This is a genomic window from Bradyrhizobium sp. USDA 4449 (assembly GCF_054056275.1).
Map to the genome: position 1 here is coordinate 5236781 of NZ_JBSRYD010000001.1, position 55048 is coordinate 5291828.

General features: G+C 64.5%; 56 protein-coding genes and 2 pseudogenes (2 of these 58 cut by a window edge). 36 read left to right on the top strand and 22 right to left on the bottom strand.

Annotated features, from left to right (window positions below; translation table 11 throughout):
* The 5 genes from ACVIIW_RS24300 to ACVIIW_RS24320 form a co-directional block, all read right to left on the bottom strand.
* On the bottom strand, nt 1-133 hold the 5' end (the start) of the coding sequence (locus ACVIIW_RS24300) for a beta-ketoacyl-ACP synthase (RefSeq protein ID WP_456703054.1). 1145 nt of this gene lie to the left of the window's left edge; 133 of the gene's 1278 nt are visible here — the first part of the coding sequence; it begins with the start codon at nt 131-133; its stop codon lies off the left edge, out of view.
* Between the two features lie 104 nt (nt 134-237).
* Nucleotides 238-1443, bottom strand: a complete 1206-nt coding sequence (locus ACVIIW_RS24305; protein ID WP_456703055.1) for a beta-ketoacyl-ACP synthase — start codon at nt 1441-1443, stop codon at nt 238-240.
* Nucleotides 1440-1910, bottom strand: a complete 471-nt coding sequence (locus ACVIIW_RS24310) for a 3-hydroxyacyl-ACP dehydratase FabZ family protein (protein WP_456703056.1) — start codon at nt 1908-1910, stop codon at nt 1440-1442. Before ACVIIW_RS24310 ends, ACVIIW_RS24305 begins: the two co-directional genes overlap by 4 nt.
* Nucleotides 1911-1920: 10 nt before the next feature.
* Nucleotides 1921-2208 (bottom strand): acyl carrier protein, encoded by a 288-nt coding sequence (locus ACVIIW_RS24315; protein ID WP_007592476.1) that lies wholly within the window; start codon nt 2206-2208, stop codon nt 1921-1923.
* A gap of 221 nt (nt 2209-2429) precedes the next feature.
* Nucleotides 2430-2774 carry a hypothetical protein gene (locus ACVIIW_RS24320; protein ID WP_456703057.1) on the bottom strand — a complete coding sequence of 115 codons (345 nt, stop codon included), beginning with the start codon at nt 2772-2774 and terminating at the stop codon, nt 2430-2432.
* 219 nt (nt 2775-2993) lie between these two features.
* On the opposite strand from ACVIIW_RS24320, the gene ACVIIW_RS24325 reads away from it, so the two are divergent.
* Complete coding sequence (locus tag ACVIIW_RS24325; RefSeq protein WP_456703058.1) at nt 2994-3620, top strand: ParB-like protein; 627 nt, start codon at nt 2994-2996, stop codon at nt 3618-3620.
* Nucleotides 3621-3799: 179 nt separating this feature from the next.
* Here ACVIIW_RS24325 and ACVIIW_RS24330 read toward each other — a convergent pair whose 3' ends face one another.
* Nucleotides 3800-3967 (bottom strand): hypothetical protein, encoded by a 168-nt coding sequence (locus ACVIIW_RS24330; RefSeq protein ID WP_456703059.1) that lies wholly within the window; start codon nt 3965-3967, stop codon nt 3800-3802.
* Between the two features lie 13 nt (nt 3968-3980).
* Here ACVIIW_RS24330 and ACVIIW_RS24335 point away from each other — a divergent pair, with 13 nt between their 5' ends.
* Nucleotides 3981-4109, top strand: coding sequence for a hypothetical protein (locus tag ACVIIW_RS24335; protein ID WP_456703060.1), 129 nt, complete (start codon nt 3981-3983; stop codon nt 4107-4109).
* Nucleotides 4110-4137: 28 nt separating this feature from the next.
* On the opposite strand, the gene ACVIIW_RS24340 is transcribed toward ACVIIW_RS24335, so the two are convergent.
* Nucleotides 4138-4341 (bottom strand): hypothetical protein, encoded by a 204-nt coding sequence (locus ACVIIW_RS24340; protein WP_456703061.1) that lies wholly within the window; start codon nt 4339-4341, stop codon nt 4138-4140.
* A gap of 146 nt (nt 4342-4487) precedes the next feature.
* Between ACVIIW_RS24340 and ACVIIW_RS24345 the strand changes: the two genes are divergently transcribed.
* The 4 genes from ACVIIW_RS24345 to ACVIIW_RS24360 all read left to right on the top strand — a co-directional run bounded on the left by ACVIIW_RS24345 (nt 4488) and on the right by ACVIIW_RS24360 (nt 6251).
* On the top strand, nt 4488-5219 hold the full coding sequence (locus ACVIIW_RS24345) for a Crp/Fnr family transcriptional regulator (protein WP_456703062.1): 732 nt from the start codon (nt 4488-4490) through the stop codon (nt 5217-5219).
* Nucleotides 5220-5227: 8 nt separating this feature from the next.
* Entirely contained in the window at nt 5228-5470 is a 243-nt protein-coding gene (locus tag ACVIIW_RS24350) for a DUF6894 family protein (protein WP_456703063.1), read from the top strand.
* A gap of 277 nt (nt 5471-5747) precedes the next feature.
* The gene (locus tag ACVIIW_RS24355) at nt 5748-5981 is read left to right on the top strand and encodes a DUF6894 family protein (protein WP_456703064.1); all 234 of its coding nucleotides are present in this window, start codon (nt 5748-5750) and stop codon (nt 5979-5981) included.
* Nucleotides 5982-6053: 72 nt separating this feature from the next.
* On the top strand, nt 6054-6251 hold the full coding sequence (locus ACVIIW_RS24360) for a hypothetical protein (protein WP_456703065.1): 198 nt from the start codon (nt 6054-6056) through the stop codon (nt 6249-6251).
* A 43-nt stretch (nt 6252-6294) separates the two neighbouring features.
* Here the strand turns inward: ACVIIW_RS24360 and ACVIIW_RS24365 are convergent, their stop codons facing one another.
* The 3 genes from ACVIIW_RS24365 to ACVIIW_RS24375 all read right to left on the bottom strand — a co-directional run bounded on the left by ACVIIW_RS24365 (nt 6295) and on the right by ACVIIW_RS24375 (nt 9152).
* Complete coding sequence (locus ACVIIW_RS24365) at nt 6295-6774, bottom strand: MgtC/SapB family protein (RefSeq protein ID WP_456703066.1); 480 nt, start codon at nt 6772-6774, stop codon at nt 6295-6297.
* Nucleotides 6771-7349, bottom strand: coding sequence for a peroxidase-related enzyme (locus ACVIIW_RS24370; protein WP_456703067.1), 579 nt, complete (start codon nt 7347-7349; stop codon nt 6771-6773). Before ACVIIW_RS24370 ends, ACVIIW_RS24365 begins: the two co-directional genes overlap by 4 nt.
* Before the next feature lie 66 nt (nt 7350-7415).
* Nucleotides 7416-9152: an ATP-binding protein gene (locus tag ACVIIW_RS24375; RefSeq protein WP_456703068.1), complete on the bottom strand. Its 1737-nt coding sequence runs from the start codon at nt 9150-9152 to the stop codon at nt 7416-7418.
* A 426-nt stretch (nt 9153-9578) separates the two neighbouring features.
* On the opposite strand from ACVIIW_RS24375, the gene ACVIIW_RS24380 reads away from it, so the two are divergent.
* Nucleotides 9579-10547, top strand: coding sequence for a catechol 2,3-dioxygenase (locus ACVIIW_RS24380; RefSeq protein ID WP_456703069.1), 969 nt, complete (start codon nt 9579-9581; stop codon nt 10545-10547).
* Here the strand turns inward: ACVIIW_RS24380 and ACVIIW_RS24385 are convergent.
* Together ACVIIW_RS24385 and ACVIIW_RS24390 are read right to left on the bottom strand one after the other, a co-directional pair.
* The gene (locus ACVIIW_RS24385) at nt 10544-14053 is read right to left on the bottom strand and encodes a molybdopterin cofactor-binding domain-containing protein (RefSeq protein WP_456703070.1); all 3510 of its coding nucleotides are present in this window, start codon (nt 14051-14053) and stop codon (nt 10544-10546) included. The two genes, ACVIIW_RS24380 and ACVIIW_RS24385, sit on opposite strands and share 4 nt — an antisense overlap.
* Nucleotides 14053-14535 carry a (2Fe-2S)-binding protein gene (locus tag ACVIIW_RS24390; RefSeq protein WP_456703071.1) on the bottom strand — a complete coding sequence of 161 codons (483 nt, stop codon included), beginning with the start codon at nt 14533-14535 and terminating at the stop codon, nt 14053-14055. The genes ACVIIW_RS24385 and ACVIIW_RS24390 overlap by 1 nt, the downstream gene beginning before the upstream one ends.
* A gap of 242 nt (nt 14536-14777) precedes the next feature.
* Between ACVIIW_RS24390 and ACVIIW_RS24395 the strand changes: the two genes are divergently transcribed.
* From ACVIIW_RS24395 to ACVIIW_RS24430, 8 genes are all read left to right on the top strand, one after another.
* Nucleotides 14778-16235: a 6-hydroxynicotinate reductase gene (locus tag ACVIIW_RS24395; RefSeq protein WP_456705252.1), complete on the top strand. Its 1458-nt coding sequence runs from the start codon at nt 14778-14780 to the stop codon at nt 16233-16235.
* The gene (locus ACVIIW_RS24400; RefSeq protein WP_456703072.1) at nt 16232-17128 is read left to right on the top strand and encodes a UPF0280 family protein; all 897 of its coding nucleotides are present in this window, start codon (nt 16232-16234) and stop codon (nt 17126-17128) included. Before ACVIIW_RS24395 ends, ACVIIW_RS24400 begins: the two co-directional genes overlap by 4 nt.
* Nucleotides 17129-17143: 15 nt before the next feature.
* Nucleotides 17144-17728, top strand: a complete 585-nt coding sequence (locus tag ACVIIW_RS24405; RefSeq protein ID WP_092230294.1) for an amino acid synthesis family protein — start codon at nt 17144-17146, stop codon at nt 17726-17728.
* Nucleotides 17729-17760: 32 nt separating this feature from the next.
* The gene (locus ACVIIW_RS24410; RefSeq protein ID WP_456703073.1) at nt 17761-18963 is read left to right on the top strand and encodes an ABC transporter substrate-binding protein; all 1203 of its coding nucleotides are present in this window, start codon (nt 17761-17763) and stop codon (nt 18961-18963) included.
* Between the two features lie 160 nt (nt 18964-19123).
* Nucleotides 19124-21013 carry an ABC transporter permease gene (locus ACVIIW_RS24415; RefSeq protein WP_456703074.1) on the top strand — a complete coding sequence of 630 codons (1890 nt, stop codon included), beginning with the start codon at nt 19124-19126 and terminating at the stop codon, nt 21011-21013.
* Nucleotides 21010-21801 (top strand): ABC transporter ATP-binding protein, encoded by a 792-nt coding sequence (locus ACVIIW_RS24420; RefSeq protein WP_456703075.1) that lies wholly within the window; start codon nt 21010-21012, stop codon nt 21799-21801. The genes ACVIIW_RS24415 and ACVIIW_RS24420 overlap by 4 nt, the downstream gene beginning before the upstream one ends.
* Entirely contained in the window at nt 21798-22502 is a 705-nt protein-coding gene (locus tag ACVIIW_RS24425) for an ABC transporter ATP-binding protein (RefSeq protein WP_456703076.1), read from the top strand. Before ACVIIW_RS24420 ends, ACVIIW_RS24425 begins: the two co-directional genes overlap by 4 nt.
* A 14-nt stretch (nt 22503-22516) precedes the next feature.
* The gene (locus ACVIIW_RS24430; protein WP_456703077.1) at nt 22517-22972 is read left to right on the top strand and encodes a MarR family winged helix-turn-helix transcriptional regulator; all 456 of its coding nucleotides are present in this window, start codon (nt 22517-22519) and stop codon (nt 22970-22972) included.
* Between the two features lie 141 nt (nt 22973-23113).
* Here the strand turns inward: ACVIIW_RS24430 and ACVIIW_RS24435 are convergent, their stop codons facing one another.
* Nucleotides 23114-24310: an amidohydrolase family protein gene (locus ACVIIW_RS24435; protein ID WP_456703078.1), complete on the bottom strand. Its 1197-nt coding sequence runs from the start codon at nt 24308-24310 to the stop codon at nt 23114-23116.
* A 157-nt stretch (nt 24311-24467) separates the two neighbouring features.
* Here ACVIIW_RS24435 and ACVIIW_RS24440 point away from each other — a divergent pair, with 157 nt between their 5' ends.
* The 3 genes and pseudogenes from ACVIIW_RS24440 (at nt 24468) to ACVIIW_RS24450 (ending at nt 27070) form a co-directional block, all read left to right on the top strand.
* Nucleotides 24468-25241, top strand: coding sequence for a ferredoxin--NADP reductase (locus ACVIIW_RS24440; protein ID WP_456703079.1), 774 nt, complete (start codon nt 24468-24470; stop codon nt 25239-25241).
* 94 nt (nt 25242-25335) lie between these two features.
* Complete coding sequence (locus ACVIIW_RS24445; protein ID WP_456703080.1) at nt 25336-25662, top strand: hypothetical protein; 327 nt, start codon at nt 25336-25338, stop codon at nt 25660-25662.
* A gap of 92 nt (nt 25663-25754) precedes the next feature.
* Nucleotides 25755-27070, top strand: a pseudogene (locus tag ACVIIW_RS24450) (cytochrome P450).
* On the opposite strand, the gene ACVIIW_RS24455 reads toward ACVIIW_RS24450, so the two are convergent.
* Entirely contained in the window at nt 26971-28221 is a 1251-nt protein-coding gene (locus tag ACVIIW_RS24455) for a DUF763 domain-containing protein (protein WP_456703081.1), read from the bottom strand. The pseudogene ACVIIW_RS24450 and the gene ACVIIW_RS24455 sit on opposite strands and share 100 nt — an antisense overlap.
* A gap of 124 nt (nt 28222-28345) precedes the next feature.
* On the opposite strand from ACVIIW_RS24455, the gene ACVIIW_RS24460 reads away from it, so the two are divergent.
* The 7 genes from ACVIIW_RS24460 to ACVIIW_RS24490 all read left to right on the top strand — a co-directional run bounded on the left by ACVIIW_RS24460 (nt 28346) and on the right by ACVIIW_RS24490 (nt 34474).
* The gene (locus tag ACVIIW_RS24460) at nt 28346-29491 is read left to right on the top strand and encodes a mechanosensitive ion channel family protein (protein WP_456703082.1); all 1146 of its coding nucleotides are present in this window, start codon (nt 28346-28348) and stop codon (nt 29489-29491) included.
* A gap of 81 nt (nt 29492-29572) precedes the next feature.
* Nucleotides 29573-30283: a TetR/AcrR family transcriptional regulator gene (locus tag ACVIIW_RS24465; protein WP_456703083.1), complete on the top strand. Its 711-nt coding sequence runs from the start codon at nt 29573-29575 to the stop codon at nt 30281-30283.
* 29 nt (nt 30284-30312) lie between these two features.
* The gene (locus ACVIIW_RS24470) at nt 30313-31197 is read left to right on the top strand and encodes an amidohydrolase family protein (RefSeq protein ID WP_456703084.1); all 885 of its coding nucleotides are present in this window, start codon (nt 30313-30315) and stop codon (nt 31195-31197) included.
* 81 nt (nt 31198-31278) lie between these two features.
* Complete coding sequence (locus ACVIIW_RS24475) at nt 31279-31992, top strand: PIG-L deacetylase family protein (RefSeq protein WP_456703085.1); 714 nt, start codon at nt 31279-31281, stop codon at nt 31990-31992.
* On the top strand, nt 31989-32672 hold the full coding sequence (locus tag ACVIIW_RS24480; RefSeq protein ID WP_456703086.1) for a 4-carboxy-4-hydroxy-2-oxoadipate aldolase/oxaloacetate decarboxylase: 684 nt from the start codon (nt 31989-31991) through the stop codon (nt 32670-32672). Before ACVIIW_RS24475 ends, ACVIIW_RS24480 begins: the two co-directional genes overlap by 4 nt.
* Nucleotides 32673-32690: 18 nt before the next feature.
* Nucleotides 32691-33560, top strand: a complete 870-nt coding sequence (locus tag ACVIIW_RS24485; protein ID WP_456703087.1) for an ABC transporter substrate-binding protein — start codon at nt 32691-32693, stop codon at nt 33558-33560.
* Nucleotides 33560-34474 carry a DUF1932 domain-containing protein gene (locus ACVIIW_RS24490; RefSeq protein ID WP_456703088.1) on the top strand — a complete coding sequence of 305 codons (915 nt, stop codon included), beginning with the start codon at nt 33560-33562 and terminating at the stop codon, nt 34472-34474. Before ACVIIW_RS24485 ends, ACVIIW_RS24490 begins: the two co-directional genes overlap by 1 nt.
* A gap of 37 nt (nt 34475-34511) precedes the next feature.
* Here ACVIIW_RS24490 and ACVIIW_RS24495 read toward each other — a convergent pair whose 3' ends face one another.
* From ACVIIW_RS24495 to ACVIIW_RS24505, 3 genes are all read right to left on the bottom strand, one after another.
* Nucleotides 34512-34802: a hypothetical protein gene (locus tag ACVIIW_RS24495; protein ID WP_456703089.1), complete on the bottom strand. Its 291-nt coding sequence runs from the start codon at nt 34800-34802 to the stop codon at nt 34512-34514.
* Nucleotides 34803-34959: 157 nt separating this feature from the next.
* Nucleotides 34960-36165: an amidohydrolase family protein gene (locus tag ACVIIW_RS24500; RefSeq protein WP_456703090.1), complete on the bottom strand. Its 1206-nt coding sequence runs from the start codon at nt 36163-36165 to the stop codon at nt 34960-34962.
* Nucleotides 36166-36213: 48 nt separating this feature from the next.
* The gene (locus ACVIIW_RS24505) at nt 36214-37455 is read right to left on the bottom strand and encodes an amidohydrolase family protein (protein WP_456703091.1); all 1242 of its coding nucleotides are present in this window, start codon (nt 37453-37455) and stop codon (nt 36214-36216) included.
* Nucleotides 37456-37658: 203 nt separating this feature from the next.
* Here ACVIIW_RS24505 and ACVIIW_RS24510 point away from each other — a divergent pair, with 203 nt between their 5' ends.
* Entirely contained in the window at nt 37659-38567 is a 909-nt protein-coding gene (locus ACVIIW_RS24510; RefSeq protein ID WP_456703092.1) for an amino acid ABC transporter substrate-binding protein, read from the top strand.
* Here ACVIIW_RS24510 and ACVIIW_RS24515 read toward each other — a convergent pair.
* The gene (locus ACVIIW_RS24515; RefSeq protein WP_456703093.1) at nt 38518-39804 is read right to left on the bottom strand and encodes an MFS transporter; all 1287 of its coding nucleotides are present in this window, start codon (nt 39802-39804) and stop codon (nt 38518-38520) included. The two genes, ACVIIW_RS24510 and ACVIIW_RS24515, sit on opposite strands and share 50 nt — an antisense overlap.
* A 91-nt stretch (nt 39805-39895) precedes the next feature.
* On the opposite strand from ACVIIW_RS24515, the gene ACVIIW_RS24520 reads away from it, so the two are divergent.
* Genes ACVIIW_RS24520 through ACVIIW_RS24535 form a run of 4 tightly spaced genes read left to right on the top strand, consistent with a single transcriptional unit; the run spans nt 39896 to nt 43489 of the window.
* A complete protein-coding gene (locus ACVIIW_RS24520) occupies nt 39896-40369 on the top strand; it encodes a MarR family winged helix-turn-helix transcriptional regulator (protein ID WP_456705253.1) in 474 nt (157 codons plus the stop codon).
* 2 nt (nt 40370-40371) lie between these two features.
* The gene (locus tag ACVIIW_RS24525; protein WP_456703094.1) at nt 40372-42423 is read left to right on the top strand and encodes an FUSC family protein; all 2052 of its coding nucleotides are present in this window, start codon (nt 40372-40374) and stop codon (nt 42421-42423) included.
* Nucleotides 42420-42626, top strand: a complete 207-nt coding sequence (locus ACVIIW_RS24530; protein WP_456703095.1) for a DUF1656 domain-containing protein — start codon at nt 42420-42422, stop codon at nt 42624-42626. Before ACVIIW_RS24525 ends, ACVIIW_RS24530 begins: the two co-directional genes overlap by 4 nt.
* A complete protein-coding gene (locus ACVIIW_RS24535; protein ID WP_456703096.1) occupies nt 42623-43489 on the top strand; it encodes an efflux RND transporter periplasmic adaptor subunit in 867 nt (288 codons plus the stop codon). Before ACVIIW_RS24530 ends, ACVIIW_RS24535 begins: the two co-directional genes overlap by 4 nt.
* Before the next feature lie 758 nt (nt 43490-44247).
* On the opposite strand, the pseudogene ACVIIW_RS24540 reads toward ACVIIW_RS24535, so the two are convergent.
* Both ACVIIW_RS24540 and ACVIIW_RS24545 read right to left on the bottom strand, forming a co-directional pair.
* Nucleotides 44248-44373 (bottom strand): annotated as a pseudogene (locus tag ACVIIW_RS24540) (acyl-CoA dehydrogenase); the annotation flags it as partial.
* 33 nt (nt 44374-44406) lie between these two features.
* On the bottom strand, nt 44407-46032 hold the full coding sequence (locus ACVIIW_RS24545; protein WP_456703097.1) for a long-chain fatty acid--CoA ligase: 1626 nt from the start codon (nt 46030-46032) through the stop codon (nt 44407-44409).
* 299 nt (nt 46033-46331) lie between these two features.
* On the opposite strand from ACVIIW_RS24545, the gene ACVIIW_RS24550 reads away from it, so the two are divergent.
* The 5 genes from ACVIIW_RS24550 (at nt 46332) to ACVIIW_RS24570 (ending at nt 49692) form a co-directional block, all read left to right on the top strand.
* On the top strand, nt 46332-47138 hold the full coding sequence (locus ACVIIW_RS24550) for a shikimate dehydrogenase family protein (RefSeq protein ID WP_456703098.1): 807 nt from the start codon (nt 46332-46334) through the stop codon (nt 47136-47138).
* Nucleotides 47139-47265: 127 nt separating this feature from the next.
* A complete protein-coding gene (locus tag ACVIIW_RS24555; RefSeq protein WP_456703099.1) occupies nt 47266-48084 on the top strand; it encodes a lytic murein transglycosylase in 819 nt (272 codons plus the stop codon).
* 112 nt (nt 48085-48196) lie between these two features.
* Complete coding sequence (locus ACVIIW_RS24560; protein WP_092230347.1) at nt 48197-48418, top strand: hypothetical protein; 222 nt, start codon at nt 48197-48199, stop codon at nt 48416-48418.
* Between the two features lie 12 nt (nt 48419-48430).
* Nucleotides 48431-48853 (top strand): hypothetical protein, encoded by a 423-nt coding sequence (locus ACVIIW_RS24565; RefSeq protein WP_456703100.1) that lies wholly within the window; start codon nt 48431-48433, stop codon nt 48851-48853.
* 392 nt (nt 48854-49245) lie between these two features.
* Nucleotides 49246-49692, top strand: coding sequence for a MaoC family dehydratase (locus tag ACVIIW_RS24570; protein WP_456703101.1), 447 nt, complete (start codon nt 49246-49248; stop codon nt 49690-49692).
* 262 nt (nt 49693-49954) lie between these two features.
* On the opposite strand, the gene ACVIIW_RS24575 is transcribed toward ACVIIW_RS24570, so the two are convergent.
* Together ACVIIW_RS24575 and ACVIIW_RS24580 are read right to left on the bottom strand one after the other, a co-directional pair.
* Complete coding sequence (locus ACVIIW_RS24575; RefSeq protein ID WP_456703102.1) at nt 49955-53155, bottom strand: efflux RND transporter permease subunit; 3201 nt, start codon at nt 53153-53155, stop codon at nt 49955-49957.
* A gap of 136 nt (nt 53156-53291) precedes the next feature.
* Nucleotides 53292-54533: an efflux RND transporter periplasmic adaptor subunit gene (locus ACVIIW_RS24580; RefSeq protein WP_456703103.1), complete on the bottom strand. Its 1242-nt coding sequence runs from the start codon at nt 54531-54533 to the stop codon at nt 53292-53294.
* 199 nt (nt 54534-54732) lie between these two features.
* Between ACVIIW_RS24580 and ACVIIW_RS24585 the strand changes: the two genes are divergently transcribed.
* A protein-coding gene (locus tag ACVIIW_RS24585; RefSeq protein WP_456703104.1) for a TetR/AcrR family transcriptional regulator crosses the window boundary here: on the top strand, nt 54733-55048 show its 5' portion. It continues 287 nt past the right edge of the window; only the first 316 of its 603 coding nucleotides appear in the window; its start codon is at nt 54733-54735; the stop codon falls past the right edge of the window.

The window sequence follows — 55048 nt, forward strand, 5'->3', positions numbered from 1 at the left end:
TGGTGCGGATGCCGGATTCGCCGGCAACGAGCTTCGACCAATTGTCGGCCTTGCCGGCACCGAGCGAGGTCATGATGCCCATGCCGGTGACGACGACGACGGGACGCCCGAGTTTGTCGCGTGGTGCAGTCATGTCGATCGTCCCCCGATAGAGCTGGAACATGATCCGGAAAACCGTGACGCGGTTTCCCGGTAAGATCATGCTCGAAACAACAACCGGCTAAAGCGCGGCGCGCTTTAGCTTACAGCCTCGACCAGCGCCATGCCTTCGCCGCGCCAGTGTCCGGCTCCCACCACGACAATCTGGGTGGGCGCCGACTGCATTTCAATCTCGGTCCCGGTCGAATCGTTCGGCGGGAACAGCGCGCCGCGCGAGATCGAGAGCGCGGCGAGCGCAATGCCGAGCGGAAATTGCGTTTCCATGGTGTGGCCGAACATCGTGCCGGTCGCGCGCACCGGGAAGTCGGCGTGCTTCTTCAGGAAGTCGCGTTCCTCGGACGTGGCGGGCTCTGCGCCTGTCGCGCCCGAGATGATCGCACCCTTGCCGGCGCGCTTGGGCAGCTTGTCCCAGAGCTTCTCCAGCGTCGCTTCCATGTCGCCGGACTGCTTGCGCCGGGCGAGATCGGTCACCACGCTCGACAGCTTGGCGTACGGTTTCGCGCCGCGCGCTTCCGCATGCGCCCTGGATTCCAGCACGAGGAAGGCACCGGCCGAGCCGAGCGCGAAGCCGGCGTGATCCTTGCGCGCCCAGACGGGGGCGAACTTGTCCTTCAGGTTGAAGTCGCCGAATTCGTAGAGGACCATGAGGTCCTTGCGCTCGCCATTATGCGAGCCGCCGACCAGCGCAATATCGCTCTCGCCCGAGGCGATGCGCGACAGCGCGATGCGCGCGGCGTCGGCACCCGCAACCTCTTCGCCCATGAAGGTGCGCGAGGTGCCGCCGAGACCGTTGACGATGGCGATGTTGCCGGCGAGCAGATTGGAGAGCTGGGCCAGAAACAGCGTCGGCCTGAGATCGCTCATCAGCCGCTCGTTGAGGAAGCCCGGCGCGTTGGCGCCCTTGGCCTCGGCGGTGAGCACGCCGGTGTCGACGTTGAGATCGCGCTCGCCGCCACCGGCGGCCACGACCATGTCGATTTTCGAGAGGATATCCTTGTTGCCCTTGATGCCCGCCGAGTCGAGCGCGAGGCCCGCGGCATAGACGCCGATGCGCTGCCAGGCTTCCATCTGGCGCTGATCGCCCTTCTTCGGGATCTGGCTGTCGAAGGTGACAGGCAGCAGCGGATGCACGATGAAAGGTGCGAAGCCCTTCTCGTCGACGTTGATGCGCTTCTCCTGGAGCGCGGCCCAGTTGGCATCGAGCCCTTCGCCGAGCGAGGTGGCGAGACCAATACCGGTGATCCAGACTTCCGTCTGGCCCGGCTTCGAAGCTGTGTCATTCATGGCGAGACGGCCTGTTGCGGAAAACCGACGCGCTTGGCGACAGCGTCCATGTATCCGCGCATATCCGGATTGGGGAAGGGAATCAGCGTGAAGGTGAGCGTCGAATTCGCGCGCAGCTTGCCTCCAACCCGGATCTTGGCCTCGGTCATCGCATAGCCCGAGCCCTCGTGGACGAGGCTCGCCTGGAGGGTCATGAGGTCGCCCGGATACACCGAGCCGCGCACCTTGGCTTCCTTCACGGCGGCGAGGATCGGCATGCGCTCGAACTTCAGGAGGCCAAGCAGCAGAAAGCCCGAGGCCTGCGCCATCGATTCGATCAGCAGCACGCCGGGCATCAGGGGAAAGCCCGGGAAGTGCCCTTCGAAGACGGTGCTCTCCCGGGGGACCTGGGCCTCGACGACGATCGTCTTCTCGTCGACCTTGAGGTCGACGATGCGATCGATCATGTGGAAGTATTCGAGTTGCATGATCGCCCGATTAGGCGCTTGCGCCCTTGGCGGCAACCAGCTCGTCGATGCGCGCACACAGGTTCTTCAGCACGAAATACTGCTCGGTGGTGGCCTTGCCGTCGTTGACTTCCTGGGTCCACTTTTCGAGCGGCAGCTTGATGCCGAACTGCTTGTCGATCGCGAAGGCGATGTCCAGGAAATCGAGGCTGTCGATGCCGAGGTCATCGATGGCATGGCTGTCGGGCGTGATCGTGTCGCGCGGGATGTCGCAGGTTTCAGCGATGATCGTAGCGACCTGATCGAATGTGGAGGACATCACTAAGCCTTTGATATATTGCTGTATTTTTCAGGTATCCCAGAGTGGCACGGTGGGTGGACATCGCGCCCCTGATGACACCCTCTAACCCCCTCTGGACGGGTCGAGAGCCCGTATATCGGAGCGCCGCCTTGAGTTCAATGGAGCCGGACGGGACCGTGGACAGGGATGCCGGCTTGGGCGGTTTCCGCCCACGGGGTGTCCTGCGCCCGGGAGGCGGTCTAAATGTGCGGGGTCGTGATCTTGACGCAATCCCGCCGGCCCATCAGCACGCAATCCTGAGTCCGGCGCAAATCGGCGATGCTGACGGCGAGCCAGATTCCGATGGCGGTGAGGGCGATGGTGAAAGCCAAGGCCGCGATATTGGCAAGCATGCGGTGGCGGAAATCGTCCGGCTCCGCGCGCGGCTGCTCATAACGGGACAGGTCGAGCGGTTCGGGGGCTGCTGCATGCAGCTGCTGTACAATGCCGCCACCCCCGTGGATCACAGGGGAGCGCGTCGTTCGCGGCCTGAACTGGAGCACCTGGTGCTCGCCGTCCGAGGTTATGGGCCGCTGGGATTTCATGGGACGAGGGTCACTCCGAAGCAGCGATTTTTAGATAGCATAAGCGCGACGGGGGGTGCGAGAAAATCTTCTCGCCGCTGCCAGCCACGTGCCACTGCGCTGCAATAACGGCCGGCACAAAAGCGCCTCCAGTCTCGAACCCCATGTTGCCGCCACACGGCCGATGGCATAATCGGGAACTCGGACCACAGACGCCACCAGACGAGAGGTCGTTCGATCATGACCACCAACGCGCGCGAGCCGAGAGTGCACCCGGTGCCGATCCTGTCGCTGCGGCCGACGCAGATGACGGTCGGCATGCGCGAGGTCAAGGAGAAGCGCAAGCGCTGGCGCGAACACGGCAAGAAGAAGCAGGCCGATCTGCTCGGCACCCATATGATCCCCGTCGTCGCCGGACCTGACGGGCGCTATTACGTCATCGACCACCACCATCTCGGCCGCGCGCTCCACGACGAGGGCATCAAGCAGGTGCTGGTCACCGTCGTCGGTGATCTCCGCATGGTCGAGCGCGAGGCGTTCTGGGGCGTGATGGACAACAAGCGCTGGGTCTATCCCTACGACAGCAAGGGCCAGCGTCGCCCGTTCCGCGATCTGCCGAAATCGGTCGTCGATCTCAAGGACGATCCCTACCGCAGCCTTGCCGGCGAGCTGCGCCGCATGGGCGGCTTCGCCAAGGACACCACGCCGTTCTCCGAATTCTTGTGGGCCGATTTCCTGCGACGCAAGCTGACGCGCAAGGCTGTCGACGCCAATTTCGACAAGGCGCTCGAGAAAGCGCTCGCCGCGGCCAAGAGCAAGGACGCGGTCTATCTGCCCGGCTGGTGCGGCCCGGCGTCGGACGACTGAGGCGTCCCGCGGAAAACATCTTCGCTCCGAAAGAAGCTCCTGTCGGCGACACGGTCCCGGTCGAAATCCTGCGCGCGGTGACGGCGCGGGCGCTGCTGTCTCACAGTTCCGGGTTTCCGAACTGGGCTTCCAAGGGACCCCTGACGCCGAATTTTGCCCCGGCTGCGCGCTGGCAATATTCAGGCGCGGGACAATTGCTGCTCCAGCGCATGCGCGAAATCGTAACCGACCGGCGTGCAGCCCGATAAGCTCGATCCGATCACAGCGGCTTGAAGGAAATCATTTTCCGCGCCGACGAAACCGTCCTGAAACGGAGCCGCCCATCTAATTGCGGCAGTCGAGCTCACACAGGAGGCTCACATGCGGCGTCTGCTTTTCAGTATCGCCTTGCTCGCAGTTGCTTCAGCGGGAATCTCGGCCTCGTTTGCCGCGGTCCAGCAGGCCAGGACACTGACGTTTGCCGAGCGCTTGCACCGGCACTTCCGCTGATGGTCAATCACTAGCGGCATACGCGCGATCATTTCGGATCTGGTAAGCCGGGCGGGGACAGCAACCGCTCCATCTCCGCGGCGGCCTCGCCATCGCGCACCTTCTGCAGCAGCGTACGGCGCTCCGTGCCGGCGGGAAGATTCTTGGCCGCGGCGCGGGCATCCTGCGTGAATTTGGTCAGGCGTTCCTGGAGGGTCAGGGCCGGTCGCGTACGGTTGCGCTTGTTGGTCATGATTTGCCCTTTCGAGCCCCGACGACACCATGTGCGGCCAAGCCGCGTCCTTAACTTTTGTTGGAACCGGGCAGCGCGATCGCGGGTTTTTCTTCCGCGGCGCTGCTGCGCCGTGAGTTCCATCTCCGCGACCGGAGGCAGACAAAGTGCCCAGCGACGCGATCCGCGCCGCGCTCATCGAGCGACTGCGCATTTCGTCCGCCATCGCGGACAAGGACATCAGGGAAATCGAAGCCCTGCCGATCTCGGTGCGTGAGTTCCCCGCAGAGACGGCGGTGGTGCGCGATGGCGAGCGTGCGACAAACTGCTGCCTGATCACCGACGGATTTTGCGCGCGCTCCAAGACGATCGCGAACGGCAAGCGGCAGATCCTTTCGCTGCACATCCCCGGCGAGATCCCCGATTTGATGAGCCTGTTCCTGCACGTCATGGATCATGACCTCGCCACGCTGACGCCCGCCACGCTTGGCTTCATCAAGCATGACGATTTGCAGAAGCTGCATCGCCGCAGCCCTGATCTCGCCGAGATGTTTTGGCGCGATACGCTGATCGATGCCGCCATGTTCCGCGAATGGATCGTCAATGTCGGTCAGCGTCCCGCGCCGGCGCGCCTCGCACACGTCATGATCGAGCTGCGCGAACGCCTCAGGCTCATCGGCCGCGTGGACGGCGACAGCTTCGAGATGCCGTTGACGCAGGAGCAGGTCGGCGAAGCCCTGGGGATCACCTCGGTGCACGCCAACAGGGTGATCAAGCAGGTGCGGCAGGACGGTATCGTCGAGTTCAATCGCGGCCGCGTCACCGTGCTCGACGAGCGGAAATTCCAGGAACTAGCGGATTTCGACGTTCGTTACCTGCATCAGTCGCCAACCCTTTGAGGCACCCGATGCCGCGCTTCCATTTCGACATCCACGAGGACAGCCGCCTGATCGCGGACGAAGATGGGCAGAATCTGGCGGATGTAGGCGTCGCCCGCAAGGAAGCGATGCTCACCGGCGCGTCCATCGCGCGCGAGGCGTTTCTCACCGGCAGCGCAGATCATGTCGTCGTGGACGTGCGCGAGGACGAGCATGCGCCGTGCCTGAAGATCTCGATCACGCTCGAGGTCGAAGAGCTGGCCGACGGGTAGCCAGGGCGACGCTGTGCGCGATCGGGGACAACAACCGAAAAATAGGAACGTCGATACGAGGACGACGTCATTCCCGTGCGATCGGCCTTCCGCCCGACTGGTCGGTTGCACCTTCAGCGGCGGTCCCGGCACGTACGCGTAAGAGCCGGGATCGTCCGCTCTTGGCACGATCCGGCTACCGTTTCGACTTGGTTGCGATCGCACGAATGCGCCGGCGACAGGAACGAAATTAACATGGATTACTTTACCCGTCGGGGAGCCCCGTCGAGTATTGGTCATGCCGCGATTCTTCTTCAATGTCCGGAACGGCGATCGGTTGAACGATCGCGACGATGTTGGTCAGGAGCTTCCGGATCGGCGCGCCGCATGGGAGATGGCGACCCGGTACGCCGGCGACAGCCTGCGCGACCTCGATGGTGATCTGCAACCGGATGATGACTGGCAGCTTGACGTGCAGACGGAAGACGGCGCATGCGTCTTCCAGATCTTGGTCCGTGCGCGCCACGGGTGACCCCTGCCGGGTGCCCATCGCGCGAGCTAACGGGAACCCGGTTTTTGCCCCGACGCGACAAGGAGTAGAGGAATGAGCACACGAGACGACATTCACGCCACGCGGCGAACAGAACCGAATGGGGTCGAGCCGGCATTTTCCGAAGACGATCTGCAGCGTGAGCAGCTCGGACCGCGCGGTGTTCCCGGGCAGCCCGATAACGCCACGATGACCCCGCAGCGCGCCAAGAAAACGCCCGCGGAAGGCCATTTCGACGGACATACGTCCTGAACGCTGACGTGCATGCCGGGCGGTCGGTCACCTGAGAGGGCCGCTACGTCTGCCGATGGTCCTGGTGTGGCTCGCTCTTGCCGCCGAGCATTCGGTGCACTTGATGCTCGATGCGGCGGCCGACCGTGAGCACCGTAAAGGCGAGCCCCAGCGCGACTGCAACGATCTTCCATTGCCCGGCGCCGCAGACGATGCCGAGGCAGGCGGCCAGGAAGGTGCAGGCGGCACTGGTCAGGCCGCGGACGCGAAATCGGTCGCTCTCGTGGACGATCACGCCGGCGCCGAGAAAGCCGATGCCGGTAAGAATGCCCTGGATGACCCGGCTGGTGGCATCGACGGCCTTGCCGGGCTCGGCCAGTTGCAGCGCCAGCAGCACCACGGTCGCGGTGGACAGCCCGACGATGCCGAGCGTCTTCAGCCCGATCGGATTGCCGTGCAGATCGCGGTTGAGACCGATCGCGCTGCCGGCCAGTGTTGCGACGCCGAGGCGCAGCAGGATTTCGCTCCAGTCGAGCTCCGTCATGTTTTCGGCAGGCGCCCCATCAGATAGAATTCGTCGTTCGGCCGCATGCTGGTGAAATTCGCCAGTCGATTCGACAGGGCGAAGAAGGCGGAGATCGCGGCGATGTCCCAGACATCGTCGTCGCTGAAGCCGTGCAGGGCGAGGGCTGCGAAATCCTCCTCCGAGCTCCGCTGCGCGTCCGTCGAGATCTTCATCGCGAAATCGAGCATCGCCTTCTGCCGCGGCGTGATGTCGGCCTTGCGATAGTTGGTCGCGATCTGATCGGCAATCACAGGATTCCTGGCGCGGATGCGCAGGATCGCGCCATGGGCGATCACGCAATACTGGCACTGGTTGGCCGCCGACGTCGCCACCACGATCATCTCGCGTTCGGCCTTGGTGAGTCCGCTGTCCTTCTCCATCAGTGCGTCGTGATAGGCGAAGAAGGCGCGGAATTCGTCGGGCCGGTAGGCCAGCGTCAGGAATACGTTCGGCACGAAGCCGCTCTTTTCCTGCACGGTGAGCAGGCGCGTGCGGATGTCGTCAGGCAGGCTGTCGATGGCGGGTGCGGGGAAGCGTTGCACGGGCTTTGTCATGGCCATGGATTCCGGCTTTTGGGCCGGCAACCATAGTCGATGCGGAGGCCGTGCTCAACTTGCCCGTTACCGCAGCGGCTTCTTCAGCAGCGAGAAGCGATCGGGATCGAGCCCCAGCGAGGGCTGCAGCATCGGCGTTTCAGCAGGCGCGAGCGACCTGGCGGGCGGCGCGGCGAACACCGGGTCGTTCGGCACGTCGCGCTGCGAGGTGGCACCGCGCCAGCGCTCGAGGACGGCGCCGACGAAATGCATGTCGTGGCCGGCGCTGACCGATGGAACGCTCGAGATGGTGGCTTCGCCGCGCGGCAATTGATGGGGGGGCACTTCCTTGAACCGCAGGCGTGTCGGCAGGGCGACGCCTTCGCCGAACGCCAGCACCTCGCGGGTGCCGAGCGAGGGCACGAAGGACAAGAGGTTCGCGGCCGCGTCCGACACCGCGGCGCGCAGCAGCGCCTGGTCGCGGTCGTTGGCAAGACGCATCGTGAACAGCGTGTTGCACTGGGAGATGATGGTCGCGTCGAGCTCTGCGGGCCGCTGCGTGATCAGGCCGAGATAGACGCCGTATTTGCGGCCTTCCTTGGCGATGCGCGACACCGCCTTGCGGGTCGGTCCGAAACCGATGTTGCGGTCGGCGGAGGCGTAACGGTGCGCCTCTTCGCAAACGAACAACATCGGCGAAACGCCGTCGCTCCACAGGCCGAAGTCGAAGGCCATGCGGCACAGCACCGACACGACGGAATCGATGACCTCTGCGGGAAAGCCGGCGAGCTGCATCACCGTCATCGGCTTGCCGTTGGCGGGCAGGCGGAACAGATGGCTGATCACCTCGGCCATGGTGTCGCCGCCGACATTGGCGTTGTCGAACATGAAGGCATAACGCGGATCATTGCGGACCGCCTCGATGCGCGAGATCAGCTTGTGATAGACGATGCGCGAGGAGCGGTTTTCCAGCTTGCCCATGCGCTCGTCGATCAGCGAGATCAAATCGACCAGGCGATACGGCACCGGCGTGTCGACGGTGAAGCCGATCTGCTTGGGGTCGATTCGCTTCAGGCCGAGGCGGTCGGCGCTCTGATACTGCGTGTAAATGCCCTTGGCGATCGGGATCACTTCGGCGAGGACGTCGAGCTCCTCGGGCACGCCGGCACGGCCGCCGAACAGTACGTCGACGATTTCCTCGAAGTTGAACAGCCAGAACGGCAGCTTCAGGTTCCGCGGGTTGAGCACCAGCGCGCGGTCGCCGAAGCAGCGGCCATATTCGTTGTGCACGTCGAGCAGGAAGATGCGCAGGTTCGGGCGCGCCTTCAAGATCTCGTTGAGCAGCAGCGACACGCCCGTGGACTTGCCGACGCCGGTCGATCCCAGGACCGCGAAATGCTTGGAGAGCATCTCCTCAATGTCGACATAGGCGACGACGGAACGGTCCTGCTGGAGGAAACCGACATTGATCTGATCCGAACCGGTCGGCGCGTAGATCGTGCGCAGCTCCTGGCTGGTGATCAGGTCCACGGCATCGCCGATGGTCGGATAATTGGTGACACCGCGCTGGAATTTCGGCTTGTCGGTGGCGTTGAGAATTTCGCCGAGCAGGTCGACCGAGGCGATGGCGATGTAGTCGGGACTCGACAAATTCTCGCAGGACACCTCGGTGATCATGGCGACGATGACCGAGCTGGCGCAGCGGATGCTGACGAAGCGGCCGACTGTGGCCCGAACTTCCGAGACCGGCATCCGGCTTTCCGCCAGAAGCCCGACCCGAGCGAGCGATCCGCGTACCGAAATGACGCGTCCAAAGGATGTCACGATGGATGAACCCGAAAAGTCAGACTGTTTGTCCGACTATGCCGGGACGTCGCTGCACAAACGGTTAAACGACGGGCGCGGGCGCTTTGTTAAATCCGCTACAATTCGGTCGATAGATTTGTTCGCAATGCATTTGGGAGGGGAATCGGCCGGAAAATGTCGCTTTGCCCGGCTTCTTGACCTTAAATCGAATTAAGGAAAATTTTACCATTCGCTCAGTCCGCTCGGTGTCGGGCGATGGCTGTTCATTCGGGCATGGGCGAAGGCTGTAAGGGCCGCGTTGATTTGTTGACGGGACCGAATCATTTGTACATTGGTACAAATGAACCTGCGGCCGGAGTGCCGCTGGGGCGCATCCATGAATATTGCGCCCGCGTCCGATTGCGCGATTCCCTGAACCGGATCGCCACGCCTTTGGAGGCCAACATGCAGCCCGAACCGATCCTCGATCTCGCCCATCTCGGCCACATGGAACTGCTGACGCCGAAGCCCGACGAGAGCCTGAAATTCTTTGTCGACGTCATGGGCATGACCATCAGCGGACAGAAGGGCGAGTCGGTCTATCTGCGCGGCTGGGACGATTATGAGCGCTACTCGCTGAAGCTCACGGCCTCGAAGACGTCAGGCATGGAGCACATGGCGCTGCGCGCGCGCAGCCAGCAGGCGCTCGAGCGCCGCGTCGCCGCGTTGAAGGGCTCTGGCTTCGACATCGGCTGGATCGACGGCGATATGGGGCAGGGGCCGACGTTTCGATGTCGCGACCCCGATGGCCACATCGTCGAGCTCTATTACGAGACCGAATGGTATCAGGCGCCGCCGGAACTGAAGCCGGCGCTGAAGAACCAGGCGCAGCGCTTTCCGGCGCGCGGCGTCAATGTCCGCCGGCTCGACCACCTCAACTGCCTCGCCGTCGACATCAAGGCCAACCGCGAGTTCTTCGAGAACTATCTCGGCTGCCGCCTCACCGAGCAGATCGTGCTCAATGACGGAAGGGAAGCGGCGATGTGGCTGACCATGTCGAACAAGAGCTACGATTTCGCCTATTCGCTCGACCATTCCGGCACGCCGGGCCGCTTCCACCACGTCACCTACGCGCTCGACAGCCGCGAGGAGATTCTTCGCGCGGCTGACATCTTCCTGGAGAACGGGGTGCACATCGAGACCGGTCCGCACAAGCATGCGATCCAGCAGACCTTCTTCCTCTACGTCTACGAGCCCGGCGGCAACCGCGTCGAAGTCGCCAATGCCGGTGCACGTCTCATCCTCGCGCCCGACTGGAAGCCGATCGTGTGGACGGAAGAGGAGCGCAAGAAAGGCCAGGCCTGGGGGTTGAAGACCATCGAGTCGTTCCACACCCATGGCACGCCGCCCGTGGAAGTGAAGAAGCACGCTTAGTGGGTTGAGCGCACCCGCGCGATCGTCTCGCGGACGCCGCTCCACGCCGGCTTGTCGGGCGCGAATTGCCGGCGCAGGAAGGTGACGAGCTCCTCGACCTGCGCGTCGCTCATGCTGGCCCTGAATGCCGGCATGTAGCCGAGGTCGCTCGATGCGGGCTCGGTGATGCCGTGCAAGATCACCTGCACGAGATTGTCCGAGGTCGCGCTGTGCAGATTGCTGTTGAGCGCGAGCGAGGGACGGCTGCCGAACAGCGGCAGGCCGCCGACCTCGTGGCAGACGGCGCAGGCGCCCTGATAGATGCGCGCGCCGCTGGACGAGGCAGCGGTGACTTGCGTTGCGCTTTCGAGCTTCGTGGCCAGTGCGGGCGCGTCGACCGCACCGTCGTTGAACGAGCCGAGATAGACCGCCATCGCGCGGATGTCCTGGTCGGGCAGGGCCTTGAGATCCCTCACGATCGGCGCCATCGGGCCGGCCGCGACGCCATGATAGCGTGAATGGCCGGTGCGCAAATAGGCGAACAGCTCATCCTCGCTCCAGGGGATCGGCGCGTGCGAGAGCGAGGTCAGGGGCGGCGCCTCCCAGCCTTCGGCAAAGCCGCCGGCGAGATAGGCGCCGCGCTGCTCGGCGCCGAGCGCATTGCGTGGCGAATGGCAGCCGCTGCAATGACCGAGGCTCTCGACCAGATAAGCGCCGCGATTCCAGGCTTGCGATTTGGCGGGATCGGGCTTGAACTCCCTGGCCCGGTGGAACAGGGCGTTCCAGCCGGCAAGCAACGGCCGGAAATTGAACGGGAAGGCCAGCGCATTCGCGGGCGCCGTCGTGCGTACTGCAGGCTGTGCCATCAGGTAGGCGTAGAGCGCCTGCATGTCGGCATCGCTGGTCTTCGAGAAGTGCGTGTAGGGGAAGGCGGGATAGAGCCGCCGGCCGTCGCGATGCAGCCCGTCGCGCATCGCGCGCTCAAAGGCGGGATAGGACCAGGCACCGATGCCGGTCTGGACGTCGGGCGTGATGTTGGTCGAGTAGATCGTGCCGAACGGCGTCTCCAACGCGCGGCCGCCTGCGTTGGGCAGGCCACTCGGGCTGGTGTGGCACACCGCGCAATTGCCGAGGGCCGCGAGCTGCTCGCCGCGCGCGATGGTCGCCGCCGAATAGACCGATGCATCGGGCCGCGCGATCGGCGCGATGGCGCGTCCCGGCAGCATCGCCGCGCCGATGCCGATTGCGGCGGTGCAGACGGCCGCAATCGTTGCAAGGATGCCGGCGCGTTTGGCGAACGGATTCTCCCAGATGCGCGATGGAGACGACGTTGCAGGCGCGGGCAGGACCTGCGGCACGGGCGATGCCTCACCGTGCAATCCCTCGAGAATGCGCTCCGGCGTGAACGGCGGCTCGCGGAAGCGCACGCCGGTGGCATCGAAGATCGCGTTGGCGATCGCAGCCGCGCTCGGGACCGAGGCGGACTCGCCGACGCCGAGGGGTGGCTGGTCCTGGCGCGGCAGCATCAAGACGTCGATCTTGGGCAGGTCAGGGAACGGGATGACCGGATAGGCGCCCCATTCCCGCGCTGTTACCGAGCCACGTTCGAACGAGACTTCCTCCATCAACGCGCGGCTGGTGGACTGGATGACGTTGCCCTGGATCTGGTGTCGCACGCCGTCCGGATTGATCATCAATCCGGAGTCCTGTCCTGCGACGACGCGCGTGACGCTGACATCGCCGGTGGTCTTGTTCACGGCGACGTCAGCGACCCAGGCCGACCATGCCGCGCCGTAGCCTGGAAACTTGCTGTGGACGTAGAGCGCGTAGGCGAAGCCGCGCCCGTGCACGACCTCGCCGTCCTTCTCCGCGCGCACCGGCCGCGGCGTCCAGCCCGCGCGTTCGGCCACCGCATTGACGAGATCGACGGCGCGCTGGTCTTTCAGATAGCGCAGGCGGTATTCGATCGGATCGACGCCGGCCTCGGTCGCTGCCTCGTCGATATAGGATTCATGCGCAAAGGTGTTCGGCAACGCCGAGACGCCGCGAAACCAGGAGGCGCGCACGATCGGTGCCATGTCGTGGGCGACGACGCGCATGTGGTCATAGTCGTAAGGCGGGATCGCGGTACGGTCGCCCATCTGGAGCACCGCGGGCTCGGGCGAGATGCGCCCCGTGAGCAGCAGCGCCAGCGTCGGCGCCGCGTTCGAGGGATAGCGCGTGGCGAGATCGTAACCGGCGATGCCGCCGTTGCGGTCGAGGCCGCCATTGACGTCGATCAGCTGCGCGGCGCCTTTGGGCTCCCAGGCGTGCTCCTGCTCGCGCGTCAACTGCACGCGAACGGGACGGCCGACGGCGCGCGAGAGCAGCAGGGCATCTGCCGTGACGTCATCGGCGCAGTTGCGGCCGTAGCAGCCGGCGGCTTCCAATCTAATGACCTCGACCTCGCTCTCGGGACGCTCTACGAGAAGAGCGAGATCGCTGCGCAGCACGTGCGGATTCTGCGTGCCCGACCAGACGCGGATATTGCCGTCGCTGTAGTCGGCGACCGCGCAGGACGGGCCGATCGATGCGTGCATCTGATATGGCCAGACATAGGTGCGCTGCATCGGTTTGGCGGAGCCTGCAATCGCCGCGTCGACGTCGCCCTTCTCGATCAGCGTGCGCGGTGTCGACGGATGGGCGCGGAGCGCGGCCTCGACGTCAGAGAGATCCGTCAGCGTGGGCGTGGGCTTCCAGCTGACCGCGAGTTGTTGCGCGGCGCGAATTGCATTCTCCTCGCGCTCGGCCACCACGCCGACGAAATCGCCGATGTGGACGACGGCCACGAGGCCTGGAACGTCGCCCACCGACGACTCATCGACCGCGATCAGGCTGGTGCCGACGAACGGGCCGGCATCGACGCCGGAATAGGGCGGCCGAACAACACGGCCGTGCAGCATGCCCGGGACGCGGATGTCGTGCACGAAGGTCAGCTCACCCGTTGCTTTGGCAGGTAGATCGACCCGCGGCACCGACTGGCCGACGATGGCGTAGTCGCCGACGGACTTGACGGTGATGTCGTCAGCGAGTTCGAGCCGGATGGTCTCGCCGCCGATCAGCTCGCCATAGCTGACGCTGCGATTGTGACCGCGCACGAGGCCGTCCTCGATCTTCAGCTCTTCGGCCGGCAGCTCCAGCCGCTCCGCCGCCCGCGCGATCAAGAACTGGCGCGCCTGCGCTGCGGCCTTGCGCAGGGGCACCGCGGTGATCTGGATGGTTTCGCTGGCAATCGTCGCGCCCTGGTTCGGCACGACTGCGGTGTCGCCGAGCACGACGACGACGCGGGCAAAGGAGACATCAAGCTCCTCGGCGACGATCTGGCCGAGTGAGGTGCGGATGCCGGTGCCGAGATCGACATGGCCGTTATAGGCATTCACCGAGCCGTCCGCGGTGATGCGGATAAAGGTCTCTGACGTGACCTCGTCCACGGTGCGGACGACGACGAGCGAGCCGCGCTCTTCTCCGTTCGAATGCGGGGAGGCCATCAATCACCGGCCTCGGCGAGTTGGCCGGACGCGCGCATCACGGCGCGCAGGATTTCAACATGGGTGCCGCAGCGGCAGAGATTGTAGCGCAGCGCGGCGAGCGCCTCGTGTTCTGACGGCTGCGGGTTGATCGCGAGCAGCGCCTTGGTGGTCATGATCATGCCGTTGAGGCAGTAGCCGCACTGGGCGGCCTGCTCGTCGATGAAGGCTTGTTGCACGGAGTCAGGCTTGTCGCGCGTGCCGAGCCCCTCGAGCGTCAGGATGTCGCGCCCGGCGCAGCCGCCCACGGGAATCACGCAGGAGCGTGCGGCCATGCCGTCGATCAGGACAGTGCAGGTGCCGCATTCACCGAGGCCGCAACCATATTTCGGGCCGTTGAGTCCGAGATCGTTGCGCAGCACATAAAGCAGCGGCGTCTGGCGCTCTGCCGTGACGTCGTTGATCCTGCCGTTCACGGTGAGGCGGATCGGTGTCTGCGTCATCCTCGTTCCCACGCCTTGCGATCGAAAATTTCTACGTCGCGACGATACCGTTTGTACACAAACGTGCAAGCGCCCATGCCGCAGTGCAGCGCAACTGCCCGCTTTGTGGACAAGGGGGGAGGCAAATGAGGTTTTATTCGGCACGCGCGTCATTTCGCGCGCCGCGCCGCTTGACAGCTATCGGGACCGCGCGCAACATCGTTCGTATACGAATGATAACCGCGGTGGCCTCCGGCTTTGACATGGTGATGGAAACAACGAGCGCTGCCACCGACAAGATCCGCTGCGATGCCTGTCCGGTGATGTGCTACATCAAGCCCGGCGCGGCGGGCGCCTGCGATCGCTACGCCAATCACGAGGGCAAGCTCGTGCGCGTCGATCCGCACGTGATCCTCGAGCGCACCGTCGAGCATGGCGGCAAGCTCGTTCCGTTCAGCCGCACCGAAGACTGGGACGGCAAGCTTGTCCACGAGCCCTCGACCTTCGTGACCGCGATCGGGGCGGGAACGACTTATCCCGACTACAAGCCGGCGCCGTTCATCGTCTCCTCCGAGGTTGATGGTGTCGACATGGTGACCGTCGTCACCGAGGGCATCTTCTCCTATTGCGGCATCAAGGTGAAGATCGACACCGACCGCTATCTCGGTCCTGAGACCGCGACCGTGCGCGCGCAAGGCGAGGCGGTCGGTCACGTCACGACCAGCGAATACGGCTCGCAGATGTTGTCGCTGGGCGGCGTGCATCATCTCACCGGCGGCTCCAAGAAGGAGGGCCGCGTCACCTGCGACACGCTGATGGACCTGGCCAATTGCAAGGCGGTGGAACTGACCATCGACGGTGGCGCCAGCGTGGTGGTGCAGGCCGGGCAGCCGCCGATCGTCAACGGCGTGAAAGAAGAGCGCATGCGCGTCGGCTGTGGCTCGGCGACGATCGGCATGTTCGCCAAGCAATGGCATGGCAAGGTGGATGAAGTCGTCGTGGTCGACGACCACATCACCGGCGTGCTCTCCGAGCATCAGGCCGGCAAGCTGCTCGATATCGCCGACACCGGAATCAAGATGAAGGGCCGGCGTTCGACGCCCGGCCGCTATTTCCAGGTCGCCGATCCCGGTACGGGCTGGGGCGGCACCAACATCTCCGATCCCTTGGCGATCCTCGGTCCGTTCGACGCCAAGGAGGCCAGGCCGGGCCTCTCGATGCTGATGGTGTCCACCACCGGCGAGCATTCGTCTTACTACGTGCTCGACGATGCCTTGAAGCCGGTCGAGACCGAGATGCCCGCCGACCTGAAGTTCTCGGTCGAGCGCATCCAGGAGAATTGCGAGCCTGCGCTGTGCACGGTGCTGTTCATGGCCGGGGCCGGCGGTTCCTTGCGCGCGGGCGTCACCGACAATCCGGTGCGGCTGACGCGCTCGGTGAAGGACGCGCTGACGCGCGTCACCAGCGGCGGCGCGGCGGTGTACGTTTGGCCCGGCGGCGGCATCACCTACATGGTGGATGTGACGCAGATGCCTTCAGGCGCGTTCGGCTACGTGCCGACCCCGGCGCTGGTCGCGCCGATCGAGTTCACGATGAAATTGTCCGACTATGCCGCGCTCGGCGGCCACATGGATCACGTCAAGCCGCTGTCCGAGGTCAGGAGCGGCGACGATGTCCGTCAGCTCTCCTGGCACAACCCGATCCCGGGACCGCGGCCATGACGAGGCTGCCGCAAATCGCCTTGCTGTCTGATGGCCGGCGGCTGCATTTGCAGGACGGGCCGATTGATCTGGTCATCGAGGCGAGGGGGCGTGCCGGCGCCGTGCGTGCGGCCTATGAGGCTGCGGCGCAGCGGTTCAACGGTCTGCTCGATGAACTCTGTGCGGAACTGCCTGAGCTGCGCAAGCCCGCCGAGCAGCGCACTTCGCTTAAAGGCGTCGTGGCGCGTCGGATGCACGCCGCAGTCGCGCCTTTTGTCTCGGACGGCTTCATCACGCCGATGGCCGCGGTTGCCGGCAGTGTGGCCGAGGAAATTCTCGGCGCGATGCTGGACGCTGCGTCGCTTGACCAGGCCTATGTCAACAATGGCGGCGATATCGCGCTGCATCTCGGGCGCGGCGAGCATTTTTCCGTTGGACTGATGGATCGCCCCGATCGCGACGGTGTGATGCGCACCATCAGGGTCGACGAGGATGACGCGGTGCGCGGCATCGCGACCAGCGGCCGCCACGGCCGCAGCTTTTCACTCGGCATCGCCGATGCGGTGACGGTGCTGGCGGCGACGGCTTCGCAGGCCGACGCGGCGGCGACTGTGATCGCCAACGCCGTCGATCTGCCCGGGCATCCGGCCATCGTCAGGCAACCCGCAAACGAGCTTCAGCCCGAGAGCGATCTTGGCGCGCGTCTTGTTACCCGCGGCGTCGGCGAGATCGCGCCGAGCGAGATCACCGCAGCGCTGGAATCTGGCGCGGAATGTGCACGTCAATGCTTCGATCGCGGATTGATCGAGGGTGCCGTTCTCAGGCTTTGTGGTGATATGCTTGTCATCGGAACCAAGGATATAAGAGAGCAACGATCGCGCCCGCTGGTGCTGGAGAACGCGGTCGATGCGTGAACAGGGAAGTGCAACATGAGCGCGATCATCCGCAAGATCGTCACCGTCGTCGAAGAGACGCGGATGGAGATGGGCCGCCAGGTGTCGCCGCCGACCCGGCGGGCGGCGGCGATCGCCGTGATCGAAAATCCCTTTGCCGGACAATATGTCGAGGATCTCTCGCCGCTGATCGCGATCGGCGAGGAGCTCGGTGATCTGCTGGCGAAGCGCGCCGTGGCGGCGCTCGGCATCGATGGCGCGAAGGCGCACAGTTACGGCAAGGCCGCGGCCGTCGGCGAGAATGGCGAGCTCGAACATGCCGCCGCAATCCTTCACCCGAAGATGGGTGCGCCGGTGCGCAAGGTGCTGAGCAAGGGCGCGGCGCTGATTCCGTCGTCGAAAAAGCGCAGCGGGCCGGGCACGACGCTGGACATTCCGCTCGGCCACAAGGACGCGGCCTTCGTACGCAGCCATTTCGACGGCATGGAGGTGCAGATCAACGACGCGCCGCGCGCCAACGAGATCATGGTCGCGGTCGCCGTTACCGACAGCGGCCGTCCGCTGCCGCGCGTCGGCGGGCTGACGGTTGCGGAGATCAAGGGCGAAGACGGGTTGAAATAGAAGACGTGACGAGTCCAGAACTGGAGGTTGGGATGCGAGCAAGAAATTATTTTGTCGGCGCGGCCTTTGCGCTTTTGGCTGCCGGCATGGGCCATTCGGCGCTGGCAGAGGACATCAAGATCGGCGAGATCAACAGCTACTCGCTGCTGCCATCCTTCACCGAGCCCTATCGCAAGGGCTGGCAGCTCGCGGCCGAAGAGATCAACGCTGCAGGCGGCATCAACGGCAAGAAGCTCGTCGTCATCTCCAAGGACGACGGCGGCAAGCCGGCCGATGCGCAGACCGCGGCCAATGAACTCGTCTCCAGTGAAGGCGTGGTGATGCTGACGGGCACGTTCTTGTCCAACATCGGCCTCGCCGTCAGCGACTTCGCCAACCAGAAGAAGGTGTTCTTCCTCGCAGCCGAGCCGCTGACGGACGCGGTGACCTGGGCGAAGGGCAACAAGTACACGTTCCGCCTGCGGCCCTCCAACTACATGCAGGCCGCAATGCTGGTCGAAGCCGCCTCCAAGCTGCCGGCGAAGCGCTGGGCGACGATCGCGCCGAACTACGAATACGGCCAGTCCGCGGTCGCCGTGTTCAAGAAGCTGATGTCGGAGAAGCGCCCTGACATCCAGTGGGTCGACGAGCAGTGGCCGCCGCAGGGCAAGATCGATGCGGGTCCGGTGGTGCAGGCGGTGGCGCAGGCCAATCCGGAAGCCATCCTCAACGTTACCTTCGGCCCCGACCTCGTCAAGCTCGTGCGCGAAGGCAATACCCGCGGCCTGTTCAAGGGGCGCGAGGTCGTGTCCTTCCTGACCGGCGAGCCCGAATATCTCGATCCGCTCAAGGACGAGACGCCCGAGGGCTGGATCGTCACCGGCTATCCCTGGTACTCCATCAAGACGCCCGAGCATGAGGCGTTCCTGAAGGCCTATCAGGCCAAGTACAACGATTATCCGCGCCTCGGCTCGATCGTCGGCTACCAGACCATCAAGGCGGCCGCTGCGATCATCGCCAAGGCCGGATCGACCGATACCGACAAGATGATCGCAGCCGCAGAAGGCATTTCGATGCCGTCGCCGTTCGGCGAGATCACCTTCCGCAAGATCGACCACCAATCGACCTTAGGAGCCTTCGTCGGCAAGACCGCGCAGAAGGACGGCAAGGGCGTGATGGTGGACGCGACCTACAAGAAGGGCTCGGACTATCTGCCGAGCGACGCCGAAGTCGAGAAGCTGCGGCCGAAGGATTAAGAGCCATTCGAACGCTGCTGCCGTAGGGTGGGTTAGCCGAAGGCGTAACCCACCGTCTTCGGTGCCACACGCGAAGAGGCGGCGGGTTACGCTTCGCTAACCCGCCCGACAAGGTCCGCGCTCGCCGCGGAATCGCACCAAGACCCAACCCGGACCGCCGATGGCATTTTACGTCGTACAGTTTCTGACCGGTCTCGCCAGCGCAGCGTCGCTGTTCCTGGTGGCGTCGGGCCTGTCGATCATCTTTGGCGTGACGCGGATCGTGAATTTCGCGCATGGCGCCTTCTACATGATCGGCGCCTACATCGCCTTCACGCTGACCGAGCGCTTCTCCGGCGCGTTCGGCTTCTGGGGCGGCGTCGTGCTGGCGGCGCTGGCCGTGGCGCTGATCGGCGTCCTCGTCGAGATGGTGTTGCTGCGGCGGATCTATCACGCGCCCGAACTGTTCCAACTGCTCGGCACCTTCGGTCTCACGCTGATGGTCGAGGATCTCGTGGTGCTGGTCTGGGGGCCCGACGATCTCGTCGGCCGCCGCGCGCCGGGCTTCAAGGGTGCGGTCGATTTCTTCGGCCAGAGCATCCCGAGCTACGACCTGTTCCTGATCGTGCTCGGGCCCGTCGTGCTCGGCATCCTCTGGCTGCTGTTCCAGCGCACGCGCTGGGGCGTGCTGGTGCGCGCGGCGACGCAGGACCGCGACATGGTCGCTGCGCTCGGCGTGAACCAGAAATGGCTGTTCACGTCGGTGTTCGCCGTCGGCGTCTTCCTTGCCGCGCTCGGCGGCGCCCTCCAGATCCCGCGTGATGCCGTGCACCACGCGATGGATCTGCGCATCATCGTCGAAGTGTTCGTCGTCGTCGTGATCGGCGGCCTCGGCAGCATCGTCGGCGCCTTCGTCGCGGCGGTGCTGGTCTCCGAGCTGAACGCCTTCGGCATCCTGATCTTTCCAAAGATTTCCATCATCCTGGTCTTCCTGGTGATGGCGGTGGTGCTGATCGTCCGCCCGTGGGGCCTGTTCGGCAAGCCGGAGGCGGCGGCACGCAAGACGCCGGGGTTGTCGGTCAATCCCTGGCGGCCACTGACATCGAACGAGCGGCTGGCCGCGCTCGCGGCTCTCGTTGTTGCGGCGATGCTGCCGCTGGTCGCCGGCAACTACGCGCTGACCGTCGGCTCGGAGATCGCGATCTTCGTGATCTTCGCCGTCAGCCTGCACTTCCTGATGTCGGTCGGCGGGCTCGCCTCGTTCGGACACGCCGCCTATTTCGGCCTCGGCGCCTACGGCGTCGCCTTCCTGGCCAAGATGGCCGGGCTGCCGATGGTCGTGTGCCTGTTGCTCGGGCCGCTGCTGGGCTGCATGGGAGCCGGCGTATTCGGCTTCTTCGCCGTGCAGCTCTCCGGCGTTTATTTCGCGATGCTGACGCTCGCTTTCGCCCAGATCGTCTGGTCGATCGCCTTCCAGTGGGTGAGCGTGACAGGCGGAGACAACGGAATTCTGGGCGTCTGGCCGGAGAAATGGGCGGCAAGCCCGTCGCATTTCTATTGGCTCGCGCTCGGTGTCGCGGCGCTCGTGACGATCGCGCTAAGGGTCATGGTGTTCTCCCCGTTCGGCTATGCGCTCCGTGCCACGCGTGACTCCGTGCTGCGCAGCGAGGCTGTCGGCATCAACGCCAAGCGCATCCAGTGGACCGCCTTCGTCATCGCGGGCACCACCGCCGGCATCGGCGGCGCGCTGTTCGCGTATCTGAAGGGCAGCGTTTTCCCTGACAATCTCGGCATCTCGCTCTCGGTCGATGCGCTGGTCATGGTGCTGCTCGGCGGCGTCGAGACTGTCTCGGGCGGCGTGATCGGCGCGATCGTCTACAAGGCCTTGAACATCTGGCTCGTCAGCCAGACCGATCTGTCGAAACTCGTGCTCGGCGGCTTCATCGTGCTGATCGTCGTCGTCTTCCCCAAGGGCATCGTCGGCATGCTGGAGATTTTGGCGCAGCGTCGCAGGAAGTCCTCGCCGCCCGGATCATCTTTGCTTGCCAAGCCGATCGAGTCCGCCGAATGAGCGTCGCACCCCCACTTCTCGAGGTCGAAGGTCTGACCAAATCCTACGGCGGCATCCACGCCGTGCGCGGCGTCTCGTTTTCGCTGCGACCAGGCGAAATCCTGGCGCTGATCGGCCCGAACGGCGCGGGCAAGAGCACCTGCTTCGACATGCTCAACGGCCAGAACCGTCCCGATGCCGGTCATGTTCGCCTCCTCGGCGAAGAGACCACCGGCAAGAAGCCGCGCGAAATCTGGCGGCTCGGCGTCGGACGCACCTTCCAGATCACCGCAACCTTCGCCACCATGACGGTGCGCGAGAACGTGCAGGTCGCGCTGATCTCGCATGGCAAGCAGCTGTTCAATCTCTGGGGCTCGGCGCCGCGCTTCGACCGCGGCGAGGCCGTGCGCCTGCTCGAGCTCGTCGGCATGGGCGGCTACGCCGATCGTCCGTGCGGCGAGCTGGCCTATGGCGACCTCAAGCGGCTCGAGCTCGCCGTTGCGCTCGCCAATGAGCCGAGGCTTCTGCTGATGGATGAACCGACCGCAGGCATGGCGCCGCGCGAGCGGGTCGAGCTGATGCGGCTCACGGCGCAGATCGCGAAGGAAAAGTCCATCGGTGTACTCTTCACCGAGCACGACATGGACGTGGTGTTCGAGCATGCCGATCGCATCATCGTGCTCAATCGCGGCACGCTGATCGCCGAGGGCTCGCCGGCCGAGGTGCGCGGCAACCCGCAGGTGCAGGCGATCTATCTCGGCGAGGGGCTGCTTTACGAAGGCGGGCATCGCGAAGGGGCCTCGGCATGAAGCTGACTGTCGAGGGGCTCAACAGCCATTACGGCCCGGCGCATATCCTGTTCGACATCGGCTTCGAGGTCGGCGAGGGCGAGGTGGTGGCGTTGCTCGGCCGCAACGGCGCCGGCAAGTCGACCACTTTCCGCTCGATCGTCGGCCTGGTCGCACAGCGCACCGGCCGCATCATGTTCGAGGGCAAGGACGTTTCGGCGTGCCCCACGCACGAGATCGTGCGTGAGGGTCTCGGCTACGTGCCGGAGGAACGGCGCATCTTCACGGATTTGACCGTGGAGGAGAATCTGGAGGTCGGCCGCCAGCCCAAGCGGGCGAATGCGCCGTACTGGACGCGCGAAAAGCTGTTCACGCTGTTTCCCAATCTCGGCGAGATGAAGGGGCGTCCCGGCGGCCGCATGAGTGGTGGCGAGCAGCAGATGCTGACCATCGCGCGCACGCTGATGGGCAATCCGTCGCTGGTGCTGCTCGACGAGCCCTCGGAGGGCCTGTCGCCGAAGATCGTGGAGCAGATGGTCGATGCCATCCTGACCATGAAGAAGGAGGGCGTCAGCATCGTCGTCTCCGAGCAGAACCTGCACTTCGCGCGGTTGATCTCCGATCGCGCCTACATCATCGAGCGCGGCCGCATCTGTTTTGGCGGGACGATGGCCGAGCTTGACGCGCGTCCGGATATCCGCGACGCGCATCTGTCGTTGTGAGGGGCGGGGCAGGAATGGCAAGAAGCGTCACGGCGAAGAAGAGCCTCAAGCAGGGCAAGCCGCCTTATGTGCTCGACGAGCAGGTCGGCTTCATTCTGCGCCAGGTCTGGCAGCGCCACAGCTCGATCTTCTCGCGCGACATCGGCACCAACCTGACGCCGACGCAGTGGGCCGCGCTGTCGAGGCTCGCCGAAACGGGACCGTGCTCGCAGAACCAGCTAGGGCGTCTCACGGCGATGGACGTCGCCACCATCAAGGGCGTGATCGATCGCCTCACGGCGCGCGGACTGACTGAGACCAGCCAGGATCCCGAGGACGGCCGGCGGCTGCTGGTGAGCCTGACGCGCGCCGGTCAGCAGCTGTCGGAAAAGCTCGCGCCGAATGCGATTGCGATCACGCGGGAGACGCTGGCGCCGCTCGATGCCAAGGAGCGCGAGCTGCTGATGGGGCTGTTGAATAAGCTGAGGTGACGGTCTCGTAGGGTGGGGTAGCCGCAGGCGTAACCCACCATGCTTCAGCGAATGCTGAACGATGTTGGTGGGTTACGCCTTGCGGTCTGCGCTTCGCACAGCCCACAAGGCTAACCCACCCTACGGCACCATTTTCCTGGCTTACTTCCCGACCACCTCCGGCACCCGGCCCGCCGGCGGCGTGTTGCGGCTGCGTTGCGTCCGCACGATGCCGTCGATGATGGTCATGCCGATGCCGGGGAGGTCGCCGAGCTGGACGCTCTCGAGGATGTTCTTGCCGGGCGAGTGCTGCGCCTTGTCCATGATGACGAAATCGGCGGAGCGGCCCACTTCAATGAGGCCGCAATCGAGCTGCCGCATCCGCGCGGTGTTGCCGGTAGCAAGGCAGAACGCGATCTCAGCCGGCAAATCGCCGAGCGAGGACAGCATCGAAACCATGCGCAGGATGCCGAGCGGCTGCACGCCGGAGCCGGCGGGCGCGTCGGTGCCGAGGATGACGCGATGCAGATCGCCCATCTCGCGCGCGGTGCGCAGCGTGAACAGGGCCGAGCGCTCATTGCCGTTATGCACGAGCTCGAGACCCCGCTTGCAGCCCTCGCAGATGCAGCGGATCTGGTCGTCGGGCAGCGCGGTGTGACCGCCATTGATGTGGCCGACCACGTCGGTGTCGGCTTCCAGCACCACGTCTTTGTCGATCAGGCCGGAGCCGGGGATCGAGGGGCCGCCGGTGTGGATCGTGCTCTGGATGCCGTATTTGCGGGCCCAGCCGACCATCCTGCGCGCGGTCGGGCCGTCCTTGACGCCGCCGAGGCCGACTTCGCCGAGCAGCTTGACGCCGGCTGCGGCGAGCTCCTTGAAATCCTCCTCGACCATCTCGCATTCGATCACGGGTGCGCCGGCGTGAACCTTCACGCCGCCGGGCCGCAAATTCCAGAAGGCGCGCTGGGCGAATATGGCCATGGCCTTCAGCCCGACGACGTCGCGCGGGCGGCCGGGCATGTGCACTTCGCCGGCGGAGATCATGGTGGTGACGCCGCCATGCAGATTGCTGTCGATCCAGCCGATCTGGTTCTGGCGCGGCGTCCAGTCGCCGGCGACAGGATGGACGTGGCTGTCGATCAGGCCGGGCGCCACCGTGGTGCCGTTGGCCTCTACGATCGTGGTCGCGCCTTCAGTGTCGAGGTCCTTGAAGCGGCCGATCGCGGTGATCTTGCCGTTCTCGGCGACGATGGTGTCACCATCCAGGATCGGCTTTTCCATCGCGCCGGACAGGATCAGGCCGATATTGCGGATCACGAGCTTCGACGGTCCGGTGGCCTGGGGTGCGTCATGCGCCATGGAAGGGGTCCTTATTCCTAACTGCAACGCTCTCGATCTTGGGCAGCCTTGACCGCGGGATCAAGCAGGATTATTCATTTGTATACGAATGATCGTATACGAACGACGCATAGCTGCCCGCCTCGAAAATCGCAGATGACGCGCCAGGGAAGGTGAGATGAGCAATTTCAATCAGGAAAGCGTTTTGAGCGTCCACCACTGGACCGACACGCTGTTCTCCTTCAAGACCACCCGCAGCCCGACCTTCCGCTTCCGCAACGGCGAGTTCACCATGATCGGGCTCAAGGTCGGCGAGAAGCCGCTGCTGCGGGCCTACAGCGTCGCCAGCGCCAACTACGAGGACACCCTCGAGTTCTTCTCGATCAAGGTGCCGGACGGCCCGCTGACCTCGCGGCTCCAGCACCTGAAGCAGGGCGACGAGATCATCGTCAGCCGCAAGGCCACCGGCACCCTTGTCATCGACAATCTGGAGGACGGGCGCAACCTCTACCTCATCGGTACCGGCACCGGACTCGCGCCGTTCCTCAGCGTGATCAAGGACCCCGAGACCTACGAGCGGTTCGAGAAGGTCGTGCTGCTGCACGGCTGCCGTCATGTGAAGGAACTCGCCTATGGCGAGATGATCACCGAGCATTTGCCCAAGGACGAGATGCTCGGCGAGTACATCCAGAACCAGCTGATCTACTATCCGACCGTCACGCGCGATCCCTTCCGCAACCGCGGCCGCATCACCGACCTGATCACGTCAGGCAAACTGTTCAGCGATATCGGCCTGCCGGCGCTCGAAGCGGCCCACGACCGCGTCATGATCTGCGGCAGCCCGGCGCTGGTGGCCGACACCCGCGTGCTCCTCGGCGAGCGCGGGTTCGTCGAGGGCAATCATGGCGAGCCGGCCCAGTTCGTGGTCGAAAAGGCCTTTGCCGAGCGCTGAGCCTCGAATAGACCGTATTTTCGCCGCGGCGTGGGCGTTGCCCCGCCGATTCGGCCCTTGATAAACTGTGGGAACGAATCAGCGGAGTTCCCACATGGTTGCGGACAGCGACAGCAACATCGCCTGGCACCGGGTTCAGTTGAAGAAAAACCGCGCCGAGTTGAAGGCGCTGGAGACCGCGCGCTTCACGATGGGCGAGATCGCGTCCTCGAAGCGGAACGGCCAGACCCAGAAGGCGATCGCGGAACTGAAACGCAAGATCGCGCAGTCCGAGCGTGTGATCGCCGATCACGACAAGCGCACGCGCCGTCCGCTCGGTACCGATCTGCAAAGTCTGAGCAATGGCAGCTGGAGCCATTGGGATGCCTACACCAGCCAGCGGCAGCGCAAGGCCGGCCCGCGCACGCCAGGGCGCGGTTAGTCCAGTTGCGCGAGGAGGGTTGGTTCCGGCCCTTGCACCTGCGGCATCGCACACCATCTGGTTGAAGCGCCAGCAAGCTGTCCGGTGATCCCATGATACCGCGCCTCGATTTCACCAGCGAGGCCTTCTTTCGCGATCCGCCACAGGCCATTGCGGCCCTGCGGGCGCAAGGGCCCGTGGTCGCCACGCGTTTTCCCCTCGTCGGCGACGTCTGGATCACGACCACTCACGACGCCGCCGCACAGGTGCTCAAGGACAGCGCGGTTTTTACGCTGCGCAAGGAAGATGGCGACGTGGCCGGCCTGCGCTGGTGGATGCCGGGCCTGGTCAGGACCATCGCCAACAACATGCTGACGATGGACGAGCCGGACCATACCCGGCTGCGGAACATCGTCGACGAAGCCTTTCGCCGCCGCGCCATCCTCGCGATGGAGCCGCGCATCCGCGACATCGCGGATGACCTTGCGGCGGAATTGTTCGCGGAAGGAAGCCCGGCCGATCTCGTGGAGCGCTATGCGCGCATCCTGCCGCTGTCTGTGATCTCCGAGCTGCTCGGCCTGCCCACGGCGGATCGCCCGCGCTTCATCGCCTGGGCCAATGCGATGTCCTCGCTGACGAACGTCGTCAGCTTCTTTCGCCTGCTGCTCGCGTTTCGCAAGATGCGGAACTATCTCCGAGAGCAGCTGCAAATCGCGCGCGAGCGAGGCGGCGAAGGCCTCATCGCAGAGTTGGTCCAGGTCGAACGCGAGGGCCGCGAGATCACGCCGGACGAAATGGTCTCGATGGTGTTCCTGCTGCTTGCGGCGGGCTCCGAGACCACCACGCATCTCATCAGTGGCTCGGTGTACGAGCTGCTCAGGAATCCGGGTCTGCGCGACTGGCTGGAACAGGACTGGAGCCGCGCCGGGCTCGCAGTGGAGGAGTTCTTGCGTTTCGTTTCGCCAGTGCAGTTTTCAAAACCGCGTTATGTGCGACAGAACGTCGAGCTCGAAGGCATGCGGCTGAAGAAGGGTGATCGCGTCATGGTGATGCTCGCGGCGGCGAACATGGATCCGGCGGTGCACGAGCAACCGGCACGGCTCGATCTCGAACGCAAGCCAACCGCCACATCTCGTTCGGCACGGGAATTCATTTCTGCCTCGGCCATCAACTGGCGCGGATCGAGGGGGCGTGTGCGCTCCAGGCGCTGTTGACGCGCTGGCCACGGCTCGGTCTCGCTGTCGATCCGTCTCAAATTCATTGGCGCAAGCGGCCGGGCCTCCGCGCGATCGCGAAATTGCCCGTTGTGGCCGATGCCGGTGAGCGGCGTCAGGTCGTCGATTTGCGCGATGCGACCAGATCTCGTTCCCAGCCGAACACGGAGCGGCCGTCGAGATCGGGCGAGGCTGCACGTTCGCCCTCGATGTAGGCCCCGACCGACGGGCCGCTTGCAGTGCGTTCAAGCCGCCGCGCCTGGTCGTCGAGACGTTTGATCGCTTGCATCTCTTCCTCGCGTCCGAGCTTGGCGCTCTGGATGGCGCCCTTCAGCACGCGGATGGTCTCGTCATAGACCTTGATCGGGACGGGGTAGGGATGCCGGTCCTTGCCCCCATGAGCGAGCGAGAAGCGCGCTGGATCGCTGAAACGATAGGGCGCGCCGTGCACGACCTCGGCGACCATCGCCAGGGAGCGCACGGTACGCGCGCCGACGCCGGGCGTCAGCAGCAGTTCGGGGAAGTCGACCGGCCCGCGCTTGGCAGCCGCCGCAAGCGTGCCGTGCAGGCGGCGCGCGAACACGTCCTTGGGCCTGACATCGTGATGTGCCGGCATGATCAGATGCGGCAGCATGGCCTGCGCGGGCTCGGGCGCCGTCCCGGAGAGCCGTTCGAATTCGGTGAGGATGCGATCGGGGCCGAACTCGGTGAGCAGCTCGAGTTGCGCGCTGCGCGAGACGTCGGCGCGATGGTCGGTCAGATTGACGATCTCGCCCTGCTGCGGGCCGTCGATCGCGCTGTGAGGTGCGTCGACAAAACTCTTCAGTGCCTCGGAATGCCAATGATAGCGCCGGGCCTGGCGCTTGTCGCCGTTCATGCCCTGCTGCACGACGGTCCACTTGCCCTGGGCGGTTACGAAGAAGCCGTGCAGATAAAGATCAAAACCGTCCTGCACCGCGGCGCTGTCGACTTTCGCCACGAGCCGCGAGGCGCGCGTGAGCTTCGCGCCATCGAAGCCGACGCGCTCACCGAGCTGCAACAGCTCGTCCGGCGTCTTGCGCGAATGCTGGCCGCGGCCGCCGCAGACATAGATCCCGAGCTCATCCTGGAGCGGGCCAAGCCCACGCTTCAGCGCGCCGATCACCGATGTCGTGATGCCCGAGGAGTGCCAATCCATCCCCATCACGGCGCCGAACGACTGGAACCAGAACGGATGCGACAGCCGCTGCATGAACTCATCGCGGCCGTAATGATGCACGATCGCCTGCGTGACGATCGCACCCAGCGAGGCCATGCGACTCGCGAGCCATGGCGGAACCCGCCCGGTGTGGAGAGGAAGATCGGCGCTGCCGGTACGTCTGGTCATGGTTGCCTCAAACTAGCGCAGTTCGGCGACGGTTGCACCAGAGGGATGCTGCGTTGCACTCAGCGGGCGGAGCGAAACCCGGCAGAATGCGTTGGCGAGGGCGAGTGCAATACCGGGGACATGAATGAACTGGCAGGCCCTCATGGCCGACATCGACAAGATGTTCGGGTGGATCCCATCATGGTTTATCGGTCTCGGCCTGGTCGCCGGAGCCATGCTGCTTGCGCTGTCGTTCTATCGGCTCGCCGCCTGGCTGCTCAACCGAGCCTTTGGAACCCGGCTTCCGCTCCTGAGCGTCTTCATCGAGCGCACTTCAGGGCCGGCGCAGCTCGCCGTGTGCCTTGCCGCCGTCGCGCTGATTCTGCCGCTTGCGCCGCTCGACGACGCGTTCCGCACCCCATTGACGCGCCTGTTCGTCGTCGCCTTCATCGCGCTGATCGGCTGGATATCGATTCGCGTCGTGGACATGAGTGCGGCGCGGTACTTGCAGAACTTTCGCGACGTCACCGAGAACTTCGTGGCGCGCAAGCACGTGACCCAAGTGCGCGTGTTCAAGCGCGTCACCGACATCATCATCGTCATCATCACGGTCTCGACCGCGCTGATGACGTTCGATTCGGTCAGGCAATATGGCGTCAGCCTGTTCGCCTCGGCTGGTGCCGCCGGTCTCATCGTCGGTCTTGCCGCGCGACCATTGCTCAGCAATCTGATCGCGGGCCTGCAGATCGCGATCACCCAGCCGATCCGGATCGAGGATGCCGTCATCATCGAGAACGAGTGGGGCTGGGTTGAGGATATCGCCGCGACCTATGTCGTGATCCGGCTCTGGGACTGGCGCCGCATGGTGGTGCCACTGTCCTATTTCATCGAAAAGCCGTTTCAGAACTGGACCCGCGATACCGCGTCCCTGATAGGCGTCATCGCGCTTCATGTCGACTATCGCGCGGACGTGCCGCGTATCCGGCACTGGCTCGAGGGAGCCGTGAAAGAGTCGAAACTCTGGGATGGCGCGGTGGTCAACCTGCAGGTGATCGACGCGGATTCGCGCACCATCGAGCTGCGTGCGCTGGTCAGCGCACGCAATGCGCCGCAATCCTGGGACCTGCGCTGCGAAATGCGCGAGAAGCTGATCGCTTTCATCCGCGACGAGATGCCGGAAGCCCTGCCGCGCGAACGCGCCATCCTGATCCCGCAGGGCGGGCGCGACGATGATGAATTCCTGCGACGTGCTGGGTCGTCGGAGAGAATGAGGGCGCGTACGCACAATTGACCGGCGCGCGAGGCATCTTGCTACCCGTGCCCGTGGTTCTTGTTGACGAGACCTGATCTTTTGTACGATAGTACAAATCAGATGTCACGCAAGCCCACCAGCAAGGATACGGCCCGCAAGCCGAACATGCGCGAGGCGATCCTCGCCGCGGCGGAGGAGTTGTTCGCCACCAACGGCTTCAACGCCGTTTCGGTCCGCGATATCGCTCAGGCAGCAGGGGCCAATCCCGGCAGCGTGACCTATCATTTCAAGACCAAGGACGGGCTGCTGCTGGAGATCTACCGGCGCCATTGCGGGCCGATGAACCTGCGCCGCTCCGAGCTGCTCGCGGCCGCCAAGCGCGTGCGCGATCTCCAGGACCGGCTGGAAGCGATCGTGCGGGCCTATGTGGTGCCAGCCTTCACCTCGGGCAGCGATCTCGCCGGCGGCGGGGCGCGTTTCACGCGGCTGCGCGCCGTGATGTCGGCCGAGGGCAACGAAGTCGCGCGGAAAATCATCGCGCAGACGTTTGACGACACCAGCCACGCTTTCATCGACGCGATTCATGAGAGCCTGCCGCACATTCCGCGCACCGACATCGTCTGGCGCAGCCACTTCCTGCTCGGCGCACTCTATTACTCGCTGGTGACGCCGGATCGCGTCTCCCGGCTGTCGCGCGGCGAAGCCGACGGCGGCGATCCCGCCAATGCCATCGAGCAGTTGGTGCAGGCCACCGTCGCCGCGTTTCAGGCGCCGGCGCTGGATCAGGCCGCTCCGGCACGGCGGCGGGCGGTCGCAAGCAGCAAGGTCTGAAGAAGCATTCCCGTTCGGCGGTTGAAGTGATGACGATGTTGTACACGCCGACCATTCCGCCGCCGGATCGCGACACGCGGACACCCGAATTCAAGCTGCCGAAGCTGTCCTGCGATGCGCATTGCCACATCTTCGGGCCCGGCGCGAAATATCCATATTCGCCGGACCGATCCTACACGCCGCCGGATGCCCCGCTCGAAGACTTCAGGGTGTTGCATGCCAAGCTCGGCGTGGAACGTGCGGTCATCGTCAATGCCAGCGTCCACGGCACCGACAATACGGTGGCGCTCGACGCCATCGCGCAGAGCGACGGGGCCTATCGCGCGGTCGCCAATATCGACGACACCATCACCGAGCGCGGCTTGCGTGTGCTGCACGAGGGTGGCTTCCGCGGCTGTCGCTTCAATTTCGTGCGGCATCTCGGCGGGGTTCCCGACAAGCGCGTGTTCAACCGCATCATCGCGATGGTCGCACCGCTCGGCTGGCACATCGATCTGCATTTCGACGCGATCGATCTACCCGAATATGCGGGCATGCTGACAAGGCTGCCGCTGAGCTACACCATCGACCATATGGGACGGGTGAAGGCCGCCGAAGGACCCGACCAGCTTCCGTTCAGGATTTTGATCGAGCTGATGCAGCGCGATGAGAAGTGCTGGGTCAAGATCTGCGGCTCGGAGCGGGTGTCCTCGGCCGGCCCGCCGTTCGCCGACGCGGTGCCGTTCGCACGAAAAATCGTCGAGACAGCCCCTGACCGCGTCATCTGGGGCACCGACTGGCCGCACCCCAACGTGAAGATGATGCCGAACGACGGTGACCTCGTCGATCTCATTCCGCTGTTCGCACCGGAGGCGGAATATCGGCAGAAGATCCTGGTCGACAATCCCGCGCGCCTGTTCGAGTTCGATCGATGACCGCACGCGTGATCGACAAGCCGCAGCCGCTCGGCGACGACGCCTTTGTGATGCCGACGAACGAAAGAGGGGAGTAGTCCCATGAAAACAGGTCTCGTGATCACCGCCCATCCCGGCGATTTCGTCTGGCGCGCCGGGGGCGCCATCGCGCTGCATGCGAAGAAGGGCTATCGCATGAAGATCGTCTGCATGTCATTTGGCGAGCGCGGCGAGAGCCAGTTTGCCTGGAAGGAAAAGGGCGCAACGCTGGAGTCGGTCAAGGCCGGTCGCAAAGACGAGGCGGAGCGGGCGGCCAAGCTATTGGCTGCAGAGATCGAGTTCTTCGATTGCGGCGACTATCCGCTGAAGCTCACCGAGGCGCATTTCGACCGCATGGTCGACATCTACCGAGAGCTCAATCCGAGCTTCGTGCTGACGCACGCGCTGGAAGACCCCTATAATTTCGACCACCCGAATGCGGCGCATTTCGCGCAGGAGACCCGCGTGGTCGCGCAGGCGATGGGCCACAAGCCGGGCGCGCAGTATAAATATTCGGCGCCGCCGGTGTTCCTGTTCGAGCCGCACCAGCCCGAGCAGTGCAATTACAAGCCGGACCTGCTGCTCAAGATCGACGAGGTCTGGAAGCAAAAATACGAGGCATTCCAGATTCTCGCCGCGCAAAAGCATCTCTGGGGCTATTACGAGCGCGTCGCGCTCAATCGCGGCATCCAGGGCAGCCGCAACACCGGCGTGCCCATGACCTATGGCGAAGCCTATCAGCGCCTGTTCCCGACCGTCGCGGAGGAATTGGCATGAGGCCGGTCGTCGTTCGCAACATCGAGCGAGCCGATCCCGCCGGGATGGCGGAGTACGGCGTCTCGACCGTGCACGAGGCCTATGGCCGCCTCGGCCTGATGAAGCCATACTTGCGGCCTGTTTGGGCGGGGGCATCGATCGCCGGTCCCGCGGTGACCGTGCTCGCGCAGCCCGGCGACAACTGGATGATCCATGTCGCGGTCGAGCAGTGCCGGAAGGGCGATATGCTCGTCGTCGGCTGCACCACCGACAACACCGACGGCATGTTCGGCGAGCTGCTTGCAACCTCGCTCCAGGCGCGCGGCGTGCAGGGGCTGGTCATCGATGCCGGCTGCCGTGACGTCAAAGCGCTGCTCGAGATGAATTTTCCGGTGTGGTCGCGCGCGGTCTCAGCCAGGGGCACGGTGAAGGCCACGCTCGGTTCGGTCAACGTTCCCGTGGTTTGCGCCGGCGTCAATGTCGATCCCGGTGACATCATCGTCGCCGATGACGACGGTGTCGTCGTGGTCCCGAAGCGCTATGCTGCTGCAGTCGCCGAGAAGGCGAGGCAGCGCAACGCGGACGAGAGCGGCAAGCGCGCGCGCCTCGCCTCGGGCGAGCTTGGCCTCGACATGTACAACATGCGCGACGCACTGGCGAAGGCCGGGCTCGTCTATGTCGATAGCCTCGAGGACGTCTGAAAAAAGTGGAGCGAGCGGATGGATCGTCTCAAGCTGAAGGCCGTGCTCGGCAATCACCCCCACGTCAAGGCGACGAAGAGCGGCGAGCTCCGCTCCGATCTGTTCGATCTCGAGTTCATCGAATACACGCCGACCAACACCGCGTTCAAACCGATGGTCCGCGAGCAGGCCTTCGACGTCTGCGAAATGGCGATCGTGACCTTTCTGATGGCCAAAGCTCATGGCAAGCCGCTCGTGCTGCTGCCGGCGACCATGCTTGGCCGCTTTCAGCATTCCTACGCGCTTTACAATCCGGCGCACGGAATGCTCGGGCCATCCGATCTCGAAGGCAAGCGGGTTGGTATCCGCTCGTTCACCACGACGACGGGCGCCTGGATCCGGGGCATTCTCGCCAACGACTACGGCGTCGACCTCGACAAGATCAAATGGGTGACGTTCGAGGACCCGCACGTCGCCGAATATGTCGACACCACCGAGCGCGCGCCGAAGGACAGGAAGGCATTGCAGATGCTGCTCGACGGCGAAGTGGATGCCGTGCTCGGCGAGACCTCCGATCATCACGGCCTGAAGTCGCTCTTTCCCGATCCGGTCGCGGAGGCCGCCAGATGGTATGCGCGCCGTGGCGTCGTGCCGGTCAACCATCTCGTGGTCGTGACCGAGCAGCTTGCACGATCACGCCCTGACGTGGTCGCGGGCGTCTATGATCTGCTCAAGCGGAACAAGGCCCAGGCGGGACCTGCGGGGGCGCCCGACCTTTTGCCCTTCGGGATTGAAGCGAACAGGAAGCCGTTGGAGCTCATCGTCGACTACGCATTCCAGCAGGCGCTGATCCCGCGCCGCTATGCAGTCGGGGAGCTGTTCGATGCCAACATAGGAGGACTGGAGTGATGGCGGATCCGAAGCGCTGGCAGATCGGGCTGGTTGGCTATGGTGAGGTCGGCCGGATCCTGGCCGAGGATTTGCGCCAGCAGGACATCAAGGTCGCGGCTTTCGATATCAAGCTTGGCGGGGAGCAGGGCGCCGCGCTGAAGGAGCACGCGGCCAAATTTGGCGTGACGCTCGCCACCTCTCACGCCGAGCTGACGGCGAGATCCGACTTCATCATCTCAGCCGTGACGGCGAGCCAGGCCGTCCCAGTCGCAAAGGCGTGCGCGGCTGCGATCAACCAGGGCACCTGGTTTCTGGATTTCAATTCGGCTTCGCCCGGCGCCAAACAACGCGCGGCAGCACTGATCGACGGTGCCGCGGGACGCTATGTCGAGGGCGCTGTGATGACGTCGGTGCCGCCTTACCGGATCAAGGTGCCGCTGCTGCTCGGCGGTGCTGGCGCGAGGGAGCTCGAGCCGCTGCTCAATGCGATCGGCTTTGCGGCGAAGGTCGCGAGCGACAAGCTCGGCGTGTCTTCGGCGGTGAAGATGTGCCGCAGCATCATGATCAAGGGCCTCGAGGCCATGGTGATCGAAAGTTTTACGACCGCACGCGCCTATGGCGTCGAGGATGCCGTGCTGGCATCGCTCGCGGAAACCTTTCCCGCCATCAACTGGGAGAAGCAGGGCGCCTATTTCTTCCAGCGCGTGATCGAGCACGGCCGCCGCCGCGCCGAGGAGGTCCGCGAAGTCGCCGAAACCGTGCGCGAGGCCGGGCTGACGCCGTGGTCAGCGCAGGGTACGGCCGAGCGTCAGGCCTGGGTCGCCGATCTCGCCGATGAAGGCGTGTTTGGGATGAAGGGTACCAAGGAATTTGCCCGGAGCGCCGACTGGCGCATCGAGGCGGATCGTATTCTGGCGAAGATCAAACATTGAACGCGCGGGCTCAGCTCAGGATTCTGGCGCTGCGCAGTTAGCCGGAGATTTCGTCGCGCGCGGCCTGGATCAAATCGATCAGGCTCTTGGCCCCGCGGACAACGTCCTTGGTGCGCTCAGTCCGGAATTCGGTCAGGATCATGCGAATGCACTTGTCGGCGGTATCGAGCGTGCGGAGCGCGCGAGCCATGTCATCCTGCGTGTGGATCGCCGCTATATCGAGGCCCGACAAAACTTCGCCGATGCCGTTCAATCGCTTGACGGCCGTCTCCCCGGGCGTGCTGGCCCGGATGGATTGATAATCAATGCTGCTGAATGCGCTGAACATATCCATAGCTTCCCCAGAGAACGCAGACGGTCAGGGCGCACGTCCTAGTATGGCTAGTGCGTCCCTTCCCGCAACGCGTGGAGCTACGGTCCGGGATTTTACTGGGCTCGGATTTGGAGAAGGATTGCCGGTGACTCGGGCCCGTCACGTCCGGGGATCAGCGAGGTTTCCCCATCATCCTACCATTGGCCGCGACGAGCATACCTGCCTTGTACACAGCGCGGCCCTGCGGCACCGCGACCACGGCCTCGGGCACATGCTCCGCAGCCAGCGTCACGAAATCGGCCTTGGCGCCGACACGCAGACCGTAGCCTTCGAGGCGCAGAGCCTTGGCGCCAGATTCGGTGACGACATCGAATGCGACCCGGAGTTCCTCGTCGGTGTTGAAGCCCGAACGATAGCCGAGCGTCGTCGCCCGGCGCAGCATGTCGCCATCGCCATAGGGCCACCATGAATCGCGGATGTTGTCGTTGCCGCTGAACACGGTGACGCCGGCATCGCGCAGGACAAGGATCGGCGGGAATGCCCGGGCGCCCGGCGCATTGGTCATAATCGCGACGCCGGAGCGCGCGAGGGTTTCGGCGACAGTCTTGAGGTGATCCACCGCGATATCGCCCAGGCCGTAAGCGTGGCTGACCGCGACATGGCCCTCCATGCCGAGCGCGCGCGTGCGCGCCGCGATCTGCTCGATCTCGAAGGCGCCCAACGAGCCCATGTCGTGCAGGTGGATATCGACATCGACGCCGTGCTTCCCGGCGACGCCAAACACCACATCCAGATGCTTCTCGACATCCCGGTCAAAGCTCGCAGGATCGAGGCCGCCGACGAGGTTCGCGCCGAGGCCGATGGCCTCATCCAGCAATTGCGGCGTGCCCGGGCTCGCCAGAATGCCGCTCTGCGGAAAGGCGACGAGCTGGATATCGATCAGGTCCCGATACTCCTCGCGCACACGCAAGATCGTCTCGAGCGATTTCAGCCCGACCGAGCCATCGACCATGACGTGGCTGCGCATTCGCGTTGAGCCATTGATGATGCAGAGATCGAGCTGGTTTCGGGCTCGCACGTCCATCGGCGCTGACAGGGCCATGTTCTGCGCCTGGAAGGCCACGCGTTCGCGTACGTCGAAGCCATTGGTGCACGGCCTGTGGGGACGCCAGGCGTCACCATAGAAGCTGGTGTCGAGATGGATGTGGCCCTCGACGAAACCGGGAACGACGAGAGCGTTGCCGAGATCAACAGTCTCGGCGTCGCCTGCGGGCGCATCAGCGGGCAGGAGCGCGGCGATACGACCGTCCTTGACCGCGATGTGGTGGCGCGCTCCGCCGTCGAAGCGTGCGTTCATGAAGAGTTTGTCGAAGGCCATCCGGTCGCTCCCCTTGGGTCGATGTGCAGCGCTCGTTGTGGGCGTCGTTCAGTTTCGCGGCTGAAGCAGCTTGGCCGGCAGCCGCTCAAAGGTTTGGCGTCCGTTCTTGAAACCCATCAGGATATCGGGCAGCTCCGCGATGGCGAAACGGCTGTCCTTGATGTCGAGGACGACGAGATCGGCGCGCTTTCCGACCGCGATCCCGTAATCCCTGAGGTTCATGAGCCGCGCCGGCAGCTCGGTGACAAGATCGAGGCAGGCGTCGAAGTCGCCGACGGAGGCGTGGGCGACGTTGGCGTAAAAGTTCGCCATGCGCAGCAGCGACGCATCGCCGAACGGCGTGAAGGGATTGAGCACGTTGTTGGTCGCGACCGAGCAGACGACGCCGCCGCCCGCGAGCTTGTGGGCGAGCGTCAGTCCACGCGGCGCGTTGTGGGTGGCCTCACGCCCCATCAGATAGAGATCGGTGGCGGGCAGCACAGTGACGGCGATTCCGGCCCTCGCCAATTGCGCCGTGGCCGCCTTCAGCCGTTCCGGCGGCATGGCCGAAAGTTTGGTGACATGCCCGATCGCGACGCGTCCCTGATAATTGCGCTGCTCGGTCTGCCTGATGACTTCGTCGAGATGCGACCAGGAGGGATCGAGATCGAAGTCGAGATGGAGGTCGACGTCGAGGTCGAATTGCTCGGCGAGATCGAAGATGCGCGCGAGATGCACGTTCGGGGCGGGGTCGGTATAGGGGCAGCCGCCGATCGCGTCGGCGCCCTGGCGCAGGGCCTGGATCAGCAGCTCCTCCGCGCCAGGATCATTGGTTAGGCCCTCTTGTGGAAAAACGCAGAGCGAGAGATCGATGGCCCAGGCATAGTCGCGCTTGAGCGCCTTGACCGCCTCGAAGCTGCGCAAGCCGATGCGCGGGTCAATTTCGACATGGGTGCGCATCCGGGTCGTGCCGTGCACGATGGCGCGCTCGAGCACCTTGGCGCCGCGGGCATAGACATCGTCGATGTCGAAATCCCGCTTCATCGCCGAGACGGCACGGATGGCATCGCGGAGCGTGCCGTGGATGTGCCCGCAGCGTTCGAGCAGGCATGCCTTGTCGAGATGGATGTGGGTGTCGACGAAGCCTGGGAGTGCCAGCCGTCCTCCGACATCGATCTCGATGGCTTCGCAGGCGAGCCGGGGTTCGATCGCGGTGATGCGTCCGCCTTTCACACCGAGATCGACAGGTGTCACGGATGATCGCAACAGGGCGTTGCGGAAGATCAGGTCAAAGGCGGTCTGGGCGGTCATGGCGGAGAATCTTGGGGTGGGCTCGTAGGGCTCGGCGACGGGGCGCCAGGACAGCAATGTAACTGAGATGGAGGGTCGGCCGCCACATCGAAAGCGGCGATAGCTGATGAACGGAGGCTGGTCTGGCGGTTGGCGCGCGCCTGCGCTATCAACCGATCGGTGGCGCCCGGCATGGAGGCGCAACCGCTTTCAGGAGTCCGCCGATGCGTCTATCCGCCGTCCTTTTGGCCGTCACATGTCTTGCCGGCGCAGCGTCTGCCGAAGATCTGTCGGGCACGCTTCAGAAGGTCAAGGACACCGGGAAGATCACGCTCGGCTACCAGGAAGCCTCCGTGCCCTTCAGCTATCTCGACGGCAACCAGAAGCCGGTCGGGTTTGCCATGGACATCTGCCTCAGGATCGTCGACGCCGTGAAGAAGCAACTCGCCATGCCCGACATTGCCGTCGAGACTGTCGCCGTGACCTCGTCCAACCGCATCCCGCTGATGGTCAACGGCACGCTCGATCTCCACTGCTCGGCGACCACCAACAATGCCGACCGCCAGAAGCAGGTCGCCTTCACCAACACGCATTTCCTCAGCGCGACGCGGTTTGCCGCCAAGAAGGCTTCCAGGATCAACACCATCGACGACCTCAAGGGCAAGGCCGTCACCGCTGTGGCAGGCTCAGTTAATTTGAACCAGCTCGCCAAGGTCAATACCGAGCGCAATCTCGGTATCAAGATCATGCCGGCCGTGGACCAGGCCGAGGCGTTCCTGCTGCTGGAGACCGACCGTGCTCAAGCCTACGCGCTCGACGATGTCCAGCTTGCGGTCGCAATTGCGCGCTCGAAGGAGCCGGCGCTGTTCATGATCAGCGAGGAGACGTTCTCGAAGCCTGAACCTTACGGGATCATGCTGCGCCGGGACGATGCGCCGTTCAAGGCGCTCGCCGATCGCGCCACGGCCGAGCTCTATGCGAGCCCGGAGATCGAGGTGCTCTACAGGAAATGGCTGGAATCGCCGACGCCGCCGAACGGGATCAACTACAACGTTCCGATGTCGGCAGCCTTGCGCAACGCCTTCAAGAACCCGAGCTCGAGCGCCGATCCGGATGTATATCTTGTGAAGTGAGGCGAGGGCGCCAGCGGGCGCGCGGCGTGTCGAGCAATCGGCCCGCCAGCGCCACGCCGCTTGCCGCAATCGCCGCCATGACGAGGGCCCAGGCCACAAACAACCGATGGCCGATCAGCGCGCCGCTTAAGAGCGGGGCGCTGATGTTTGCACCCGACATCAGCGATTGGTTGAGGCCCATGATCATGCCCTGGCGGTTGATCGCAGTCGAGCGCGACAGCTCCGCCGTCAGCGTGCTGCGGGCAAACATGGTGCCGACGATGATCAGCGTCAGGTAGATCGCGAGCAGGCTGATATTGCTGCCGGCGGCAAGGCCGGCAAATCCGAGGCCCATGCAGGCGAAGGCTGCCATCACGATCGTGCGGTCGGAAGCGACGAGGTTCGCCCGCGTGATCAGAAGTCCCTGAACCACCATGTTGATGAAGCCGGCATAAGCAAACATCCAGCCGAGCTCGCGCGCGCCGAAGGGATGTCGGTCCCAGGAGAACCGCGCCGACAGGAACAGGCCGATCTGCGACAGGAACATCGAATTGACGAAGAAGAACACGATCAGCAGGCCGAGCAGGCGCCAACCGTAGCGCATGCCGAACAGGCTGCGCATCAGCGTCGGCTCGGGCACGCGGTGCTGGTAGAGCGGCTCGGATGCGGGATGATCGGGCGGAAGAAGGGCAATCGTGGCGAGGATGCTGATAAGCGAGAGCGCGGCTGCGGCCCACACCGGTGCGGTCTGGCCGTAATGAACCAGGAAGCTCGCCAGCGCCGGCCCGAGCAGGAGCCCCGTGCCGATCGCACCGCTGGTCATGCCGAGCGCCTGCTTGCGCGTCGCCGGTGCGCTGTGCTCGGCGGCATAGGCGTGGGCGACGGAGATGTTTCCTGATGTCAGGCCATCGATGATACGCGCCAGGAACACCAGCGTCAGATTGCCGGCCAGCGCGAGCAGGACGAATCCAATGAGCGTTCCGATCTGGCTGACGACCAGGACTTTCCGCCGCCCGTAGCGGTCGGAGAGAATGCCGACCACGGGACCCGCGACGAGCTGGCAAACGGCATAGACCGAGATCAGCGCGCCGATCAGGAAGGGCGTGGCGCCGAGCCGCTGCGAATAGAACGGCAGCAGCGGCAGGATGATGCCCATCCCCGTGGCGTCTACGGCCACGACGACGAAGGTCGGGGCGAGCGAGAGCGCGCTTTCGCCCGCCATCGCCTGCCGTACCTCTGCCGTGGAACCCGGGGCCATGACGCGTTGTCCTCGTTCGCTTTTGCGTGATCGGTCTGAATGTTCCGGATATATAGTTGCAGGCTAATAGTTCGTGTCCTATCTATTTTGCATGGCTCTGTCGCAGGCTCACATCCACGGCGAAATCGGCCGGCTGGTCGCGCGCCTGGCCCGCGTCTGGCGGCGCGAGTCGGATCAGGCGCTGTCCGACCATGGGCTGTCCTATGCAACCGCGATTCCGCTCCTGGTGCTGTCGCGGCAGGGCGAGAACGTCCGCCAAGGCGTGCTGGCCGACGAGCTCGGCATCGAAGGGCCGTCGCTGGTGCGCCTGATTGATCTGCTCCAGGCCGAGGGTCTGGTGGAGCGCCGCGAAGACGCCACCGATCGCCGTGCCAAAACGCTCCATCTGACCAAAGCGGGCGAAGCCAAGGTCGAGGAGACCAACCGGATCTTGCGGCGGGTGCGGGCACGCCTGCTCAAGGATATCGCGGCCGAGGAACTTGCGATAACGTTCGAGACTCTTCAGCGCATCGAACAGAGGGCCAGCCGGCTACAGGACGCCAGGACCGGTCCAGAGGCGAAGTAGCTATGCGCCCTGATGAGCCGTTCCTGGTCCGCCATGCGGACCTCATTTTTGCTCTGAAGACGTTCGCCGCGGCGATGCTCGCGCTCGTCATTGCGCTTGCCATGGACCTGCCGCGGCCCTATTGGGCGATGGCGACCGTCTACATCACCTCACAGCCGCTCGCAGGTGCGACCAGCTCGAAGGCCTTCTTCCGCGTCATGGGCACGCTGGTCGGCGCGATCATGACAGTGGCGCTGGTCCCGAACCTGGTCAATGCGCCTGAACTGTTGTGCCTCGCGATCGCGCTCTGGGTCGGGCTCTGCCTCTATCTGTCGCTGCTCGACGGCACGCCGCGCAGCTACGTCTTCATGCTGGCCGGCTACACGGTCGCGCTGATCGGCTTTCCCTCGGTGTCCGACCCCGGTGCGATTTTCGACACGGCTGTTGCGCGTCTGGAAGAGATTTCCCTCGGCATCATCTGCGCCAGCCTGGTCTCCACGATCGTCTTTCCCCGCAGTGTCGCCCCGGCAGTCGCAGGCCGTGTCGACAGCTGGCTGCTCGACGCACGCCGCCTCAGCCAGGTCGTCCTGCTGCGCGAGGGCACCGTTGAGACCCGCCGCGGCAAGCGCCTCAAGCTTGCCACCGACATCGTCGAGATCGACACGCTCTCCACCCATCTCGCCTATGACCGGCTGACCGATCGCAGCGCGGTGACCGGCCTCGGCGAGATCCGGCTGCGGATGCTGATGCTGCTGCCCGTGATCGCCTCGCTCGAAGACCGTCTGGCGGCGTTAGGGGAGGAAGCTCTGCGGCGGCAGCCCGAGCTGAAGCGACTGCTGGAGGATCTTGCCCAATGGATCGTCAGCGACCTCAGCACACGGCAACCGGCTGAACGGATCCGCGCCATGATCGCGGAACGGCAGGCGGTGCTCGATGACAGCGCGTCCTGGGAGCGGATCATCATCACCAGCCTGCTGTCGCGGCTGCGCGAGCTGGTCGACCTCTCGCGCGATTGCCGGGAATTGACCGAGGCGATCGCCGATAACCGCAATGTCTCGACGCTCGATCTGGCGTTCCACTCCGAAGCCGGCGCTGCGCCCGTCCGCCACCGCGATCGCGGCATGGCCCTTTGGTCGGCGGCCGGCGCGGCCGGGGCCATCCTGATCTGCTGCGCGTTCTGGATCGGCACAGGCTGGCCGGATGGTGCATCGGCGCCGATGATGGCGGCGGTCGCTTGCTCGTTCTTTGCTGCGCAGGACGAGCCCGCGCGCTTCATCCGCAGCTTCGGCCTGTGGTCGCTGGTCGCCATCGTGGTCGTCGCGATCTACCTGTTCGCGCTGGTGCCCGCGATCTCGGATATCGAGGTTCTGGTCGTCGCGCTGGCGCCGACCTTCCTGCTCTATGGCTTCCTGATCGCGCGGCCGGCCACGGCGGGCACCGGCATGGCGCTCGCGGCCAACACCGCCACGCTGCTCGCGTTGCAATCGACCTATTTCGCGGATTTCGTCTCCTACGCCAATTCCGCCGTCGCCTTCTTCGTCGGCGTCCTCATCGCCGAACTGGTGACGCGGATCGCGCGTGGAGTGGGGGCGGAATGGATTGCCAATCGCCTGGTGTTGTCGAGCTGGATCACGATCGCGGTTGCGGCCGAACGACGGGGAAAACGCGACCGCGCGGAGTTCGCAGGGCTCATGCTGCACCGTCTCGGGCTACTGGTGCAGCGCATCGCGTTCCTCTCCGAGAGCGACCGGCGCGATGCCGACAGCCTCGTGCAGCTCCGCATCGGGATCAACATCATCGATCTGCGCCGCGCGCGTTACGGGCTTGCGGCATCGACCATCGCGGTCATCGACGACATGCTCGATCAGCTCGCCATCGCCTGCCGTAACTATGCGGGCGGCGGAATGCCGCGCGAGCTTCTGGTCAGCGTCGACCGGGCGCTGGCGCAGGCGGTGAAAGATCCCAATGACAGCCCACGCGAAGACGCCTTGATCGGCCTCGTCGGTATCCGCCGGGGCCTATTCCCGGACGCGCCGGCCTATCGGCCGCGTGCAGATGCGAGTGTGGCGGCATGAGATATGTCATCGACATCTATGGCGTGCTGGTGCCGGCGCTGCTGCTCTGGATCATCCTCGCCTATGTGCTGAGCGCGCTTCTGCGCCGGCTCATGCAACGCTTCGACCTGTACCGGCTGGTCTGGCACCGCGCGCTGTTCGATTTCGCTGTTTTCGTTTGCCTCCTCGGCGGCGTGGTCTATCTCTCGGAGTATCTCTCATGAAGGGAAATTTTGCCTGGATCGGCCGGCTTGCAGTGACCATCATCGTGGTCATCGCCGCGGTCGGGGTCGGCCGCGAGCTGTGGGCCTATTACATGGAGTCGCCCTGGACGCGTGACGGCCGTGTGCGCGCGGACGTGGTTCAAGTCGCGCCTGATGTCTCCGGCTTCGTCACCGACGTGCTCGTCAAGGACAACCAGAAAGTCCATCGCGGCGATGTGCTGTTCAGGATCGATCGCGAGCGGTTCGCCCTGGCGCTGCGGCAGGCCGATGCGTCGGTCGCCGGGCATCAAGCGACGCTCGATCAGGCCAATGCCGATCTGAAGCGCTACAGTGCGCTGACGACCGATGCCGTGTCGCAGCAGAAGCAGGAACAGGTGCTTGCGACCCAGCTTCAGGCCAAGGCGGCCTTCGACCAGGCCGTTGCCGACCGCGCCGTTGCCCAGCTCAATCTCGATCGCAGCGAGGTCAAGGCGTCCGTGAACGGCGTGATCACCAATATGGACCTGCGCCCCGGCGCTTACGTTTCCGCCGGCAAGGGCGTGATGGCGCTGGTCGACAGCGACACGTTGCATGTCGAAGGCTATTTCGAAGAGACGAAACTTGCGCGCATTCGTACCGGCGACAAGGCGGTGGTCCGCCTCATGGGCGAGAAGGCGACGCTGACAGGCCACGTCGAGAGCATCGCCGCCGGCATCGAGGACCGCGACCGTGCCGAGGGCGCCAGCCTGCTCGCAAACGTCAATCCGACCTTCAGCTGGGTGAGGCTTGCCCAGCGCGTGCCCGTGCGCATTGCGCTGGATCCGGTGCCGGAGGGAATGTCGCTGGTTGCCGGGCGCTCGGCGACCGTGGAGGTATTGGACTAACGCAGCGACCAGATGATCACGCTTGCCTTGGGGAAAACCGGTACCGAACGTTTCAAAGCCAAATCGTAAGGCTAATCCTGACTCGCGCGTGTGTGAGTCGGGGGACTGTATGAGCGTTTGGTTTTTAGTCCTAGCAGCTTGCGTCGTCGGCGCGTTGCTCCTTTTGGCGTTCTGCCGGTAGGACCGACAGCAGATGTACTTGTTGCTGCGACGCATCAGCGAGCCGCGGAATAGCGGTTCCAAGCGGATCGTTTTTGACTGTGCACGGATGAACGCGTTCACTTCCGGGATCGGAGGCGGACGTGAGCTGGTTGTTTGTGTTTCTCATTGCCGCGAGCGCAGTCGTTCTGATCGCCCATGCGATTGACGCGATGCGTTCTTGAAGTTGCCCGTGACTCGGTTTCGTCGGTAGCTCGGTAAGCGCCGAAAATGTTCCGAGGCGCGAGAGTGTCAATTCGAAGACCTGGCCCTGCGGCCCAAGCTTGTCAAAGCGGGAGGAAAACGATCATGCTTGCGTTCTATCTGCCGATCATCATTTTCGGAGCGATGCTCGAAGCGTTTTCGGGTCGCAGTGCATCGCCGCCAGGTGTCGACTAGATGCCGACCCACAGCACTGGTTCCAGTGCTGACGCGCCGGCGTTCGCCTACGCGCTCGAATTCGTCTTCAGCTCGAACCGGGCGATCTGGTTCCTGTGCACTTCGTCAGGCACCTCGGCGAGGGGCAGCAGGCGTGAAGTGGCGTAGGCCTGGGCAAAGCTTCGAGATGCGGCCACCTCGATGTTGGTCGCGTCCGATGAGGCGACCGCAGGCGTGGTGATGGCGAAGCAGGAACGGATTTCGCCTGCGTGCAGCGGCTTCAGGCAGTGCTCCTTGTCCTTCTCCGTGTCGTCGTGCGGGTTTGGAGGTCGCCAGCGGGCTCAGCCGACGCGATAACCCCGAAACTTCTCGCGGAGCGCCGATTTGAGCACCTTGCCGGTGCCCGTCATCGGGAATTCGTCGAGAAATTCGACCGCATCAGGCATCCACCAGCTCGCGATCTTGGGACGCATGTGATCGAGCAGGGTCTTGCCGTCGATGGTCGCGCCCTTCTTGCGGACGACAAGCAGAAGAGGGCGCTCCTGCCATTTCTCGTGCGCGATTGCGACCACGGCGGCTTGCAGCACATCGGGGTGGGACAGCGCGACGTCTTCGAGCTGGATCGAGGAGATCCATTCGCCGCCCGACTTGATCACGTCCTTGGAGCGGTCGGTGAGCGTGACGTGGCCGTGGGCGTCGATCACGGCCATGTCGCCCGTGATGAGCCAGCCGTCGCGATCGAGGCCCTCGTCCAGCTTCATGTAGCCGGAGGCGACCCAGGGGCCGCGGGCGCGCAAATGGCCGACGGTCCTGCCGTCGCGCGGCAACTCGCTGCCGCCATCGTCGACGATGCGCAAGGTGGTGCCGAAGCAGGCGCGGCCCGAGACCTGGCGCCGGTCGAAGATCTCGGTTTCGCTGAGATGCTCCGAGCCCGGCCGCAACCCCGGCATCGAGCAGCCCAATGCTTCCGTCATGCCCCACGCCTGGATGTAGTCGACACCGTAGTCGCGCTTGAGCTTCTCGACCATCGCGCGTGGCGGTGCCGATCCCGACGACAGCGTTGCGCGCAGGCTGGAGAACTTGTTGCCGGTGCGGCCGAGCCAGTCGAGCAGGATCAGCCAGAAGCTCGGCACGCCAGCTGACAGTGTCACCTTTTCGCCTTCCAGCAGCTCATAGAGCTTGTCGGGCTCGTAATTGCGGCCGGGCAGCACCAGTTTCGATCCGGTATAGGGTGCAGTGAACGGCATGTTCCAGCCATTGCCGTGAAACAGCGGCGCCATCGGCATCATCACCTCACGCACGCCTTCGCGATGCCCGGGAATGAAGTCGAAGCTGGAGCACGTCATGGTCTGCAGGATCGCGGCGCGATGCGAATAGATCACGCCTTTGGGATTGCCTGTCGTGCCCGAGGTGTAGCAGATGGTGGAGGCGGATTTCTCGTCGAACTCCGGCCAGGCGAAGCCTGCGTCGCTCTCCTTGTCCAGCAGCTCCTCATAGCAACGGACGTTCGCAAGTTTCGTCTCCGGCATGCGTTCGCGCGATGACATGATCACATAAGCTTCAACCGCCGTCAGCTGCGGCGCGATCGCCTCGACGATCGGCAGAGTGGCGCGGTCGACGAACAGGATGCGGTCTTCGGCGTGGTTGATGATGTAGACGAGTTGTTCGGGGAATAGTCGCGGATTGACGGTGTGCAGCACGTATCCCATGCCGGGCGCTGCGTAGAACATCTCGAAATGACGATGCGTGTTCCAGGCCAGCGTGCCGACGCGGTCGCCTTGCTTCATGCCGAGCCGCTTGAGCGCCAGCGCCATGCGCTTGATGCGCGGATGGGCCTCGGCATAGGTGTAACGGTGGATGTCACCTTCGATCTCGCGCGCGACGATCTCCGCCTCGCCGTGATAGTCGGCGGCATATTGGATCAGGCCGCTGATCAACAGCGGCATGTCCATCATCAATCCGAGCATCGTCCCCTCCACTAAAATCATGTCTTCGCATGATGCGTTCGCGCTTGCCGGCAAGGTAGCGGAACGTCGCGCGGCGTCCACGCAAAAAGCGGCGGACGCGATTGCGTGCGCCACCTTTTCAGGGCTAACTGGCGCAAATTGCAGGCCGAAGCAGTGCCGCCGTGAAGGAGATTGATGTCAGCGCAAAGACGCAAGACCGGTGCAGCCGGCAGGCCTCGTGATGGCGCCTTGGAGGGGCTGGAATTGACCTATGGGGCCGACGCGACGAGCGACAGCTATCCGGTTCCGGCATGAGCGGCATGATCCGGCCCCCTACGGGGGCGACGCGGCTCTCCATCATCATCGGCGATCCCATTGCGCAGGTGCGCTCGCCCGCCGGTGTTTCCGCGGAGTTCTTAGCGCGCGGCCATGATGGCATTCTGGTGCCTGTTCAGGTCTCCACCAGCGATCTGACCGGTTTCCTCTCGGTCGCGACGCGGTTGAAGAATCTCGATGGCATCGTGGTGACGATCCCGCACAAATTCGCCTGCTACCAGGCCTGCGCCAGTGCGACCGAACGCGCGCACTTCCTGCGCACCGTCAACCTGATGCGCCGGCGCGCCGACGGGGCGTGGCATGGCGACATGGTGGATGGCCTCGGCTTCGTCGGTGCCGCGCGGGCGAAGGGGATCGATCCAAAGGGGATGCGGGCGCTTCTCGTCGGAGCGGGCGGGGCGGGCTCGGCCATCGCGCTCGCCCTGGTCGAGGCCGGGGTGAGTGAGCTTGCCATTCACGACAGTTCGGCCGAGCGGCGGGATGCGCTCGTCCATCGGCTCAATGAGCTCGGTAAGGCGCGCGTGCGGGCAGGCACCATCGATCCGTCCGGCTCCGATTTCGTCGCCAATGCGACGCCGGCCGGAATGAGGGACGGCGATCCGCTGCCGGTCGATACCTCGCGGCTGGCGTCGTCGGCCTATTGCGGCTGCGTCATCACCAAGCCAGACATTTCGCCCTTCATCGCAGCAGCCCGCAAGCTGGGCTGCGTCACCGCGACCGGCAGCGAGATGTACGGGCAGCACCAAGGCATCATGGTGGATTTCCTGCTCGGGACCGATGGCGGACGCTAAGGGTTTGATCATGTCAAGCGCATTGCTTGCATTGATTGCACTCCTCGGGGCTTGAGCGCGCGCGCCTGACGTAGGATCATGCCCGCGCGCGAGCCGGTCGCGCAAAGTCGAGGAAGGGAACGCAGGAATGACTGAGGGCAAGACCGTTGCGACGGCGATGATCGGCGCGGCCGCGCTGCTGTTGTGCCTGATGCCCGCCGCTCAAGCCGCGCAATGCGGCAACGGGCCCGGCGGCTTCGAGGCCTGGAAGCGTCAGTTCAGCGCGGAGGCGCAGGGCAAGGGCATCGGCCAGACCGCGATCTCGGCCCTGATGCAGACCAATTACGCCAGCGCCACCATCAATGCTGATCGCAGCCAGCACAGTTTTTCACTCTCCCTTGAGCAGTTCCTGGCCAAGCGCGGCGCCACCACCATCGTGGCACGCGGCCGATCGCTGAAGCAGTCGCAGGCGGCGATGTTCGCCTCGATCGAGCAGCGCTACGGCGTGCCGCCGGGACCGTTGATCGCGATCTGGGGCATGGAGACCGGATTCGGCAGCCAGCGGGGCAACCAGAACATGCTCTCGTCGATTGCGACACTCGCCTATGACTGCCGTCGTCCTGAGTTCTTCACCGAGCAGCTCTATGCGGCGCTGAAGCTGGTCGACCGCGGCGTGCTGTCCGGGGCGACCCGTGGCTCCATGCATGGCGAAGTCGGCCAGACCCAGTTCATGCCCAAGAACATCCTGGCCTACGGCACCGGCAATCTCGACGTCGCCGCCAACGCGCTGAGCTCGACCGCGAATTTCCTGAAAGCCAATGGCTGGCGCGCGGGAGCCGGTTACCAGCCGGGCGAGCCGAATTTTGCCGCGATCCAGGCCTGGAATGCGGCCGGCGTCTACCAGAAGGCCATCGCGCTGATGGGCCGGCAGATCGACGGGGGTGGCGGAGCGGCAGCAGCCCGTTGAGGGTACTCCGCAAGGCGTGACCTGCTTGGCAGAGAAAGTTGTTGCTTTCAGGAACCGACAGCACGAGGTTTGCTTAGATCAAGTTCAGGGCTGGGCATGAGGAGAACTCAACATGGCTACCCAGATCGTGATGGACCAGACTGGCGATACACGCCACGAGTTTGATCCCGAAAATGCCGAAGCGTTGGCGCGGGCCGAACAGCGCTTTCGGGAGTTGACCGGCGCGGGCTTTACCGCGGCGTACCGGACCGGACCCGGCGAAGTCACGCGGATCAAATCGTTCGACCCGACCGCGCAGGAAACGCTGTTCTATCCCCGCCTCGTCGGCGGTTGATCTGAACGGCCGATGATCGCGGTCTTCAGGCTCGGCGCGCCCGCGCGAGCGCGTCTGCACGCGCTCCGCGAGCTCTACCGTCGCTTCTTTGGCGAGAACACGCCTGAGGCGCGGGGCAGGCGGCTATTGGCCGAATGGCTGTCTGAGGAGCAGCGTGCCCAATTCGAGCAGCACCGGCATTTTGACGTGATCGGCTGCGACAGCGGCAAGCGTTATCGCATTCACTACGGCACCGCCGCCAACGTCCACGAGGTCGATGAGGCCGGGATTGCGACGATGGGGTGGTGCTTCGTCCCGTCAGGCTTCCTCGTGCCGGGCGATGTGATGCTGGCCCAGAAGATCGCGCTCGAGACCGACGAGAAGGGAGCACTGGCGCTCGCCAACCGGTTCCCACCGGCAACGCATTCAGAGCACTTTTACCGGCGACCGTTCTAGTGGTCAGAGCTGCCGGGTCGGTCGATCAGAGGTGCGTGGTGCGGTAGGCGTCCAGCGCGTGCGCCGCAAATACGCCGATGCTGCACAGGGCGAGAAGGGCTGAGATCAGTTCGATCATAGCTCGTCGCTCCCGAGTGGCTGGGCGACGAGATGCTGACAGCAAGCATATTCCCTGATCAGGTCGAGGATGAATTGCATGACGCACGTCCCTGTATGATTTTGGCGATCACTTAACCGGCGATCTGTTTCAGGCGTATTTCGTCGATTTGGGAAAGAGGTTTCGCCAGGAACCGGGTCTGGTCCCGGAGCAGCCAAACCGCTACACCCGGGCCGGCAATCACTATTTTCGTCACGCGTATCGCGCGCGGCGCATCACATTTCGAGGCAAAATCATGGCACAGGTCGCTTGGTTCGACGATCTCACCATTGGCATGCGTTTCAAATCGCCGGAGGTCGAGGTCAGCGAAGCCGACATCAAGCGGTTTGCGGCCGAGTTCGACCCGCAACCGATGCATCTCGATCACGAAGCCGCCAAGGCGACCCTGTTCAAGGGCCTGGCTGCATCAGGATGGCACACCGCGGCGATCGCCATGAACCTCGCGATCCAGACCCGTCCCTTCGGGCCACACCCCCTGATCGGTGCCGGCGTTGATGGGTTGCGCTGGACCCTCCCGGTGCGGCCGAATGACCGGCTGCATCTGGTCGGCGAGGTCATGAGCCTGACGCCATCGAAGTCGAAGCCGCAGGGCATCGCCTTGGTGAAATGGACGATGTTCAACCAGAACGGCGAGGAGGTTTACACTTTCACGCCGATCGCGATCGTGCCGCGGCGCGCCTAATAAGGGGCAGTCGTATCGTCGACCCGGTCGGCATCGATCCGGACGGCATGGTCTTCGATCATGCCAAGCCCACCTTCGACGTCACCGACGAGGTGGCGAGGCACCTGTCGTCTGGCGCGATGATCTGCGCGAGCGCCAATCCTGGATCCGCGCGAGGACGATGGCGGGCGCGAGATCGATCGCGCCGCGGTTTGGGCCGACAGTGCCGGCAGGGCGGTGTGGGAAACTGACCGCCCGCCGGCCACCCACAACGCGCCGCCATCTAGTGGCCGGGACGGGTGATCGAACCTTGGGCTGCCGCCGCGCCGATATCGCTGCCATGATGGACCAGCGGCTTCATGCCGGTGATCGTCCGCAGCAGCACATAAAACACCGGCGTCAGGAACAGGCCGAACACGGTGACGCCGATCATGCCCGAGAACACGGCGACGCCCATCGCACGGCGCATCTCGGAGCCGGCGCCGGTCGAGAGCACCAGCGGCAGGACGCCCATGATGAAGGCCATCGACGTCATCAGGATCGGGCGCAGCCGCAGCCGGCTCGCCTCGATCGCAGCCCGGATCGGGGTGCGCCCGGCGAATTCAAGCTCGCGCGCGAATTCGACGATCAGGATGGCGTTCTTGGCGGAGAGGCCGACAAGCACGATCAAGCCGATCTGGGTGAAGACGTTGTTGTCACCCTTCGAGAGCCACACGCCGAACATGGCGGCCAGCAGCCCCATCGGCACGATCATGATGATCGAGAGCGGGAGCGTCAGGCTCTCATAGAGCGCTGCCAAGACCAGGAACACCAGCAGGATCGCGAGCGGGAAGACCCAGAGGCCGGAATTGCCGGCGATGAACTCCTGATAGGTCAGGTCGGTCCATTCGAAGGCAAAGCCGGGCGGCAATGTCTCCGCCGCAATCCGCGTGGCTGCCTCCTGTGCCTGGCCCGACGAGAAGCCGGGGGCCGCCGCCGCGTTGATGTCGGACGACAGGAATCCGTTGTAGCGGATCGCGCGCTCAGGCCCCGCGCTCTGGCGGATCGTCATCAGCGCCGACAACGGCACCATGTCGCCGGAGGACGAACGCACCTTCAACTGCCTGATGTCGTCGGCGCGGGCGCGGAACGGCGCATCGGCCTGGACATAGACGGAATAGGTGCGGCCAAACTTGTTGAAGTCGTTGACGTAGTAGGAGCCGAGGTAGATCTGGAGCGTGTTGAAGACTTCAGTCACGGGTACACCGAGCTGGAGCGCCTTGGTGCGGTCGATATCGGCGAACAACTGCGGCACGTTGACCTGGAAGCTCGAGAACACGCCGGCGATCTCCGGCGCCTTCTGCATCGCCGCCATGAACGCCTTCGTTGCGTCGTTCAGCGCCTCGTAGCCGAGACCGGCGCGGTCCTCGATCTGCAGCTTGAAGCCGCCGATGGTGCCGAGGCCGTTGACCGGCGGCGGCGGGAACATGGCGATGAAGGCTTCCTGGATGCCGGCGTACTTCTTGTTGAGATCGGCCGCGATCGCATTGCCGCTCAGGGCCGGGCTCTTGCGCTCATCGAACGGCTTCAGGGTCGAGAACACGATGCCGGCGTTAGACGAGTTGGTGAAGCCGGAGATGGACAGGCCGGGGAAGGCGACGGAGCTTTCGACGCCTTGTTGGGTTAGTGCGATGTCGCTCATTTTACGGATCACTTCTTCCGTGCGATCCAGCGTGGCGCCATCGGGCAAGCGAGCGAATCCAACAAGATATTGCTTGTCCTGGCCGGGCACGAATCCACCAGGCACCTGCTGGAAAAGCAAGGCGGTGAGGCCGACCAGCGCTACGTAGAGGCCCATCACGGCAGCCTTGCCCGAGATCACCTTGGTGACCGTGCCGCTGTAGCTGTTGGAGGAGTAGGTGAAGGCACGGTTGAAGCGGCGGAAGAACCAGCCGAGGCTCTTCTCCATGACGATCGTCGGCCGGTCCTTTGGCTCGTTGTGGCCCTTGAGCAGCAGCGCCGACAGGGCCGGCGACAACGTTAGCGAGTTCACCGCCGAGATCACGGTCGAGATCGCGATGGTCAACGCGAACTGCTTGTAGAACTGACCGGTAAGACCGGAGATGAAGGCGAGCGGAACGAATACCGCGATCAGCACCATGGCGATCGCGATGATCGGCCCGGACACCTCGCGCATCGCCTGATAGGTCGCGTCGCGGGGCGACAGCCCGCCCTCGATGTTGCGCTCGACGTTCTCGACCACGACGATGGCGTCGTCGACGACGATGCCGATGGCGAGCACCAGGCCAAACAGGCTGAGCGCGTTGATGGAAAAGCCAAACAGATGCATCACCGCGAAGGTGCCGACGATCGACACGGGGACAGCGAGCAGGGGGATGATCGAAGCGCGCCAGGTCTGGAGGAACAGGATCACCACCAGCACCACCAGCGCGATCGCCTCCAGCAGGGTGTGGATCACGGCCTCGATCGAGGAGCGAACGAACTGGGTGGGATCGTAGACGATCTGGTACGACACGCCCTCCGGCATGTTCTTCTTGATCTCGGCCATGGTGGCGCGGACGTGATCGGAAATTTCGAGCGCGTTGGAGCCTGGTGCCTGGAAGATCGGGATCGCCACCGCCTGCTTGTTGTCGAGCAGCGAGCGCAGGCCATATTCGGATGCGCCGAGCTCGATACGCGCGACGTCGCGCAGGCGCACGACCTCGCCCTGCGAGCCCGTCTTGACCACGATGTCGCCGAACTGCTCTTCGTTGCCGAGCCGTCCCTCGGCATTGACGGACAGTTGCAGATCGATTCCTTTGACGTTCGGCGACGAGCCGACCACGCCGGCCGCAGCCTCGACGTTCTGCGCCTGGATCGCCTTAACGATGTCGCTTGCCGTCAGGCCGTGCTCGGCCGCCTTTTGCGGATCGACCCAGACCCGCATCGAATAGTCGCCGGCGCCGTAGAGCTGGACGTCGCCGACGCCGTCGATGCGCGCGAGACGGTCCTTGACGTTGAGCACCGCGTAGTTGCGCAAGTAAGTCATGTCGTAGCGGTTGTTCGGCGACAACAGATGCACCACCATGGTGAGGTCGGGCGACGATTTCTTGGTGATGATGCCGAGCTGACGGACCACGGCCGGAAGACGCGGCTCGGCCTGCTGCACGCGGTTCTGCACCAGCTGCGTCGCCTTGTCGGGGTCGGTGCCGAGCCGGAACGTCACCGTCAGCGTCATCGCGCCGTCGGTGGTCGCCTGGCTCGACATGTACAGCATGTTCTCGACGCCGTTGATCTGCTCCTCGATGGGAGTAGCCACGGTCTCCGCGATGACCTTGGGATTGGCCCCGGGATAGGTCGCGCGCACCACGACGGAGGGCGGCACGACGTCGGGGTATTCCGAAATCGGCATTGCCAGCAGCGAGATCAGCCCGGCCAGGAAAATCACGACCGACAGCACGCCGGCGAAAATCGGACGATCGATGAAGAACTTTGAGAGATTCATGGTCTTGCCCCTGCGCGAGCGACAGCTATCCCGTTGTCCGGGACGTGGGCTTTGCCCGCGAACGCGGAATCGAGATGCGATGCCTTGGTCGTCAAGTCGTCGTTCCGGGCGCGTGTCGCGTGTCCCGGCAACGTAACTAGCGTTGCACCACGTCCTGGTTACTGTGGTTGGAGGCCTGCTGTCCGCGCGCGCCCATCGCAGCCACCTCGGTCTTGAGGAGGGCCCCGGGGCGCACGCGCTGCAGTCCGTTGACGACGATGCGGTCGCCGGTCTTGAGGCCCGCCGTCACGATGCGAAGGCCGTCGACCGAGCCACCGAGCGTGATCGGCCGATAGACCGCGCGGCTGTCGTCGCCGACGGCCATCACGAACTTCTTATCCTGGTCGGTGCCGATCGCGCGCTCGTCGATCATCACGAGCGTCTGCTGCTTCGGCTGGCCCATGCGCACGCGAGCGAACTGGCCGGGAATGAGACGCCCGTCGTCGTTGGGGAATACCGCGCGCACACGGATGGTGCCGCTGTGGCCGTTGACCTGGTTATCGATCAGCTGGATGTGGCCCTTGGCGGAGAGACCGCCTGAGGTCGCCATCTCCACCGGGATCTGGTCGAGATTGCCGCGCTTGCCGGTGCCGTCTGCGATCGCGTTCAGCGCCCGCAGCACGACCTCCTCGTCAGCATCGAACGACGCGTAGATCGGATTGACCGAGACCAGCGACGTCAGCACTGGCGAAGCAGTGCCCGCGGCGACGAGATTGCCGACGGTGACCTCGATCTTGCCGACGCGGCCGTCCACGGGCGCGCGCACTTCCGTGTAGTCGAGATTGAGCTTTGCGGTCTGGAGCGTCGCTTCCGCCGCCTTGACGTTGGCGATGGCTTCGCGATTGGCGTTGTCGCGCTGGTCGTAGTCGCGCCGCGTCACCACGGCATTGCCGACCAGCTGCGCGCCGCGGTCGAGCTCGCTCTGGGTGAACACCGCGCGCGCCTTTGCGGCTTCGAGCTGCGCGTTGGCCTTGTCGACCTCGGCCTCATAGGGCGCAGGATCGATCTTGAACAGGACGTCGCCCGCCTTCACGAGCGCGCCCTCCGTGAAGTTGGTGGAGAGGATCGCACCCGCCACACGCGGACGAAGCTCGACGCGCTGGATGGCCTCTAACCGGCCGGAAAAATCGTCCCACAGCACGGTCTGCTTCGGCTCGATCATCGCGACGGTCACGGAGACGGCCTGCTCAGCCGCGGCCGCTGTTGCGGTCGCTTGCGCTGAACGGAAGTAGTGCCCCGTCGCGACGGAGCCGGCTATGGCGAGGGTGCCCATGGCAGCAACGCCGCCGAGCATGCGGCGGATACGGCGGGGACGCGAGGTGCTTGGGGAGGGGGGCATTTGCGCGCTCCAGATATGTAATGTTCACTACAGATGTGGAGCTGGATATCGCAGCGCAAGAGACTTATGTATCATTCACTAAGAAAATTGTAGCCGCTTACCGCAGATATCGGAAGGCGGAAGGGAAAAGAAAGCTAGAACAATTAGATAGAATGTGGCGTTAGGTTGGGGCGAGCCGCCATTCCAAGGAGACAGGCACATGGGCATGGGACGCCCCCGAGAATTCGACGCCGACATCGCGTTGGATCAGGCGATGGAAGTGTTTTGGCGCCATGGCTATGAGGGCGCCACGATTGCCCAGCTCACGGAGGCCATGGGCATCAACCCGCCGAGCCTTTACGCCTGTTTCGGCAACAAGGAGGGCCTGCTGAAGGCTGCCCTCGACCGCTACACCAAACTGCGCGGTGCGTGGATGGATGAAGTCGTCGCGGCGCCGACTGCCCGCGAGGTCGCCGAGCGAATGCTGAAGGGCATCGCCGAAAAGCAGACCGACCCCGCCAATCCGCCCGGCTGCC

Bases quoted from the DNA above. Each gene is read 5' to 3' on its own strand.
- ACVIIW_RS24305 (WP_456703055.1), bottom strand. From the start codon at position 1,443: ATGAATGACACAGCTTCGAAGCCGGGCCAGACGGAAGTCTGGATCACC.
- ACVIIW_RS24310 (WP_456703056.1), bottom strand. From the start codon at position 1,910: ATGCAACTCGAATACTTCCACATGATCGATCGCATCGTCGACCTCAAG.
- ACVIIW_RS24315 (WP_007592476.1), bottom strand. From the start codon at position 2,208: ATGTCCTCCACATTCGATCAGGTCGCTACGATCATCGCTGAAACCTGC.
- ACVIIW_RS24320 (WP_456703057.1), bottom strand. From the start codon at position 2,774: ATGAAATCCCAGCGGCCCATAACCTCGGACGGCGAGCACCAGGTGCTC.
- ACVIIW_RS24325 (WP_456703058.1), top strand. From the start codon at position 2,994: ATGACCACCAACGCGCGCGAGCCGAGAGTGCACCCGGTGCCGATCCTG.
- ACVIIW_RS24335 (WP_456703060.1), top strand. From the start codon at position 3,981: ATGCGGCGTCTGCTTTTCAGTATCGCCTTGCTCGCAGTTGCTTCAGCG.
- ACVIIW_RS24340 (WP_456703061.1), bottom strand. From the start codon at position 4,341: ATGACCAACAAGCGCAACCGTACGCGACCGGCCCTGACCCTCCAGGAA.
- ACVIIW_RS24350 (WP_456703063.1), top strand. From the start codon at position 5,228: ATGCCGCGCTTCCATTTCGACATCCACGAGGACAGCCGCCTGATCGCG.
- ACVIIW_RS24355 (WP_456703064.1), top strand. From the start codon at position 5,748: ATGCCGCGATTCTTCTTCAATGTCCGGAACGGCGATCGGTTGAACGAT.
- ACVIIW_RS24360 (WP_456703065.1), top strand. From the start codon at position 6,054: ATGAGCACACGAGACGACATTCACGCCACGCGGCGAACAGAACCGAAT.
- ACVIIW_RS24365 (WP_456703066.1), bottom strand. From the start codon at position 6,774: ATGACGGAGCTCGACTGGAGCGAAATCCTGCTGCGCCTCGGCGTCGCA.
- ACVIIW_RS24370 (WP_456703067.1), bottom strand. From the start codon at position 7,349: ATGACAAAGCCCGTGCAACGCTTCCCCGCACCCGCCATCGACAGCCTG.
- ACVIIW_RS24380 (WP_456703069.1), top strand. From the start codon at position 9,579: ATGCAGCCCGAACCGATCCTCGATCTCGCCCATCTCGGCCACATGGAA.
- ACVIIW_RS24385 (WP_456703070.1), bottom strand. From the start codon at position 14,053: ATGGCCTCCCCGCATTCGAACGGAGAAGAGCGCGGCTCGCTCGTCGTC.
- ACVIIW_RS24390 (WP_456703071.1), bottom strand. From the start codon at position 14,535: ATGACGCAGACACCGATCCGCCTCACCGTGAACGGCAGGATCAACGAC.
- ACVIIW_RS24395 (WP_456705252.1), top strand. From the start codon at position 14,778: ATGGTGATGGAAACAACGAGCGCTGCCACCGACAAGATCCGCTGCGAT.
- ACVIIW_RS24400 (WP_456703072.1), top strand. From the start codon at position 16,232: ATGACGAGGCTGCCGCAAATCGCCTTGCTGTCTGATGGCCGGCGGCTG.
- ACVIIW_RS24405 (WP_092230294.1), top strand. From the start codon at position 17,144: ATGAGCGCGATCATCCGCAAGATCGTCACCGTCGTCGAAGAGACGCGG.
- ACVIIW_RS24410 (WP_456703073.1), top strand. From the start codon at position 17,761: ATGCGAGCAAGAAATTATTTTGTCGGCGCGGCCTTTGCGCTTTTGGCT.
- ACVIIW_RS24415 (WP_456703074.1), top strand. From the start codon at position 19,124: ATGGCATTTTACGTCGTACAGTTTCTGACCGGTCTCGCCAGCGCAGCG.
- ACVIIW_RS24420 (WP_456703075.1), top strand. From the start codon at position 21,010: ATGAGCGTCGCACCCCCACTTCTCGAGGTCGAAGGTCTGACCAAATCC.
- ACVIIW_RS24425 (WP_456703076.1), top strand. From the start codon at position 21,798: ATGAAGCTGACTGTCGAGGGGCTCAACAGCCATTACGGCCCGGCGCAT.
- ACVIIW_RS24430 (WP_456703077.1), top strand. From the start codon at position 22,517: ATGGCAAGAAGCGTCACGGCGAAGAAGAGCCTCAAGCAGGGCAAGCCG.
- ACVIIW_RS24435 (WP_456703078.1), bottom strand. From the start codon at position 24,310: ATGGCGCATGACGCACCCCAGGCCACCGGACCGTCGAAGCTCGTGATC.
- ACVIIW_RS24440 (WP_456703079.1), top strand. From the start codon at position 24,468: ATGAGCAATTTCAATCAGGAAAGCGTTTTGAGCGTCCACCACTGGACC.
- ACVIIW_RS24445 (WP_456703080.1), top strand. From the start codon at position 25,336: ATGGTTGCGGACAGCGACAGCAACATCGCCTGGCACCGGGTTCAGTTG.
- ACVIIW_RS24455 (WP_456703081.1), bottom strand. From the start codon at position 28,221: ATGACCAGACGTACCGGCAGCGCCGATCTTCCTCTCCACACCGGGCGG.
- ACVIIW_RS24460 (WP_456703082.1), top strand. From the start codon at position 28,346: ATGAACTGGCAGGCCCTCATGGCCGACATCGACAAGATGTTCGGGTGG.
- ACVIIW_RS24465 (WP_456703083.1), top strand. From the start codon at position 29,573: ATGTCACGCAAGCCCACCAGCAAGGATACGGCCCGCAAGCCGAACATG.
- ACVIIW_RS24470 (WP_456703084.1), top strand. From the start codon at position 30,313: ATGACGATGTTGTACACGCCGACCATTCCGCCGCCGGATCGCGACACG.
- ACVIIW_RS24475 (WP_456703085.1), top strand. From the start codon at position 31,279: ATGAAAACAGGTCTCGTGATCACCGCCCATCCCGGCGATTTCGTCTGG.
- ACVIIW_RS24480 (WP_456703086.1), top strand. From the start codon at position 31,989: ATGAGGCCGGTCGTCGTTCGCAACATCGAGCGAGCCGATCCCGCCGGG.
- ACVIIW_RS24485 (WP_456703087.1), top strand. From the start codon at position 32,691: ATGGATCGTCTCAAGCTGAAGGCCGTGCTCGGCAATCACCCCCACGTC.
- ACVIIW_RS24490 (WP_456703088.1), top strand. From the start codon at position 33,560: ATGGCGGATCCGAAGCGCTGGCAGATCGGGCTGGTTGGCTATGGTGAG.
- ACVIIW_RS24495 (WP_456703089.1), bottom strand. From the start codon at position 34,802: ATGTTCAGCGCATTCAGCAGCATTGATTATCAATCCATCCGGGCCAGC.
- ACVIIW_RS24500 (WP_456703090.1), bottom strand. From the start codon at position 36,165: ATGGCCTTCGACAAACTCTTCATGAACGCACGCTTCGACGGCGGAGCG.
- ACVIIW_RS24505 (WP_456703091.1), bottom strand. From the start codon at position 37,455: ATGACCGCCCAGACCGCCTTTGACCTGATCTTCCGCAACGCCCTGTTG.
- ACVIIW_RS24510 (WP_456703092.1), top strand. From the start codon at position 37,659: ATGCGTCTATCCGCCGTCCTTTTGGCCGTCACATGTCTTGCCGGCGCA.
- ACVIIW_RS24515 (WP_456703093.1), bottom strand. From the start codon at position 39,804: ATGGCCCCGGGTTCCACGGCAGAGGTACGGCAGGCGATGGCGGGCGAA.
- ACVIIW_RS24520 (WP_456705253.1), top strand. From the start codon at position 39,896: ATGGCTCTGTCGCAGGCTCACATCCACGGCGAAATCGGCCGGCTGGTC.
- ACVIIW_RS24525 (WP_456703094.1), top strand. From the start codon at position 40,372: ATGCGCCCTGATGAGCCGTTCCTGGTCCGCCATGCGGACCTCATTTTT.
- ACVIIW_RS24530 (WP_456703095.1), top strand. From the start codon at position 42,420: ATGAGATATGTCATCGACATCTATGGCGTGCTGGTGCCGGCGCTGCTG.
- ACVIIW_RS24535 (WP_456703096.1), top strand. From the start codon at position 42,623: ATGAAGGGAAATTTTGCCTGGATCGGCCGGCTTGCAGTGACCATCATC.
- ACVIIW_RS24545 (WP_456703097.1), bottom strand. From the start codon at position 46,032: ATGCTCGGATTGATGATGGACATGCCGCTGTTGATCAGCGGCCTGATC.
- ACVIIW_RS24550 (WP_456703098.1), top strand. From the start codon at position 46,332: ATGATCCGGCCCCCTACGGGGGCGACGCGGCTCTCCATCATCATCGGC.
- ACVIIW_RS24555 (WP_456703099.1), top strand. From the start codon at position 47,266: ATGACTGAGGGCAAGACCGTTGCGACGGCGATGATCGGCGCGGCCGCG.
- ACVIIW_RS24560 (WP_092230347.1), top strand. From the start codon at position 48,197: ATGGCTACCCAGATCGTGATGGACCAGACTGGCGATACACGCCACGAG.
- ACVIIW_RS24565 (WP_456703100.1), top strand. From the start codon at position 48,431: ATGATCGCGGTCTTCAGGCTCGGCGCGCCCGCGCGAGCGCGTCTGCAC.
- ACVIIW_RS24570 (WP_456703101.1), top strand. From the start codon at position 49,246: ATGGCACAGGTCGCTTGGTTCGACGATCTCACCATTGGCATGCGTTTC.
- ACVIIW_RS24575 (WP_456703102.1), bottom strand. From the start codon at position 53,155: ATGAATCTCTCAAAGTTCTTCATCGATCGTCCGATTTTCGCCGGCGTG.
- ACVIIW_RS24580 (WP_456703103.1), bottom strand. From the start codon at position 54,533: ATGCCCCCCTCCCCAAGCACCTCGCGTCCCCGCCGTATCCGCCGCATG.